At 65.2% G+C, this 54,712-nt stretch carries 57 protein-coding genes (2 of these 57 only partly in view); 22 read left to right on the top strand and 35 right to left on the bottom strand.

The window, feature by feature from the left end; all coding sequences use genetic code 11:
- The 3 genes from aceK to R2N16_RS02710 all read right to left on the bottom strand — a co-directional run.
- Nucleotides 1-1,702, bottom strand: partial view of a bifunctional isocitrate dehydrogenase kinase/phosphatase gene (gene aceK, locus R2N16_RS02720; RefSeq protein ID WP_316664047.1) — the 5' portion only. 140 nt of this gene lie to the left of the window's left edge; only the first 1,702 of its 1,842 coding nucleotides appear in the window; its start codon is at nt 1,700-1,702; its stop codon lies beyond the left edge, outside the window.
- 160 nt (nt 1,703-1,862) lie between these two features.
- A complete protein-coding gene (locus R2N16_RS02715) occupies nt 1,863-3,044 on the bottom strand; it encodes an isovaleryl-CoA dehydrogenase (RefSeq protein WP_004633702.1) in 1,182 nt (393 codons plus the stop codon).
- Between the two features lie 177 nt (nt 3,045-3,221).
- A complete protein-coding gene (locus tag R2N16_RS02710) occupies nt 3,222-3,719 on the bottom strand; it encodes a MerR family transcriptional regulator (RefSeq protein ID WP_316664046.1) in 498 nt (165 codons plus the stop codon).
- Nucleotides 3,720-3,904: 185 nt separating this feature from the next.
- Here R2N16_RS02710 and R2N16_RS02705 point away from each other — a divergent pair, with 185 nt between their 5' ends.
- The gene (locus tag R2N16_RS02705; RefSeq protein WP_316664045.1) at nt 3,905-4,984 is read left to right on the top strand and encodes an MBL fold metallo-hydrolase; all 1,080 of its coding nucleotides are present in this window, start codon (nt 3,905-3,907) and stop codon (nt 4,982-4,984) included.
- A 34-nt stretch (nt 4,985-5,018) separates the two neighbouring features.
- Nucleotides 5,019-5,405, top strand: a complete 387-nt coding sequence (locus tag R2N16_RS02700) for an antibiotic biosynthesis monooxygenase family protein (protein ID WP_316664044.1) — start codon at nt 5,019-5,021, stop codon at nt 5,403-5,405.
- 70 nt (nt 5,406-5,475) lie between these two features.
- On the opposite strand, the gene R2N16_RS02695 is transcribed toward R2N16_RS02700, so the two are convergent.
- From R2N16_RS02695 to argS, 5 genes are all read right to left on the bottom strand, one after another.
- The gene (locus tag R2N16_RS02695) at nt 5,476-6,321 is read right to left on the bottom strand and encodes a helical backbone metal receptor (RefSeq protein WP_316664043.1); all 846 of its coding nucleotides are present in this window, start codon (nt 6,319-6,321) and stop codon (nt 5,476-5,478) included.
- Nucleotides 6,318-7,118, bottom strand: a complete 801-nt coding sequence (locus tag R2N16_RS02690; RefSeq protein ID WP_316664042.1) for an SDR family oxidoreductase — start codon at nt 7,116-7,118, stop codon at nt 6,318-6,320. Before R2N16_RS02690 ends, R2N16_RS02695 begins: the two co-directional genes overlap by 4 nt.
- A gap of 113 nt (nt 7,119-7,231) precedes the next feature.
- Nucleotides 7,232-7,888, bottom strand: a complete 657-nt coding sequence (locus R2N16_RS02685; RefSeq protein ID WP_316664041.1) for a thiol:disulfide interchange protein DsbA/DsbL — start codon at nt 7,886-7,888, stop codon at nt 7,232-7,234.
- A gap of 148 nt (nt 7,889-8,036) precedes the next feature.
- Nucleotides 8,037-8,747, bottom strand: coding sequence for an SPOR domain-containing protein (locus R2N16_RS02680; protein ID WP_316664040.1), 711 nt, complete (start codon nt 8,745-8,747; stop codon nt 8,037-8,039).
- 60 nt (nt 8,748-8,807) lie between these two features.
- The gene (gene argS / locus R2N16_RS02675; RefSeq protein ID WP_316664039.1) at nt 8,808-10,598 is read right to left on the bottom strand and encodes an arginine--tRNA ligase; all 1,791 of its coding nucleotides are present in this window, start codon (nt 10,596-10,598) and stop codon (nt 8,808-8,810) included.
- A 176-nt stretch (nt 10,599-10,774) separates the two neighbouring features.
- On the opposite strand from argS, the gene R2N16_RS02670 reads away from it, so the two are divergent.
- A complete protein-coding gene (locus R2N16_RS02670) occupies nt 10,775-11,098 on the top strand; it encodes a DUF1840 domain-containing protein (protein WP_316664038.1) in 324 nt (107 codons plus the stop codon).
- A 124-nt stretch (nt 11,099-11,222) separates the two neighbouring features.
- Here the strand turns inward: R2N16_RS02670 and R2N16_RS02665 are convergent, their stop codons facing one another.
- The 3 genes from R2N16_RS02665 to R2N16_RS02655 form a co-directional block, all read right to left on the bottom strand.
- Nucleotides 11,223-11,780, bottom strand: a complete 558-nt coding sequence (locus R2N16_RS02665; protein WP_316664037.1) for a ferritin-like domain-containing protein — start codon at nt 11,778-11,780, stop codon at nt 11,223-11,225.
- Between the two features lie 36 nt (nt 11,781-11,816).
- On the bottom strand, nt 11,817-12,245 hold the full coding sequence (locus R2N16_RS02660; RefSeq protein WP_316664036.1) for a hypothetical protein: 429 nt from the start codon (nt 12,243-12,245) through the stop codon (nt 11,817-11,819).
- Between the two features lie 144 nt (nt 12,246-12,389).
- Nucleotides 12,390-12,563: a DUF1328 domain-containing protein gene (locus R2N16_RS02655; protein ID WP_316664035.1), complete on the bottom strand. Its 174-nt coding sequence runs from the start codon at nt 12,561-12,563 to the stop codon at nt 12,390-12,392.
- A gap of 221 nt (nt 12,564-12,784) precedes the next feature.
- Here R2N16_RS02655 and R2N16_RS02650 point away from each other — a divergent pair, with 221 nt between their 5' ends.
- Nucleotides 12,785-14,227, top strand: coding sequence for a CHASE3 domain-containing protein (locus tag R2N16_RS02650; protein WP_316664034.1), 1,443 nt, complete (start codon nt 12,785-12,787; stop codon nt 14,225-14,227).
- A gap of 86 nt (nt 14,228-14,313) precedes the next feature.
- Here R2N16_RS02650 and R2N16_RS02645 read toward each other — a convergent pair whose 3' ends face one another.
- The 6 genes from R2N16_RS02645 to R2N16_RS02620 form a co-directional block, all read right to left on the bottom strand.
- Nucleotides 14,314-14,454 carry an entericidin A/B family lipoprotein gene (locus R2N16_RS02645; RefSeq protein ID WP_316664033.1) on the bottom strand — a complete coding sequence of 47 codons (141 nt, stop codon included), beginning with the start codon at nt 14,452-14,454 and terminating at the stop codon, nt 14,314-14,316.
- A 73-nt stretch (nt 14,455-14,527) separates the two neighbouring features.
- Nucleotides 14,528-14,968, bottom strand: a complete 441-nt coding sequence (locus R2N16_RS02640) for a response regulator (RefSeq protein ID WP_316664032.1) — start codon at nt 14,966-14,968, stop codon at nt 14,528-14,530.
- Between the two features lie 102 nt (nt 14,969-15,070).
- Nucleotides 15,071-15,703 (bottom strand): response regulator, encoded by a 633-nt coding sequence (locus tag R2N16_RS02635; protein ID WP_009277190.1) that lies wholly within the window; start codon nt 15,701-15,703, stop codon nt 15,071-15,073.
- Between the two features lie 300 nt (nt 15,704-16,003).
- The gene (locus tag R2N16_RS02630; RefSeq protein WP_316664031.1) at nt 16,004-16,417 is read right to left on the bottom strand and encodes a hypothetical protein; all 414 of its coding nucleotides are present in this window, start codon (nt 16,415-16,417) and stop codon (nt 16,004-16,006) included.
- Nucleotides 16,418-16,658: 241 nt separating this feature from the next.
- Nucleotides 16,659-19,376: a methionine synthase gene (gene metH, locus R2N16_RS02625; protein WP_316664030.1), complete on the bottom strand. Its 2,718-nt coding sequence runs from the start codon at nt 19,374-19,376 to the stop codon at nt 16,659-16,661.
- Nucleotides 19,377-19,425: 49 nt separating this feature from the next.
- Nucleotides 19,426-20,466 carry a homocysteine S-methyltransferase family protein gene (locus tag R2N16_RS02620; protein WP_316664029.1) on the bottom strand — a complete coding sequence of 347 codons (1,041 nt, stop codon included), beginning with the start codon at nt 20,464-20,466 and terminating at the stop codon, nt 19,426-19,428.
- Between the two features lie 151 nt (nt 20,467-20,617).
- On the opposite strand from R2N16_RS02620, the gene R2N16_RS02615 reads away from it, so the two are divergent.
- Entirely contained in the window at nt 20,618-21,010 is a 393-nt protein-coding gene (locus R2N16_RS02615) for a rhodanese-like domain-containing protein (RefSeq protein WP_316664028.1), read from the top strand.
- Nucleotides 21,011-21,123: 113 nt separating this feature from the next.
- On the opposite strand, the gene R2N16_RS02610 is transcribed toward R2N16_RS02615, so the two are convergent.
- From R2N16_RS02610 to R2N16_RS02595, 4 genes are all read right to left on the bottom strand, one after another.
- Nucleotides 21,124-21,381: a BTH_I0359 family protein gene (locus R2N16_RS02610; protein ID WP_012760982.1), complete on the bottom strand. Its 258-nt coding sequence runs from the start codon at nt 21,379-21,381 to the stop codon at nt 21,124-21,126.
- A 319-nt stretch (nt 21,382-21,700) separates the two neighbouring features.
- Nucleotides 21,701-22,540, bottom strand: a complete 840-nt coding sequence (gene pcaD, locus R2N16_RS02605) for a 3-oxoadipate enol-lactonase (protein ID WP_316664027.1) — start codon at nt 22,538-22,540, stop codon at nt 21,701-21,703.
- 1 nt (nt 22,541) lies between these two features.
- On the bottom strand, nt 22,542-23,681 hold the full coding sequence (locus R2N16_RS02600; protein WP_316664026.1) for a DUF3108 domain-containing protein: 1,140 nt from the start codon (nt 23,679-23,681) through the stop codon (nt 22,542-22,544).
- Entirely contained in the window at nt 23,647-24,519 is an 873-nt protein-coding gene (locus R2N16_RS02595; protein ID WP_316664025.1) for an IclR family transcriptional regulator, read from the bottom strand. The genes R2N16_RS02600 and R2N16_RS02595 overlap by 35 nt, the downstream gene beginning before the upstream one ends.
- Nucleotides 24,520-24,601: 82 nt before the next feature.
- Between R2N16_RS02595 and R2N16_RS02590 the strand changes: the two genes are divergently transcribed.
- A complete protein-coding gene (locus tag R2N16_RS02590) occupies nt 24,602-25,594 on the top strand; it encodes a fumarylacetoacetate hydrolase family protein (RefSeq protein ID WP_316664024.1) in 993 nt (330 codons plus the stop codon).
- Between the two features lie 3 nt (nt 25,595-25,597).
- Here the strand turns inward: R2N16_RS02590 and R2N16_RS02585 are convergent, their stop codons facing one another.
- Nucleotides 25,598-26,506 carry an IclR family transcriptional regulator gene (locus tag R2N16_RS02585; RefSeq protein ID WP_316664023.1) on the bottom strand — a complete coding sequence of 303 codons (909 nt, stop codon included), beginning with the start codon at nt 26,504-26,506 and terminating at the stop codon, nt 25,598-25,600.
- A 105-nt stretch (nt 26,507-26,611) separates the two neighbouring features.
- On the opposite strand from R2N16_RS02585, the gene R2N16_RS02580 reads away from it, so the two are divergent.
- The 5 genes from R2N16_RS02580 to R2N16_RS02560 all read left to right on the top strand — a co-directional run bounded on the left by R2N16_RS02580 (nt 26,612) and on the right by R2N16_RS02560 (nt 31,893).
- Nucleotides 26,612-27,616, top strand: coding sequence for an LLM class flavin-dependent oxidoreductase (locus R2N16_RS02580; RefSeq protein WP_316664022.1), 1,005 nt, complete (start codon nt 26,612-26,614; stop codon nt 27,614-27,616).
- A gap of 84 nt (nt 27,617-27,700) precedes the next feature.
- Nucleotides 27,701-28,876 carry an ABC transporter substrate-binding protein gene (locus R2N16_RS02575; protein ID WP_316664021.1) on the top strand — a complete coding sequence of 392 codons (1,176 nt, stop codon included), beginning with the start codon at nt 27,701-27,703 and terminating at the stop codon, nt 28,874-28,876.
- Between the two features lie 68 nt (nt 28,877-28,944).
- Nucleotides 28,945-29,763 (top strand): enoyl-CoA hydratase/isomerase family protein, encoded by an 819-nt coding sequence (locus R2N16_RS02570; protein WP_316664020.1) that lies wholly within the window; start codon nt 28,945-28,947, stop codon nt 29,761-29,763.
- 51 nt (nt 29,764-29,814) lie between these two features.
- The gene (locus R2N16_RS02565) at nt 29,815-30,705 is read left to right on the top strand and encodes a PhaM family polyhydroxyalkanoate granule multifunctional regulatory protein (RefSeq protein ID WP_316664019.1); all 891 of its coding nucleotides are present in this window, start codon (nt 29,815-29,817) and stop codon (nt 30,703-30,705) included.
- A 3-nt stretch (nt 30,706-30,708) separates the two neighbouring features.
- Complete coding sequence (locus tag R2N16_RS02560) at nt 30,709-31,893, top strand: patatin-like phospholipase family protein (RefSeq protein WP_316664018.1); 1,185 nt, start codon at nt 30,709-30,711, stop codon at nt 31,891-31,893.
- On the opposite strand, the gene R2N16_RS02555 is transcribed toward R2N16_RS02560, so the two are convergent.
- Complete coding sequence (locus R2N16_RS02555) at nt 31,894-32,589, bottom strand: glutathione peroxidase (RefSeq protein WP_316664017.1); 696 nt, start codon at nt 32,587-32,589, stop codon at nt 31,894-31,896. It lies immediately after the preceding gene.
- 412 nt (nt 32,590-33,001) lie between these two features.
- Between R2N16_RS02555 and R2N16_RS02550 the strand changes: the two genes are divergently transcribed.
- Nucleotides 33,002-33,856: a ferritin gene (locus R2N16_RS02550; RefSeq protein WP_009239234.1), complete on the top strand. Its 855-nt coding sequence runs from the start codon at nt 33,002-33,004 to the stop codon at nt 33,854-33,856.
- A gap of 74 nt (nt 33,857-33,930) precedes the next feature.
- Complete coding sequence (rfaE2, locus tag R2N16_RS02545; RefSeq protein WP_316664016.1) at nt 33,931-34,428, top strand: D-glycero-beta-D-manno-heptose 1-phosphate adenylyltransferase; 498 nt, start codon at nt 33,931-33,933, stop codon at nt 34,426-34,428.
- 4 nt (nt 34,429-34,432) lie between these two features.
- Here rfaE2 and R2N16_RS02540 read toward each other — a convergent pair whose 3' ends face one another.
- The 3 genes from R2N16_RS02540 to R2N16_RS02530 form a co-directional block, all read right to left on the bottom strand.
- Nucleotides 34,433-35,218, bottom strand: coding sequence for an SPOR domain-containing protein (locus R2N16_RS02540; protein WP_316664015.1), 786 nt, complete (start codon nt 35,216-35,218; stop codon nt 34,433-34,435).
- 101 nt (nt 35,219-35,319) lie between these two features.
- Nucleotides 35,320-36,201, bottom strand: coding sequence for a type III pantothenate kinase (locus tag R2N16_RS02535; protein WP_316664014.1), 882 nt, complete (start codon nt 36,199-36,201; stop codon nt 35,320-35,322).
- Nucleotides 36,198-37,079: a biotin--[acetyl-CoA-carboxylase] ligase gene (locus tag R2N16_RS02530; protein ID WP_316664013.1), complete on the bottom strand. Its 882-nt coding sequence runs from the start codon at nt 37,077-37,079 to the stop codon at nt 36,198-36,200. Before R2N16_RS02530 ends, R2N16_RS02535 begins: the two co-directional genes overlap by 4 nt.
- 186 nt (nt 37,080-37,265) lie before the next feature.
- On the opposite strand from R2N16_RS02530, the gene R2N16_RS02525 reads away from it, so the two are divergent.
- The 5 genes from R2N16_RS02525 (at nt 37,266) to R2N16_RS02505 (ending at nt 42,215) form a co-directional block, all read left to right on the top strand.
- Entirely contained in the window at nt 37,266-38,390 is a 1,125-nt protein-coding gene (locus tag R2N16_RS02525) for an MlaE family ABC transporter permease (RefSeq protein ID WP_316664012.1), read from the top strand.
- Nucleotides 38,387-39,268, top strand: coding sequence for an ABC transporter ATP-binding protein (locus R2N16_RS02520; RefSeq protein WP_316664011.1), 882 nt, complete (start codon nt 38,387-38,389; stop codon nt 39,266-39,268). Before R2N16_RS02525 ends, R2N16_RS02520 begins: the two co-directional genes overlap by 4 nt.
- Entirely contained in the window at nt 39,268-40,236 is a 969-nt protein-coding gene (locus R2N16_RS02515; protein WP_316664010.1) for an MlaD family protein, read from the top strand. Before R2N16_RS02520 ends, R2N16_RS02515 begins: the two co-directional genes overlap by 1 nt.
- 9 nt (nt 40,237-40,245) lie before the next feature.
- A complete protein-coding gene (locus R2N16_RS02510; protein ID WP_316664009.1) occupies nt 40,246-40,911 on the top strand; it encodes an ABC-type transport auxiliary lipoprotein family protein in 666 nt (221 codons plus the stop codon).
- A 113-nt stretch (nt 40,912-41,024) separates the two neighbouring features.
- Nucleotides 41,025-42,215, top strand: a complete 1,191-nt coding sequence (locus R2N16_RS02505; RefSeq protein ID WP_316664008.1) for a VanZ family protein — start codon at nt 41,025-41,027, stop codon at nt 42,213-42,215.
- On the opposite strand, the gene R2N16_RS02500 is transcribed toward R2N16_RS02505, so the two are convergent.
- Together R2N16_RS02500 and R2N16_RS02495 are read right to left on the bottom strand one after the other, a co-directional pair.
- Nucleotides 42,203-43,447: a rhizoferrin export MFS transporter gene (locus R2N16_RS02500; RefSeq protein ID WP_316664007.1), complete on the bottom strand. Its 1,245-nt coding sequence runs from the start codon at nt 43,445-43,447 to the stop codon at nt 42,203-42,205. The two genes, R2N16_RS02505 and R2N16_RS02500, sit on opposite strands and share 13 nt — an antisense overlap.
- Nucleotides 43,444-45,417: an NRPS-independent rhizoferrin synthetase gene (locus R2N16_RS02495; RefSeq protein WP_316664006.1), complete on the bottom strand. Its 1,974-nt coding sequence runs from the start codon at nt 45,415-45,417 to the stop codon at nt 43,444-43,446. Before R2N16_RS02495 ends, R2N16_RS02500 begins: the two co-directional genes overlap by 4 nt.
- A gap of 383 nt (nt 45,418-45,800) precedes the next feature.
- On the opposite strand from R2N16_RS02495, the gene R2N16_RS02490 reads away from it, so the two are divergent.
- A complete protein-coding gene (locus R2N16_RS02490; protein WP_316664005.1) occupies nt 45,801-46,019 on the top strand; it encodes a hypothetical protein in 219 nt (72 codons plus the stop codon).
- A gap of 86 nt (nt 46,020-46,105) precedes the next feature.
- Nucleotides 46,106-48,208, top strand: coding sequence for a phosphocholine-specific phospholipase C (locus tag R2N16_RS02485; RefSeq protein WP_316664004.1), 2,103 nt, complete (start codon nt 46,106-46,108; stop codon nt 48,206-48,208).
- A gap of 124 nt (nt 48,209-48,332) precedes the next feature.
- On the opposite strand, the gene R2N16_RS02480 is transcribed toward R2N16_RS02485, so the two are convergent.
- Complete coding sequence (locus tag R2N16_RS02480; RefSeq protein ID WP_316664003.1) at nt 48,333-48,467, bottom strand: hypothetical protein; 135 nt, start codon at nt 48,465-48,467, stop codon at nt 48,333-48,335.
- Nucleotides 48,468-48,665: 198 nt separating this feature from the next.
- Between R2N16_RS02480 and R2N16_RS02475 the strand changes: the two genes are divergently transcribed.
- The gene (locus tag R2N16_RS02475) at nt 48,666-49,127 is read left to right on the top strand and encodes a hypothetical protein (RefSeq protein ID WP_316664002.1); all 462 of its coding nucleotides are present in this window, start codon (nt 48,666-48,668) and stop codon (nt 49,125-49,127) included.
- Between the two features lie 82 nt (nt 49,128-49,209).
- Here R2N16_RS02475 and lipA read toward each other — a convergent pair whose 3' ends face one another.
- The 3 genes from lipA to R2N16_RS02460 all read right to left on the bottom strand — a co-directional run bounded on the left by lipA (nt 49,210) and on the right by R2N16_RS02460 (nt 51,477).
- Nucleotides 49,210-50,211 carry a lipoyl synthase gene (lipA, locus tag R2N16_RS02470; protein WP_316664001.1) on the bottom strand — a complete coding sequence of 334 codons (1,002 nt, stop codon included), beginning with the start codon at nt 50,209-50,211 and terminating at the stop codon, nt 49,210-49,212.
- A gap of 42 nt (nt 50,212-50,253) precedes the next feature.
- Nucleotides 50,254-50,955: a lipoyl(octanoyl) transferase LipB gene (gene lipB / locus R2N16_RS02465; RefSeq protein WP_316664000.1), complete on the bottom strand. Its 702-nt coding sequence runs from the start codon at nt 50,953-50,955 to the stop codon at nt 50,254-50,256.
- A gap of 162 nt (nt 50,956-51,117) precedes the next feature.
- On the bottom strand, nt 51,118-51,477 hold the full coding sequence (locus R2N16_RS02460; RefSeq protein ID WP_316663999.1) for a DUF2917 domain-containing protein: 360 nt from the start codon (nt 51,475-51,477) through the stop codon (nt 51,118-51,120).
- Nucleotides 51,478-51,617: 140 nt separating this feature from the next.
- Here R2N16_RS02460 and R2N16_RS02455 point away from each other — a divergent pair, with 140 nt between their 5' ends.
- Nucleotides 51,618-52,580: a transcriptional regulator GcvA gene (locus R2N16_RS02455; protein WP_316663998.1), complete on the top strand. Its 963-nt coding sequence runs from the start codon at nt 51,618-51,620 to the stop codon at nt 52,578-52,580.
- Nucleotides 52,581-52,669: 89 nt separating this feature from the next.
- Here the strand turns inward: R2N16_RS02455 and R2N16_RS02450 are convergent, their stop codons facing one another.
- The 3 genes from R2N16_RS02450 to R2N16_RS02440 all read right to left on the bottom strand — a co-directional run.
- A complete protein-coding gene (locus R2N16_RS02450) occupies nt 52,670-52,969 on the bottom strand; it encodes a YbeD family protein (protein WP_316663997.1) in 300 nt (99 codons plus the stop codon).
- A gap of 20 nt (nt 52,970-52,989) precedes the next feature.
- Nucleotides 52,990-54,192 carry a D-alanyl-D-alanine carboxypeptidase family protein gene (locus R2N16_RS02445; RefSeq protein WP_316663996.1) on the bottom strand — a complete coding sequence of 401 codons (1,203 nt, stop codon included), beginning with the start codon at nt 54,190-54,192 and terminating at the stop codon, nt 52,990-52,992.
- Nucleotides 54,193-54,283: 91 nt separating this feature from the next.
- Nucleotides 54,284-54,712: the 3' portion of an alpha/beta hydrolase gene (locus R2N16_RS02440; RefSeq protein WP_316663995.1), read on the bottom strand. The gene runs 219 nt beyond the window's last position; only the last 429 of its 648 coding nucleotides appear in the window; the start codon falls outside the window, past its right edge — the gene reads right to left on this strand; its stop codon occupies nt 54,284-54,286.

The following is a 54,712-nucleotide window of genomic DNA, read 5'->3' as shown; positions in this document are numbered from 1 at the left end:
CCTTGTAGCCCTGCCACATGGAGGCTTCGAAAAAGTCCGCATGGTGCTTGAGGAAGGCTTCGCGCACGCGCGGGTCACCCAGCAGGAACGTGCGGTACGTCTCCGGAAAGATGTCGTGCGGGCCGACGCTGTACCAGACTTCGCCGGACATTTCCTCTTCTTCCGTGCGCGGTTCGGGCACGGTGCGGATGTTGCAGTCGGTGAGATATTCGATCTCGTCGTAGTCGTAGAACACCACGCGGCCGTGGCGTGTCACGCCAAAGTTCTTGTACAGCATGTCGCCCGGGAAGATGTTCGCGGCGATGAGTTCCTTGATGGCGTTGCCGTATTCGATGATGCCGTGCTCGACCTGCGCATCGGTGCCTTCGTGCAGCCAGATGTTCAGCGGCGTCATGCGGCGCTCGATGTAGACGTGGCGGATGACGATCTCTTCGCCGCCGTCTTCGCTGCGCTGGTATTCGACCATCGAGGGCGCGTGCTTCTCCAGCTCCTTGATGAGGTCGTCGTCAAAGCGCGAAAGGGGGAAGGCCACGTCGGAATACTCCAGCGTATCGGCCATGCGCCCCACGCGATCGTGGCGCTTCACAAGCTGGTACTTGCTCTTGATCAGCTCGCGCGTGGTTTCCTTCGGCGGCGGGAAGTAGTCCTTGATGACCTTGAACACGTACGGGTAGGAGGGCAGCGTGAACACCAGCATCACCAGGCCCTTGATGCCGGGCGCGATGATGAACTTGTCCGACGAGTGCTGCAGGTGATGCAGGAAGTCGCGATAGAAGAGGTTCTTGCCCTGCTTCTGCAGCCCGAGCGAGGTGTAAATCTCGGCGCGCGGCTTGCGCGGCATGAGGTCACGCAGGAAGGTCACGTAGGCAGACGGAATCTCCATGTCCACCATGAAATACGAGTGCGTGAACGAGAACAGGATCAGCAGTTGCTCTTGCCGCAGCAGCACCGTGTCGAGCGAGAGCTGGCCCGCGGCATTGCGCAGGATCGGTACGGCCAGCGGGAACGTCTTGTCGCCGTTGATCACGCGCCCGATGATGTACGCCGCCTTGTTGCGGAAGAACAGCGACGACAGCACGTGGATCTGGAAATTCGGCGCGATGCGGAAATCGCCGAAGTGCTCGCCCACTGCGCGCACGACGTAGCCGATGTCGCGCTCCAGATCTTCAAACGGCGCGTTGATCTGAAAGTTGTGGACGATGCGCTCGAAGCAGGCGCCCAGGCCGTCGCGCGTGCCGGGGTAGTAGGCGCGATACGTGGGCTTGGTGGGTGACTCTTCATTCTCGATGTATTCCGTCGAGATGGCCGGGCGCACGAAGATGAAGTCGTTATTGAAGTACGAACGATGCAGGATGCGCGTGCACACCGAGTTGAAGAAGGTCTCGGCGCACTCGGGCTGGTGATGGTTGGTCAGCAGGCCGATGAAGTGCAGCTTGATCTGGCGCCAGATCTCGTCGTCGATATTCTCGGCGTCGTATTCGTCTTCGAGGATGACCGACGCTTCACGCACGCGCTCGTCGTAGTAGGCGATGCGGTCGCGCTGCAGTTGCTGCAGACCGGCCCAGTCCCCGGTCTCGAACGCGGTCTTGGCCTGTACGCTGACTTCCCGGAACAAGCGGTAGTGCTTGTCGAAGCCGTCGAGCATCGTGCGGGCGACGTCAAAGGCGATCTGCGACGAGAGGAGCTTGGGGAAATGGGACATGGCGTGTGCGCGGGGGAGGGGTAGGGAAGCGGCAAAACCAGCAAACCAGGCAGACCTAGATTGTATGGTCTTCGGTGCGGTGTTCGCGTCCTGAAACCGTTGCGCCTCCTTATCCGTTTGGCTGATGGCCCCGTGCCACCAGCCGGCCTGCTCTCGCGCGTTACATCGTCTCCGCGTACAGCTCCCGACCGATCAGCATGCGGCGGATTTCCGAGGTGCCGGCGCCAATCTCATACAGCTTGGCGTCGCGCCACAGGCGGCCGACCGGGAATTCGTTGATGTAGCCGTTGCCGCCCAGGATCTGGATGGCTTCGCCGGCCATCCAGGTGGCCTTTTCGGCCGTGTAGAGGATGACGCCGGCGCAATCCTTGCGCACCTGGCGCACGTGGTCGCGGCCCAGCGAGTCGAGGTTCTTGCCGACCGTGTACAGGTACGCCCGGCACGCCTGCAGCGTGGTGTACATGTCGGCCATCTTGCCCTGGATGAGCTGGAATTCCCCGATGCTCTGGCCGAACTGCTTGCGGTCGTGGATGTACGGCGTGACCACGTCCATGCAGGCCTGCATGATGCCGATCGGGCCGCCGGAGAGCACCGCGCGCTCGTAATCCAGGCCGCTCATCAGCACCTTCGTGCCGCCGTTTTCCTGGCCGAGGATGTTTTCCACCGGCACTTCCACGTTCTCGAACACCAGCTCGCCCGTGTGCGAGCCGCGCATGCCGAGCTTGTCCAGCTTCTGCGCGACCGAGAAACCCTTCATGCCCTTCTCGACGATGAACGCCGTCATGCCGCGCGCGCCCAGTTCGGGCTCGGTCTTGGCGTAGACGACCAGCACGTCGCAGTCCGGGCCGTTGGTGATCCACATCTTGGTGCCGTTGAGCACGTAGCGGTCGCCTTTGAGTTCCGCGCGCAGCTTCATGCTGACGACGTCGGAGCCGGCATTCGGCTCGCTCATCGCCAGCGCGCCGACCCATTCACCCGAAACCAGCTTGGGCAAGTACTTGGCCTTCTGGGCCGCCGTGCCGTTGCGGTGGATCTGGTTCACGCACAGATTGGAGTGCGCGCCATACGACAGGCCGACCGATGCCGAGGCGCGGCTGATTTCTTCCATGGCGATCATGTGCGCCAGGTAGCCCATGTTGGCGCCGCCGTACTCCTCGGCCACCGTGATGCCGAGCACGCCCAGTTCGCCCATCTTGCGCCACGCGTCCATCGGGAACTGGTCGGTGCGGTCGATCTCGCCGGCACGCGGTGCCAGCTCGCCCTGCGCCCAGTCGCGCACGGCCGATCGCAGCATCTCGATGTCTTCGCCCAAGTCGAATTTCAGGCCGGGCAGATCAATCATGGTGGTCTCCTTGGGCGCGGCTCAAGCCGCTGGTGTCTCTGGTGAGTAGTCTGGCGCCGTGAGGTGCACGCCGCTTGTGGCGGGCGCACCGGTGCCGGGAGGGCGTTGCAAGGTGTTGCGTATTGTATTGACGTTTACGTAAACGTCAATGACCCGTCATTACGTAGATTTGCGGAATCAGGCGGCCTTGCGGCGCTTGGGCGGCTTGCCCGTGCTTGCCTGGGCATCATCGAGCAGGCGGCGGCACTGGCGCTCGTGCTGGTCGATCTCGGCCAGCTGGGCATTCAGGTCTTCCAGTTGCTGCGTGAGCACCGCACGGTGCTGCGCCAGCGACGCCAGGAAGCGCTCCAGTTGCGGCACCGTATCGCGCGGGGATTCATACAGATCCAGGATTTCCTTGATCTCGCCCAGCGACAGCCCGAGCCGCTTGCCGCGCAAGGTCAGCTTCAGGCGCGTGCGCTCGCCGGCCGAATACACCCGGCGACGCCCGCCCGGGCCTTGGCGATCCGGCGCCAGCAGACCCTGGTCTTCGTAGAAGCGGATGGCGCGCGGCGTGATGTCGAACTCGCGGGCAAGATCGGTGATGGTGAAGCTTGCGTCGGCAAGCTCGCCGGCATCGCCCGATTCAAGATCGGCGGCAAGCGCGGCGGCGGCAGACGGAGTGGAGGCAGACATACGGCGGGGAACGGAGTAACGGCAGAGGTGTGATGACACGTGCACGCCGGGCAGCGACATTAAGTTTTCGCTTAAGATGGATGACCGGCGGCGAATTGACGTTTACGTTAGCGTCAATGGCGCCAAACCGCAATCGCAGAGACCGCCTTGAAGCACCGAAAGGCGGCGACCGAGACCACATCCTCATGAACGCGCTCGAACACCAACTCGACTATCCCTTTGGCGACACGCTGCCCGAAGGCGGCACGCGGTTTGAAGTCGCCCCCGGCTTCTACTGGCTGCGCATGCCGCTGCCGTTTGCGCTCGATCACATCAACCTCTGGCTGTTGCGCGATCGGCAGGACGGGCAGGACGGCTGGACGATCATCGATTGCGGCATCAACCACGAAGCGATCCGCGGGTATTGGGAGCGCATCTTCGCGAACCACCTCGACGGCCTGCCGGTGCTGCGCGTGCTGGTCACGCATTGCCATCCGGACCACGTTGGCCTCTCGAACTGGCTGTGCGAAGGCGGCGACGAAAAACGTTGGAACGTGCGCCTGTGGATGAGCCTGGGCGACTACGCCTTCGCGCGCATGCTGGTGGGCGGCACGGGGGCATCGAACGCCGGCGGCGAATTTGCCGCGCGCCATTTCGAGCGCCACGGCTTGACGGACCCAACCTCCATCGAAGGCATCCGTAACCGCAAGGATTACTACAGCACGCTCGTGCCGGGCGTGCCCAGCCAGTACCGCCGCCTGATGGATGGCAACGTCGTCACCATCGGCGAGCACAAATGGCGCGTCATCACCGGCTTCGGTCATGCGCCCGAGCACGTCGCGCTTTACAGTGAGGATGCCAACGTGCTGATTTCCGGCGACATGGTCTTGCCGCGCATTTCCACCAATGTGAGCGTGTTCGATCTGGAGCCCGAAGCGGATTCGCTCACGCTGTATCTGGATTCGCTTGGCAAGTACGAGCCGCTGCCGGCGGATGTGCTGATCCTGCCCTCGCATGGACGGCCGTTCCGCGGGTTGCATACGCGCATCCAGCAGCTGCGCGATCACCATGCGGATCGGCTGGCCGAAACATTGGCTGCGTGCAAGGCCGCACCGCAATCCGCACGCGACATTGTCAACGTCATCTTCAAGCGCCAGTTCGACGTGCACCAGATGACCTTCGCGATGGGCGAGGCGCTCGCCCACTTGCATGCGCTGTGGCATCGCGGCGAGCTGGTGCGCGAAACCGGCGCTGACGGTATCGTCCGATTCCACGTAGCTGCATAAACTGTACAACCCGTGCTTTCCACCGGAGCCGACCATGGCTGACCAGCATGACGTTCTCGACGACAGCGCCGTCGTCCTGCCGTTTCCCGCGCAGACGCCGACTGCGCCGTATTACGCGGTGATCTTCGCCTCCACGCGCACCGACGGCGACAACGGCTATGGCGCCATGGCTGACCGCATGGTTGAGTTGGCGCGCAGCATGCCGGGTTTCCTCGGCATCGAATCCGTACGCGACGAACTGGCCGGCGGGCAGGGGCGCCCGGGCATCACCGTGTCGTACTGGTCGTCGCTGGAGGCCATTCGCGAGTGGAAGAACCAGAGCGACCACCTTGCCGCGCAGAAGCTGGGGCGCGAGCAGTGGTATGCGTCGTACCACCTGCGCATTGCCAAGGTGGAGTACGACTACGGTTTCGAGCGATAGCGCACCGCGCTCCGGCTCAACAAAAAACCCGCCAACCGGTGGGTTCTTTTTTGGGCTGCGGCCTGAAGATCTAGCGCAGCGTCTTTGCAAACTGCCCCAGGTACCGCACGCCCTCGATCGCGCGGCTACCGTACCACGACACCATCTCGCCATCCACCAGATAGACCGGCTTGCCGATCTGCTTTTCCAGCGCGTCGACATGCTCTTCGGTAAAGCTGTAAGGCTCGGTGGAGAGCAGCACGCAGTCGATGTTGCGCACCACGTCATCGCTCCAGCGGAACGTCGGGTACCGCGTGTCGGGTCGGTTGGGGCGGGCGCAATCGCCGCTCTTCTCGGTGCCGCATTGCACGGGCGCCGGATCATCCGGCCACGTATGGCAGTTGACGAGCTTGAGCATGCGCGAGATGTAAGTGTCGCGCGACACCGTCATCCACGGGTCTTGCCAGATGGCGTACAGCACGCGGTGCGGCAGGAAGTGGCGGCCGCGCAGCGCCTCCAGCTCGTGTGTGAGCGCGTCCGACAGCTTCTGGGCCTGCGCCTCGCGGCGGAAGATGCCGCCCAGCAGTTGGTATAGCGTGAGGTTGTCTTCCGGCGAGCAAGGATGCGTGACGATGATGTTCGGGATGAACTCGCGCAGCTTGTCGACGGTGGGGCGCGTGTTCTCGTCAATGTTGACGATGACGTGCGTGGGCGCCAGCTCGCGCAGCTTGTCGACTTTGACGGTCTTGGTGCCGCCCACCTTGGGTACGTTGCGCACCGCTTCGCGCGGGTGGATGCAGAAGCCGGTGCGGGCGACCAGCTGATCGCCGAGGCCCAGCGAGAACAGCAGATCGGTAATCGAAGGCACCAGGCTGGCGATGCGCGGTGTGGTGTCGACGGGGGCGTGCGCGAGGCCAGCCGCATCGGTGTAAGTCATGACGAAATCTCGGGGTTGCGGGGTTTGCGCCCGGCGCGCGCAAACGCAAAGTCATAGAGCCCGCGCGGCAGCACGTGCAGCAGCTTCGCGACGATGCCCATCTGCCATGGCAGCACCGTGAAGCGCGCGCCGCGATGGATCGCATTCACGGCTTTCTGCGCGAAGCGGTCGACCGGCATCAGGAAGGGCATCGGATACGGATTGTGTTCGGTCATCGGCGTGCGGATGTAGCCTGGGGCGATCGTCACCACGCGCAGGCCAAGCGGGCTGAACTCCACGCGCAGGCTCTCCATCAGCTTGATCACCGCCGATTTGGAGGCGCTGTACGCCGCCGCACCCGGCAGCCCGCGCACGCCAGCCACGCTGGCAACGCCGACCAGCGTGCCGCCGGGCCGCCCAGGCTTGGCACGCGCCAGCATCGGCGCGACGAACGGCTGGAACGTGTTGAGCACGCCCATCCAGTTGGTGTCCATCACAGTGGCAAAGGCTTTCAGGTCGCCGGCTTCCCGCAAGTCCGTGCCAACCGAGATGCCGGCGTTGGCGATCACCACATCGGGCAGCCCAGCCGTGGCGATAAACGCGTTGGCCGCGCCGCGCATCGACTCGGCGTTGCGCACGTCGGCGGCGTAGCAATGGCAACGGCTCTGGATACTGGCCGGCAGCGTCTGCACAAACTCATGGAGCACGTCGACACGCCGCGCGACCAGCCCGATCGTGGCGCCCTGCGCTGCGTACTGACGTGCCAATGCCTGGCCGATCCCGCTGGAAGCGCCGGTGATGAAGACGATCTCGCTCATGTCGATGTCCTGTTGGTGTGAAGAAGGCCGACGCACAAAAAACGCCCGCACAGGGGCGGGCGTCGATGGCGGTGTGTCACGCCCGGGCGCATGCCCGGAAACGCGGCAATCCGTCACATCTTGCGGTTGCGTACCTGGTCGACGAGGTAGTCGAGCGTTTGGGCGGCGCCAACGTTGCTGCCGGCATCGGCCGGCGACGTGGTGTACTTACCCTGCACGACCACGGTCGGCACACCCTCGATCTTGTACTGATCGGCCAGTTGCGCGGCGCGTTTGGTATTGGCGTTCACACTGAACGAGTTGTAGGTATCGCGGAACTGCTTTTCGTCGACGCCGTTGGCGGCCATGAACTTGGCAATGTCATCCAGTTCGGACATCGAGCGGTAGTTCTTGTGCAGCTGGTCGAACACGCGGTCATGCAGCGTCTTGCCGCTGGCGTCCTTGGCGTCGAGCTTGCCCAGCGCTTCCAGCGTGTAAAAAATGCGGGTGTGCGGCTCCAGCTTGGCGTTGAAGGCCACCGGCACGCGCTTGATCACCACGTCCTTGCCTTGCTTGGCGACCCACGCCGTCCAGGTGTTTTCAAAGTCGTAGCAGTGCGGGCAGCCGTACCAGAAGAACTCCGTCACTTCGATCTTGCCTGCGGGCACCGGCTGCGGCGTTTGCAGCACTTTGTATTCCTTGCCGGCGGTGGGTGCGGCATTGGCCGGCGCGGTCATCAGGAAGCCGGCGCCGGTAGCGAGGGCGATCAGGAAAGCAGCGAGTTTTTTCATGGTGAATGGACAACGAATTGGACGAAGCAACGGGAAAACCAGCGAAATCGAGTGCCGAACCGCCCGACGCGGGTGTCAGCGTAACTGAATCTCAGGTTTCTGACCGATCACAGCCCGCCGGGTTCAAAGCGGGCCGCATGACTTCACGTTACTGGCGGGCGAAGCGGATGACCGACGATTCCACGCCCGTCGACTGCAGGCGGCTGCGCACGGTGGTCATCTCGTCGAGCGAGTTGAACGGCCCCAGGCGCACGCGGTACATGGTGGTGCCATTGACTTCGCGCTGGGTCACCTTGGCTTCAAAGCCCTGCATGGCCAGATTGCCCTTCTGGCGCTCGGCGTCCTCGGAGGATTTGTAAGCGCCAACTTGCAGGAAATAGCCCGTCTTGGCGGCATCCTGACGGGCGATCTCGGCAATCGGGTCAGTCACCGGCTTCTCGTTGGAGGCCGTGACCGGCGCCTTGGGCGGCTTGGCGCCGGGTGCGCTTGCCACCTGCGGGGCCGAGGCAGGCTGGGCCGGATGGATGGTGATGCCCGGCGGCGGATTGTTCTGCTCGGCGGCCTGATCGACCGGCTTGGCCGGCACGCGGCTCCACAACGGCGCGTTCGGGTCGGCTGCCTGCGGGGCGCTGGCTTGCGGTGCGGGCTGCGCCGGCGTCGGCAGCGTGTTGACCACGTTGCCCGCTTCGCTCGGCTTGGGTTGCGCGCCGCCACGCGACACGAAGGGCACCGGCGCCTTGGTGATGTACACCGCCACCACCACGGCGATCGCCAAACCGACGATCAAGCCCAGCACCAGACCCAGAAACGTGCCGCCCCGTTGCGAGCGGGCACGGGAAGATTGCGTATTGCGTGCCATGTCGATCCTTCTAGAAGCGCCCGATTATAAGAGCGCCGTGTGATGCCAAATCGTGCGCATTTACATCTTTTGCGGCGCGGACACGCCAATCACCGCCAACCCGTTGCGCAGCACCTGGCGCGTGGCGGCCAGGAGCGCCAGACGAGCACGCTTGACGGCCTCGTCGTCGACCAGCACGCGATCGGCGTTGTAGAACGCGTGGAAATCGCCCGCCAGGTCGCGCAGGTAGAAGGCTACGGCGTGCGGGGCGAGTTCGCGTGCGGCGTCGGCCAGCATGTCGGGAAATGCGGCCAGGCGTTGCACCAGCGCCGTCGCCTGCGGGCTGACGTCCGGGCCCGTCACCGCAGCCAGATCGGCGTTCGTGAGCGAGGCGGGGTCAACGCCTGCGCGCTCGAATACCGAGCAGATACGCGCGTGCGCGTACTGCACGTAGTACACCGGGTTCTCGTCGCTCTGCTTCAGTGCCAGATCGACGTCGAAGACGAATTCGGTATCGGCCTTGCGCGACAGCAGGAAGAAGCGCACGGCGTCGCGGCCGCGCGTGAAGCGCGAGGGCCAGTTCGGTTCGCCGGCGTCCACGCAGGCGCGGATGGTGTCGACGCCGGCTTCGCTCTCGGCGTCGCCGTTGGACCATTCGATCAGGTCGCGCACGGTCACGTACGAGCCGGCGCGCTTGGAGATCTTGACCTCGGCGCCGTCCTTCATCACCGTGACCATCTTGTGCAGGACGTAATCCGGATAGCCCTTCGGGATGCCGATGTTCAGGCCCTGCAGGCCGGCGCGCACGCGGGCGATGGTGCCGTGGTGGTCGCTGCCCTGCACGTTGATGACCTGCGTGAAGCCGCGGCCCCACTTGGTCGTGTGGTACGCAACGTCGGGCACGAAGTAGGTGTAGGCGCCGTCGGACTTGCGCATGACGCGGTCCTTGTCGTCGCCGTCGTCGGTGGTGCGCAGCCACAGCGCGCCTTCCTGCTCGTACGTCTTGCCGGCGGCAACCAGCGCGTCCACCGTCTGCTGCACCTTGCCTTCGGTGTAGAGCGACGACTCCAGGTAGTAGCGGTCGAACTTCACGCCGAAGGCTTGCAGGTCGATGTCCTGCTCGTTGCGCAGATACGTGACCGCAAAGCGGCGGATGGCTTCGATGTTCTCGACATCGCGCTCGCCCGTCACGGGCTCGCCATCGGAGGCGCGTACGGTCTTGCCGGCGAGGTAATCGGCGGCGATGTCGGCGATGTAGTCGCCGTTGTAGGCGGCTTCAGGCCAGTTGGCGTCACCCGGCTTGAGGCCGCGCGCGCGGGCCTGCACCGAGACTGCCAGGTTCTGGATCTGCACACCGGCGTCGTTGTAATAGAACTCGCGGTGAACCTTGTGGCCCTGCCAGTCGAGCAGGCTCGCCAGCGCATCGCCCAGTGCGGCCTGGCGGCCGTGGCCGACGTGCAGCGGACCGGTCGGGTTGGCCGAGACGAATTCCACCAGCACCGGCGCGCCGTCATGCGTGTTGGCGGCGCCATAGCGGTCGCCTTCTGCAAACACGGCGGCAATCACGTCGGCACGCGCGGCAGCCGACAGACGCAGGTTGATGAAGCCGGGACCGGCGATTTCCACGGCGCACACCAGGCGCTGGCCGCGGGCGTCGGCACGGATGGCATCGGCGATCTTGCCGGCCAGCTCGCGCGGGTTGGTGCCCAGCGGCTTGGCGAGCTGCAGCGCGACGTTGCAAGCGATGTCGCCGTGCGCGGCCTGCTTGGGGCGCTCCAGGACGATCTCCGGTCGGGCTTGGCCCTCGGGCAGCAGGGAGCCGACGGCGTCGGACAACAATTGGGCGATCGTCTGTTTGTGGGAGGGCAGCATAAAGAAACCATGACGCCGGCAGTGCTGAAATGGATTGAAATCCAGTTCTGGCGCCGCCAGTTGCGTTGTTCGGGGAAAAGTACGAAATTTTATCAGGTGAGCCGCGGTCTCAGCCGTATCCTGCCCCCGCCGTGGCAATCTGCGGCCCCCACCCAACCAAGGGAAACCAAGAAATCATGATCACCTTTACTTCGCACGCTTCGCAAAAGTTCTCCATGCAGAAGGATCTCGCCATGGTGCTGCTGGGCGTGATCGGCAAGACGCTGGGCGAGCGTGGTGTCATCACGCCCGAAGAGATGCCCCACGCCATCGATCGCCTCAAGCGCGCCATCAAGGATGACACGCACCAGGCACATATCCAGGTGGACGAGCTGTCGCCGCCCCAGCTGGACGAAAACGGCGAAGAAGAGCCGCCGCACCTCGGCCAGCGCGCCTATCCGCTGCTGCACATGCTGGAAGAATCGCTGGTTGAGCAATCCAGCGTGCTCTGGGGGGTCTGAGTTCGGGCGCAGGCCAAAAAAATGCCCGGCCGCCAAACGGGGCGGTCCGGGCATCCGGCCACAGGGGCCGGGAGCGGGGGAGGGGCTGGCGTGCCGGGCGGTGTCTTGCCTGGCCGCTGTTGCGTTATTGGTCGTGCAGCATGTCGGACAGCTCGTCCGCGTGCTCTTCCTCCACTGCCAGGATCTCTTCCAGCACGCGACGCGTGGTGGGGTCCCGGTCCCCGATGTACCGGATCATCTCCAGGTAGCTCTCGATCGCAATCCGCTCAGCCACCAGGTTCTCCTTGATCATGTCGACCAGGCCGCGGGCTTCCACGTATTCGGAATGGCTGCGCGCGGACAGGCCCTCGGGGTTGAAGTTGGGCTCGCCGCCCAGTTGCACGATGCGCGTGGCGATGCTGTCGGCGTGCTGCTGCTCTTCGTTGGCGTGCACCAGAAACTCTGCGGCGATCGGCTCGGCGTTGATGCCCTTGGCCATGAAGTGGTGGCGCCAGTAGCGCAGCACGCAAATCAATTCCGTGGCCAGCGCCTCGTTCAGCAGTCGCAGCACAGTCTCTCGGTCGGCTTTGTAGTCTGCGGTCACGGCGCCTTCCTCGATGTGCTTGCGGGCACGTTCGCGCAAGGTCTTGATGTCGGAGAGGAAGCTGCTTTCCAAGGGGGCGGCGACGTTGGTCCGGCTCATGTGAATGCTCCTGCGGGGTGATTGGCGTGGGTGGTTTTATTCGCTGGCGTCGCGCCGGCTGCTGCTGCCGGCCAGCGCCACAACCAGCCCGATCGCCGCGCCAATCGCCACGGCCACACCCACCGACTTGAACGGTGCGCCGGTAATGGTTTCTTCCGTGCGATCGAGCGCCCAGTCCATGCGTTCGCGGGCTTGTTGGGCGCGGTCGTTGGCGGCGCGGCGCAGTTGGTCGGCGCGCGCATGCAGGGTGCGGCTGGCACGGTTGGCTTCGGCGCTGCCTTCGTCGGTCAGGGTATGGATGGCGTTTTCGAGAGAGCGCAGCAAGCTCTGTACGTCTTCCACGGCGGGGCGAGCGGCGTAGCGGGCTTGGTCGACGGCGTCGCTGGCGCTGTCCATGGCGCGGTGCGCGCGATCATTAACGTCATCAATTCGGCTGCGGACGCGTTGGCTGGCAAAGAGTGACATGGTGAAGTTCCTCATCGTGGCGCCGCGGGACGCACGCATCGGCGGCGCGGTGGGTTTGGGTGCGGTTTCGGTTTTGGCGAAAGCGGGCCGCATGTAAAACCATCTAGCAAGACACGGGCCGCGCCCTCGCCCGGGTTGTCTGCGCTAATCGACGGCCTTGAAGACCGTGACGCCCAGCACCAGAAACAGCACGCACAGCACCACGAAAATGAAGAACAGGACCTTGGCGATGCTCGCCGCTCCTGCGGCAACGCCGGTAAAGCCCAAGACGCCCGCCACCAGGGAAATGATGGCGAAGATGAGTGCCCATTTCAGCATGTTGTCGTCTCCAGTTCGGATGGATGGGGTGCAGGGCAGCGGCACATTGCGTGAAGCCGCCACCCTGCGGCGTACTCCCACGCACATCGCGTGCCTGACCGGGGTGTGCCCCAAGTGTCGCCCGGGGCGCCCACGCGGTATCATCCGAATTGCCAAAAAAACACAAACGCAACGCGCGCCGCGTCGGGCGGTTTGACGCGTTTCCTATGGGTCTGCATGCCATGCGGTCATCCTTGCGCTCCACTCTGCTGCTCGCCGGCGGCATTCTGCTGACGCTCGGGGTGCTGATTGCCTCGGAGACAGGCAACATCCGCCTGAGCCAGGGCTATCGGCAGGTGATTCAGTCGCAGCAGGCTGAAACCGCCATCAACGAACTGCTTGCCGAGCTGGTCAACGCCGAGGCCGGCCAGCGCGGTTTCCTGCTCACGGGCAAGGACGAATACCTCGATCCGTACAACAAGGCCATCCCGCACATCCACGCGTTGATGGCAGAAATTCGCGATCACTACGCCAACGATCCGGACGCGCTCAAGCTGTTCTCGGAGACGGCGCTCCAGGTCAGTCGCAAGCTCACCGAGATGGAACTCACGCTCATCTACGGCAAGCGAGACCTGGAAGTAGCGCTCGATCTCGTGCGCACCGATTTCGGCAAAGCATCCATGGAAGCGGTGCGGCAGGGCCTGGACCGCCTGCGTCAGCGCGAGATCGCCACGGTGGCGCGCAGCCTGGAACACGCCGAGCGCGATCTGGCGCTGTCGCGTTACGGCATTGCACTCATCACGGCGGTCAACATCATCCTGCTGGTGGTGCTCGGCATGCAGCACGCCAAGCGCCTTGCCGTGACGGAGCGCGAACGCGACATGGCGGAAGAAGAAAGCCAGAAACTCGACCGCATGGTGCGTGAGCGCACGCGGCAGTTGTCCGACCTGGCCGCCCATTTGCAGCGCGTGACCGAAGACGAGAAGACACGCCTCGCGCGCGAGCTGCACGACGAGTTGGGCGCCATCCTCACCGCCACCAAGATGGACCTGCACTGGCTGCGTTCACGCATTCACGCCAGCGAGCCCGCCGTGAGCGAAAAGATCACGCGCGTGATGGCCCACGTGGATCAGGGCATCCAGATCAAGCGCCGCCTGATCGAAGACCTGCGCCCGACGATTCTGCTCAACCTTGGCTTGGTGGAAGCGCTTTCGCAATTGACGGAGGACGTCGGCACGCGCAACGGCTGGCACACGGAAGTGAGCCTGCCCGACGACATGCCCAAGCTGACCGATGATGCGGCCATCGCGCTGTATCGCATCGTGCAGGAATCGCTGACCAACGCATCGAAATACGCGCATGCGACCACGGTGTCGGTGGCGCTCGATGTGAGTGAGGAGGGCGTGCGCCTGCGCGTGCGCGACAACGGCCGGGGCTTCCCTGCCGACATCGAGCGGCGCCGCATGGTCGGCCATCACGGCCTGCTGGGGATGGAGCAGCGCGCCATTGCGCTGGGCGGCACGCTCGTCATCGACTCAATGCCGGGCGGCGGGGTGACGATCATCGTCGAGCTGCCTCCAAGCGATGCCGTGTTCGATCGGGGTGCCGCCAACGAACCGTCGGGCATGCAGGCGCTGACCGGCGGTATGACGCCCGCGCCGGGCCACGGCGGGGCGACTGTGTAAGCCGCCCAGCGTAATGGCGCCGCCCAAACAAAAAGCCCCATCGCGGGGCTTTTTTGTCTTTGATACCGGTGTAGCTGACGCTGGCGTTACATCTTCTGCTTGACGCTGTCGGCCGAATTCTCCAGTTTCTGACCACCGGTCTGGATGTCCTTGCCGGCGCCGGCCATGGTGTTGCAGCCAGCCAGGAACACACACGTCAGTGCAAGTGCGGCACACAAGGTCTTCATCGAACGCTCCTTGGGGGTGAGAAATGGCGTTGGTCGCGCGGCACGACAGCAGACGCGGCGGGCGCGAAAAATCTCAGGGGTGGAAATGCTGCGCGAGCTGTTGGCGGGGGCGGCCGACGCCGGCGCGCTCTTCGATCACCTCGAACACCTTGTCGAGTTCGAGCGATTTGTCGAAGAAATAATTGGCGCCGGCTTCAAAACAGCGCTGCCGGTAGGTCGGCACTTGCGCGTGGTTGGTGTAGACGATGCGCACGCTGGGCGACGCTTGATCGCGCAACGTTTGAAGGACCTTGAAGCCATTGCCCTGCCGCAATTGCAGGTCGACGATCACGACGTCGTAATGGCCTTGCCCGAGAAGGCCTAGCGCCAAATCTTCGGTGTCTGCCCATTCGACCGTCGCCACGAAGGCGGAAGCCTTGAGGTATTCCAGAACCATGCCGCGAAGCACGGGGGAGTCCTCGATCAGGAGGACACGCAGGCCACGGGTGGAGAGGGTGACGGCTTGATCCAGCATGGGTTGATGTTAGCCAGCGGGTTGCCGAGGTGGTATCAGGCGTTGTCCTACATGCCAGTTGGGTTTGCGGCGCGCCGAGGGGTTTTGGCGCCCCACCGGGCATTACTCAACCAGGCCGTTCTTGATCGCGTAATACGTGAGATCGGCATTGGATTTCATGCCCATCTTTTCCAGAATCCGCGTGCGGTACGTGCTGACTGTCTTGACGCTTAGGAACAGCTCTTCCGCGATGATCGATACCGATTGCCCGCGCGCCAGCTTGCAGAAGATCTGGAATTCGCGCTTGGACAGCGTCTGGTGCAGTGGCTGGTCGGTCGGCTTTTCCAGCCCGCCAATCAGCAGTTCGGCCACGGTCGGGCTGACATAGCGGCGGCCTTGCGACACGGTACGAATGGCCTTCACCAGCTCATCCGGCGCGCTTTCCTTGGTCAGATAGCCCGATGCGCCTGCGCGGATCAGGTTGATGGCGTACTGGTCTTCCGGAAAGGTCGACAGGATCAGCACCGGCAGATCGGGATGGCGCTGGCGAGCCAGCTTGAGGGTGTCGATGCCATTGCGATCGGGCATGGAAATGTCGAGCACCACGACGTCGAAGGCGCCGGTGCGGAGTTGCTCCATCACCTCTTCCCCGCTGGCCGCTTCCCCCGCGACTTCGATGTCCCGCTCTTCGGACAGGAACTGTCGAAGGCCGGCACGGACGATCTCGTGGTCGTCCGCAATCAGGACGCGAATCATGCTGCTCCTTATGAGCGCGCTGGGCGGGCTGTCCGACTCCGCGCGCTGCGCTTGTTGGTTCGATACGACAGCAATTGTATCGGACTGTCGCGCTAAACCGGGGCTCCTCTTGCTGGCGGGTTCAGGCGGGGTTGTCTGCGTTTCCATGAAAGACCTCGGGAATGTGCATGAGTCGCAACATGCTGGTGCCTGCCGACGAGCAATCCGTGTGCCTGTGCGCGTGCTGCCAAAGAAAACGGGGCGGAAGAGTTCCGCCCCGGGATGGCCAGATGCACCGGGCGAGCCCGGCGTCGTGACGCGTTACTTGGTTTGCGTCGTGGCGGCGGCGTTGGCGCCGGCGTCGGCGCTCAGCCCAGAAGTGGTATCAGCCTTGGCAGCCTTGCCCGACTTCTCTGCCGACTTTTCCGTCTTGCTGACCGACTTGCCGACCTTGTCGGCGGTCTTGTCGACGCCGGCTTCCGTCTTGGCCTTGTGTTCGTGTGCGGCCTTGGCGCCGTGCTCGGCCTTCGTGTTCAGTTGGCTCTTGGCGGACTCGGTGTCCAGCTTGGCGCCGGTGTCGGCCTTCAGACCGGTGCCGATGTTGGTCTGGGCCGGTGCGACAGCTGCCGTGCCGTTGGCTTGCACGCCGGCGTTGGCCGACGGGGTTTGCGCGTTGGCGTAAGCCGAAGCAGCAGCGATGGCGATGGCGGACAGGGAGATCAGCAGCTTGTTCATGGAAGAGACTCCTTTCGTTCTGAACGGCCACGCGAGGGATTCGTCGCGGCATCACTCTGTGTGTGTTGAGTGAATGGGTTCAGTCTATGGAGCCCTTCCGGTTACGACTGTTAGGGGGTGTAAGCCTTTGTAATGTAAGGATCGCCCCTCTTGAAACCCCGACAACGCCAATGCCGGTAAGGGTTTGCGGGCGTAAGACATCGTGTGGATCACACTATGTCTTAAACGTCTTGTCACAGAATCAGAGATTCGGCGCGAGGGCGCGTTCCACAAAGGCGCGGTCTTCGCCGCTGCGGGCGATCATGTCGTCCACCTGGTCCTGACCGATCTTGCCCAGCGTGAAGTACGTGCTGTCCGGGTGCGACAGGTAGAAGCCCGATACCGACGCAGCGGGTGTCATCGCCAGCGCTTCGGTCAGGTTCATGCCGATCTCCTGCGCGTCGAGCACGCGGAACATGTCGCGCTTGACGGTGTGCTCGGGGCAGGCCGGGTAGCCGGGTGCGGGGCGGATGCCCTTGTACTCCTCGCGGATGAGCGCGTCGTTGTCGAGCGTCTCTTCGGGTGCATAGCCCCACAGGTCGCGGCGCACGCGGGCGTGCAGGCATTCGGCAAAGGCTTCGGCAAAGCGATCCGCCAGGGCCTTGAGCATGATCGCGCTGTAGTCGTCGTTGTCGGCTTCGAACTGCTTCTCGCGCTTTTCCACCCCGATGCCGCCGGTGACGGCAAACAGGCCGATGTAGTCGGCAATGCCGGTGCTCTTGGGCGCGATGAAATCGGCCAGGCAGCGGTTCGGGCGCATCACGCCGTCGATGATCGGGCGCTCGCTCTGCTGGCGGATGTTGCGCCAGGTGAGGGCGACTTCCGAGCGCGATTCGTCGGTGTAGATCTCGATATCGTCATCGTTGACGGTGTTGGCCGGCAGCAGCGCGATTACGCCGTTGGCCGTGAGCCAGCGTCCGGCGATCAGGCGCGCGAGCATGCTTTTGCCATCGGAGAACACGCGACGGGCTGACTCCCCCACGATCTCGTCGTTGAGGATGTCCGGGAATTTGCCGGCCAGATCCCACGTCTGGAAGAACGGGCCCCAGTCGATGTACTGCGCGAGTTCGTTCAGGTCGTAGTTGCGGAACACGCGGCGGCCGATGAATTTGGGCTTGGGCGGCGTGTAATTGCTCCAGTCGATCTTCGTCTTGTTGGCGCGCGCGGCGGCCAGCGACACCATCGGCGTGGCTTTCTTGTTGGCGTGCTGGGTGCGGATGCGATCGTAGTCGGCGTGCAGTTCTTCGACATAACGCGCGGCGCCTTCGTCGGAGAGCAGGCTCGACGCCACGCTCACTGAGCGCGAGGCGTCCGGCACGTAGACGACCGGTCCTTCGTAATTCGGGGCGATCTTCACGGCGGTGTGCACGCGGCTCGTCGTCGCGCCGCCGATCAGCAGCGGGATCTTCTTCACGCGGAAGTATTCGTCGCGCTGCATTTCCGACGCCACGTAGGCCATCTCTTCGAGCGAAGGCGTAATCAGACCCGACAGGCCGATGATGTCCGCGCCTTCCACCTTGGCCTTCGCCAGGATGTCGTTGCAAGGCACCATCACGCCCATGTTCACGACTTCGAAGTTGTTGCACTGGAGCACGACGGTGACGATGTTCTTGCCGATGTCATGCACGTCGCCCTTGACTGTGGCGATGACGATCTTGCCGCGCGAGCGCACGTCGCCGCCGGCCGCGGCAATCTGACGTTTCTCTTCTTCGATGAACGGAATCAGGTGGGCGACTGCCTGCTTCATCACGCGGGCGGATTTCACCACCTGCGGCAGGAACATCTTGCCGGCGCCAAACAGGTCGCCGACGATGTTCATGCCGTCCATCAGCGGGCCCTCGATCACCTGGATCGGACGGCCGCCGGCGGCAAAGATCTTCTGGCGCACCTCTTCGGTGTCTTCGACCACGTAGTCGTTGATGCCATGCACGAGCGCATGCGCCAGGCGCTTTTCCACCGGCTCCTGGCGCCAGGCGAGGTTCTCCTCGCGCTTGGTGCCGCCCCCCTTGTACCGGTCGGCAATTTCCAGCAGGCGGTCAGTCGCATCCGGGCGGCGGTTCAGCACCACGTCTTCCACGCGATCGCGCAGCTCGGGGTCGAGGTTCTCGTACACGCCCAACTGGCCCGCATTGACGATGCCCATGTCCATGCCCGCCTGAATCGCGTAGTACAGGAACACGGTATGGATCGCCTCGCGCACCACGTCGTTGCCGCGGAATGAGAACGACACGTTCGATACGCCGCCGCTCACCTTGGCATACGGCAGGTTCTGCTTGATCCAGCGCGTGGCTTCGATGAAGTCCACGGCGTAGTTGTTGTGTTCTTCGATCCCGGTGGCCACCGCGAAGATGTTCGGGTCGAAGATGATGTCTTCCGGCGCAAAGCCGACCTGGTTCACCAGGAAGTCGTAGCTGCGCTTGCAGATCTCGGTCTTGCGCGCGTATGTGTCGGCCTGGCCTTGCTCATCGAAGGCCATCACCACGGCGGCTGCGCCGTAGCGCTTGATGAGCTTGGCGTGGTGCGCGAACTGTTCTTCGCCTTCCTTGAGTGAGATCGAGTTGACGATCGCCTTGCCCTGCACGCACTTCAGGCCCGCCTCGATCACCTCCCACTTGGACGAGTCGATCATGATCGGCACACGCGCGATGTCGGGCTCCGAGGCGATCAGATTCAGGAAGCGAACCATCGCCGCCTTGGAATCGAGCATCGCCTCGTCCATGTTGATGTCGATGACCTGCGCGCCGTTTTCAACCTGCTGGCGCGCCACGGCCAGCGCCTCGTCGAACTGGCTGTTCAGGATCATGCGCGCGAACGCCTTGGACCCGGTGACGTTGGTGCGCTCGCCGACGTTGACGAACAGCGTGCTCTCGCCGATGTTGAACGGCTCGAGGCCAGAGAGGCGCATGGGGTGGTCGGTCATGTTCTTAGGATGCAAATGGGGACGGCGGGTGCAGGCGGGGTGCCTGGGCTCAAGCGGCTTCCTTGTACTGGCCGGGCCAGGCGCGCGGCTTGCGATTGGCCACGCGCTCGGCAATCGCCTTGATGTGCTCGGGCGTGGTGCCGCAGCAACCGCCCACCAGGTTCACCAGGCCGGCCGATGCAAACTCGTCGACCAGGCTGGAGGTGACCTCAGGCGTTTCATCGAAGCCCGTGTCGCTCATCGGGTTGGGCAGGCCGGCGTTGGGGTAGCACGAGACGGCCGTGTCGCAGATCTTCGCCAGCTCGGCGATGTACGGACGCATCAGCGCGGCACCCAGCGCGCAGTTCAGGCCGAAGGTGATCGGCTTGGCGTGGCGCAGGCTGTTCCAGAAGGCCTCGACGGTTTGGCCCGAGAGAATGCGGCCCGAGGCATCGGTCACCGTGCCGGAGATCATCACGGGCACGCACTCGCCGGTGTCTTCGAAAAGCTGGTCGATAGCGAACAGCGCCGCCTTGGCGTTGAGCGTGTCGAAAATCGTCTCGACGAGGAACACGTCCGCGCCGCCTTCCAGCAGTGCCTTGCCTTGCTCGTAGTACGCGTCGCGCAGCTGGTCGAAGCTGACGTTGCGGGCGCCCGGGTCGTTCACGTCGGGCGAGATGCTGGCGGTCTTGGGCGTCGGGCCAAAGGCGCCGGCCACGAAGCGCGGCTTTTCGGGCGTGCTGTATTTGTCGCAGGCTTCGCGCGCCAGGCGAGCGGCGACGACGTTCATCTCGTAAGCCAACTCCGCCATCTTGTAGTCTTCCTGCGCGATGGTCGTCGCACCGAAGGTGTTGGTTTCGATCAGGTCCGCGCCGGCGGCTAGGTACTGCTCGTGGATTTCACGGATGACGTCGGGGCGGGTGAGCAGCAGCAGCTCGTTGTTGCCCTTCACATCGATCGGGTGGTCGGCAAAGCGCTCGCCCCGGTATTGCGCCTCGGTCAGCTTGTAGCGCTGGATCATGGTGCCCATCGCGCCGTCCAGGATCAGAATGCGCTCGCGCAGCAGCGCGGGCAGGTTGGCGGCACGGGTGTAGGGCAGGGGCGCGGTCATGGGGAGGGACTCCGGGGTGCAGCGGCCGGTCAATATTCAAAATTTGCGGCCAAAGGAGAATTTTACCAGTCGCATCAATGACTTGCCGCCGTTATGGGCAATTGCACTCCTATAATCGACATCACGCCATTTGCCCGCCCTGACGCCCGCCATGCAATTGCTTGATCCCACAGACGCCCACGCCTTCCTGGAGCGCACGCCCGCCGCGCTTTTTGTCGACTGCCGCAGCGAAATGGAACACCTGTTTGTGGGCCACCCGGCCGGCGCCCACCACGTCTCGTGGAACGACGGCCCGCATTGGGAAGTGAACCCGGAGTTCGTGCCGGCCGTGCGCAAACTGACCGGCCATGGCATCGAGCGCCCGGTCGTACTGATCTGCCGTAGCGGCAATCGCTCGGCGGCGGCGGCGCATGCACTGGAAGAGGCGGGTTTCCGTGATGTCTACGTCGTGCGCCACGGTTTCGAGGGCGACCTGGACGGCACGCGCCATCGCAACACGCTCAATGGCTGGCGTCATGCCGGCCTGCCGTGGGAGCAATGCTAGAGGGAAACGATCGATCCGATAGTCGATCGACACATGAAAAAACGCCCGGCAGCGCCATGCTCCGGGCGTTTTTCGTTGATGCGTCTGGCGGGCGGTTTTGCCCGCGCGGGACTTCAGTGCATCGTGACCGGCTGCGTCATCACCGTGTCGAATTTGCCGAGAAAGTCGTCGACTTCTTCAACGGTGGGTTCGCTCGCGATGAGCTTCTTGACATCCTCGCGGAAATGCTCGGCCAGCTCGCCGCCGAGGAAGATTTCACGTTTGAGGTTTTTGTCCACGATCTCGTAGCCGCCCGCTGCCAGCATGGCGTGTTGGCCGTCTACACCGAACTCAACAACACAGTAGTTGTCGCTGTTGTAGATCATTTGCATGGTGCACCTCCGAGGCGTCAATCGTCTTGCTGTTGTGGGGACTGCTCTACTGCTGCACCGGGTACATGGGGCCCCCCGTCGTGACTTCAAGGGCCGATCAACTCCCGCCTCATGATCGTTCTGCCTCATCTACCCCTTGGGCTTCATGATCGGTCACAAAGTTCGCGAACGCGAGGTGAAATGTGTGACGTGCGTTGTGATCGCGTAACAAGACCTTTCCGCTCCTGCATCGAAAGAAGCAAGCCCCCTTCGGCCATTCGGCGGGTAGACGACGGGCGGTGTGCGGGGCGCTTGCAACTATCGGCAAGGCAGGCAGGCCTCATGGCGTGTCACATTGGCTTCCGCATCCTGCGTGCCCGAGGAACTCATCCAGATCGGCGAGAAAGGCCTCCTCCTGTTCGATGGGGGACAGGTGCGCTGCGTGCGGAATCACTTTCAGGCGTGCGCCCGGAATGTGCGAGGCGATCTCGCGCGCCGCTTCCACTGGCGCACCGGTATCGTGTTCACCTGTCATGACGAGTGCGGGGCAAGCGATGCGTGCCAACGCGCTGCGCGAGTCGAGCGCCTTGATGGCCAGGCACGCACCGACATAGCCGTGGGGTGGCGTGGCGCGCAGCAACGCGCGGATGCGTTCCACAAGGTCAGGATGGGTTTCACGAAACGGCGTGGTCAGCCAGCGCTGTATCGTGGGTTCGACAATGCCGCTCATGCCGTGCGCTTCGACCTGGCCGATGCGTTCGTCCCACATCGGGTGCGCTGATACCGGCGTGTGGCACACGGTGTCGCACAGCGTGAGCGAGAGCAGCCGCTGCGCGTGCCGCACCCCGAGAACCTGTCCGACCATGCCGCCCATCGACAGGCCGACGAAATGCACCTGCCCAATCGACAACGCATCGAGCAGGCCGGCCACATCGTCTGCCATCTGGAACAAGGTGTAAGCGCCGTGCGGGGCGCTGGTCTTGCCGTGGCCGCGTGCATCGTAGCGCAGCACGCGGTAGCGGCTGGCCAGGCGTTGAGCGATGCTGTCCCACAACTGATGGTCCACGCCCAGGGCATGCGCAAGTACGACCCATGGGCCATCTGCGCCCTCGGTGCGGTAGTGGATGTCGATGCCGTTGGCGCGCACCGTGCCCGAACTGGAGAGGGCGTTGGCTTCCATGTCAGCCTCCTTCCTGGGACTGGTAGACCAGATCGAACTGCATGCCGTTGGGTTCGGTCTGGCGCAGGCGTACCGGCAGCCAACCGTGATCGGCGGACAGCCAGATTTCTACACGCCGTTTGTCATCTGCACGGCGCGGCAGCCGTATGAAGTGTTGCGCACGAATCGTGCCGTTCGGGGTGTCGATGGCCTCCTCGCCGACGTGCTGCACGCGGGCAACTTCCACGCTGTCGGTATCGGCGACCGGGAATTCCAGCGTGAGGCCGGGGCTGGCGATGCGCTCGGGGCCGCCACGCGCCAATCCGGTCAATTGCAGGAAGACGCTGAAGCGGTCTTGCGTGCCCTCGGGCAACGGCAGCACGGTGGGCGTGCGGGTGAAAGTGACCGTGGGTGCGCTCTGCGCCCCCGAGGCCGGTGTGGCGTCGGCCGCGTAGTGGAACGTCGTGACGTCGGGCTGTCGGCGCCCGCGCACTTCTTCGTAGCGCCTGGGGGTCAAGCCATACGGGCCGACGGTGCCGGCGCTGCGAAAGGCGAGCGAGCCGAAGAACAGCGGCAACGGAATTTCCACGGCAAGCGTGTAAGTTTTGCCATCGGTGACCCAGCGGATGACGCCGTCTTCGTTGCGCACGCCGTTGACATAGGTGGCATACCGCAGCGTGGCCGAGGGCGGTAGCGAGAAGCCGTCGCCGGACGACGCAGGCGGCCCTCCTGGGCCTTCGCCGCTGAGATCCGCGACCACGCCGGTATTGGCCGAGGCTTGAGCGCCAGCGCTGGTGAACTCGGAAGGGTCCATGCTCGCCAAATCGGGCGCGAGCGGCGTGGGTGTCGGCGCCGGCGTGGGTGCGGCCTGAGGATGCGGATGAGGTGCCGCCGGCCGTGGCTTGGCCGCTGCCGCCGGGGATGGTGGCGGCTGCACCGGCTCGGGATGCAGCAGCAGCGCCGGGATGATCTGCTCCGGCGCCGGCGGCCACGTCACCTGACGGCTGCGCGCGATCCACACGACGGCAATGATGTGCAGTACGAGCACCGCCAACAGCACGAACCCGAACCGGCCAAGCCGATGGAAGCGACGCCTGCGCGGGGGCGCGCGGTCGGCCTCGAGTTCGTCAGGATTGCGGGGCGTTGGGTGCAACGTATCCAAGATCGGCGGAAAGCTGTTGTGCGGCCAGCCGCAAGCGCCGCTCCAGCGGGCTGCTCCAGGTGGTGTCGAACGTGCTTTGTGCGCCCAGTGCGATCAGCACGAGACAGAGTTGGCCGTTGGCGTCGAACACCGGCAGCGACATCGCGTTGATGCCGGGCAGCACGCCGCCATGGATGCGCGAGGCGCCATGCAGGCGCACGTCGGCGCAAACGGCGTCGTAGGCTTCGAGCGTTTGCGGCAGCTCGGGGTTCTCGCCGCTGGGGGGCTCCCCCTTGGCCGCAATGCGGTCGAGTTCGCGCTGGATGAACGGGCGTGTCTGCGCGCGCGGCAAGTAGGCGCCGAATACGCGGCCCGTGGCCGAGTTCAGCATCGGCATCACGTCGCCCAGGCGCAGGCTGACCGTCACGGGATGGCTGGCTTCTTCCCAGTGGACGATGGCCGGGCCCTGGTTGCCCCAGACAGCCAGGCCGATCGTGTGATCGATTTCGTCGCGCAGCGCGGCGGCAGCGGGCCGGGCACGGCGCATCGGGTCCTGCCGGTTCAGGCTCACCAGCCCCATTTCCAGCGCGAAGGGGCCCAGGTCGTAACGGCCTTCGGGCGTTTGCGTGACCAGCCCGAGGCGCGCAAAGCTCACCAGATAACGGTGCGCCTTGGCGGGATTCATGGGCGCGGCACGCGCCAGGTCGCGCAGCATCATCGGGCCATGGGTGTGCGTGAGCACTTCCAGCAGCCGGAAGCCGACTTCGATGGACTGGATGCCCGAACGCGCGGGGGTATCCAACTCGCCATCGGCATCGGACTCCAGGTCGAGATCGGTGTCGGCGGGCAGCGGTGGCATGGTGAGGGGGGATGGATCAGTTCGGGCCAGTTTAGCCGATGCACGGTGTACCATCCGCGCAGCCTTTCTCCACACAACGCACATGAAACTCGCCACCCTCAAGGATGGCTCGCGCGACGGCCAACTGGCCGTGGTCTCGCGCGACCTGAAGACCGCTCACTTCGCCACGCACATCGCCGGCACGCTGCAGCGCGCGCTGGACGACTGGACCTTCCACGCGCCGCAGTTGCAGGATCTGTACGACCAGCTCAACGCGGGCCGCGCCCGCCACCCGTTTGCGTTCGACGCGGGCACCTGCATGGCGCCGCTGCCCCGCGCGTACCAATGGGCCGACGGCTCAGCCTATGTGAACCACGTTGAATTGGTGCGCAAGGCGCGCGGCGCTGAGATGCCCCCCGAGTTCTGGACCGACCCGCTGATGTACCAGGGCGGCTCGGATGACCTGGCCGGCGCGCATGACCCCATCGTCTGCCGCAGCGAAGCGTTCGGCATCGATTTCGAGGCAGAGGTGGCCGTCATCACCGGCGACGTGCCGATGGGCACCGAGCCGGCCGCCGCCGCCGAGGGCATCCGCCTGATCGTGCTGGCCAACGATGTGTCGCTGCGCAACCTGATTCCGGCGGAGTTGGGCAAGGGTTTCGGCTTCTTCCAGAGCAAGCCGGCGACGGCGTTTTCACCCGTGGCCGTCACGCCCGATGAGTTGGGCGAGGCCTGGCGCGACCGCAAGGTGCATCTGCCGATGACCGTGCGCTGGAACAACAAGAAGGTCGGCCAGCCCGAATGCGGCACCGATATGGTGTTCGACTTCGGCCAACTGATCGCGCACATCTGCAAGACACGCAACGTGCGTGCGGGCAGCATCGTCGGCTCGGGCACGATTTCCAACGTGGACCGCAGCAAGGGGTACGCCTGCATCGCCGAGAAACGCATGCTGGAAACCATCGAATCCGGTGCGCCCGTCACCGAATACATGCGCTACGGCGACACCGTGAAGATCGAGATGTTCGACGCCAATGGCGTGTCGATTTTTGGGGCGATCGACCAGGAAGTCGTCGCGCCTGGCACGCAAGCGTAAGACTTACGCGGATTCGGGCGCTGTCTTCGGACGGCGCCCCCGCTTTGGCGCCACGGCACCTGCTGCCAGCGCCTGCCCGTGATACCCCAGGCGCAGCGACAGCGTCCGCCCGGCCTCGCGCAGCAGCCGCGAGGCAGGCCCCTCCAGGCTGGAATCGAAGACGCTGGACAGGCCTAGCGCCGTGATCGCCCCGGCCAGCTTGCCTTGTGAATCGAGCACCGGCACGGCCACCGAATCGATGCCGTGCACCAGCGTCCCGCCGATGCGTGCCACGCCTTCCTGCCGTACCGCCTGCCAGCGCGCGCGGCAGTTCAGCCAGTCGGTCAGACCGGCCGTGCCGGCGCCCGGCCCGCGCAGTTCGCGATCGATGAGCGAGACGATCTGGATTTCGGGCATCCATGCGGCGCACGCCTGGCCCGTTGCCGAGTTCAGCAGCGGCATGACCGAGCCCACCCGCACATTGACCGCCACCGGCCGGCCGCTGTCTTCCCAGCGCACGATGACCGGGCCGCGAGGGGTCCAGATCGACAGAAACACGCTTTCGTTCAGCCGTTCGGCCAGCTTGGGCAGCAGGTTGCTGCCCTCACGCACGAAATCCACGTCGGACAGCGCTGACAGCCCCACCTGCAGCGCCTGCGCACCCAGCCGGTAGCGGGCCGAGGCGGGATCCTGCTCCACAAAACCCATGCGCTCCAGCGACACCAGGTAGCGGTGCACCTTCGCGCGCGGCATGCCGAGCTGCCGACCCAGTTCGGAGACGGCGTGTGCGCCACCGGCATGCGCCATTGCCGAAAGCACGCTCAGCGCGATCTCGGCGGACTGAATGCCGGCGCTGGTACGTTCAGGCGCGGTGTCTTCTGCGGGCAGTTCGTCGGGCGATGTATCCGGCGGCAGGGGAGCGTCGATGGGCATCTTGAAGTCTCGGGTGTCGCTTTATAAGATACGCGTTACGTAAAAAGATACAACCGGCGCGGCGGCCTGCGCGCTGGAAAAGACCTCGAAGACCCGGGAGACGCCATGAAGCTGTCGATCTTTTCCGTGCAGGATCACTACCCCGACCGGCCCCGCAGTCTGCCGCAACTCTACGCAGACGTCATCGCCCAGGCGCGCCACGCCGAAGCGCTCGGCTACGACACCTTCTGGGTGGCCGAACATCACTTCCACGAGTACGGCGCCGTACCCAACCCTGCGGTCTTTCTGTCGCATCTGGCCGCGCAGACGCAGCGGCTGCGGCTGGGCACGGCCATCTCGATCCTCACCTTCCATCATCCGGCCACCGTGGCGGAGAACTACGCGATGGTCGACGCGCTCTCGGGCGGGCGGTTGTCGCTGGGCGTGGGCTCCGGCTACCTCAAGCACGAGTTCGAGGGCTACGACGTTGACCCCACCCTCAAGCGCGAACGCTTTGACGAGGCGCTGATGCTCGTCGAGCGCTTGCTCGCCGGCGAACGTGTGCACCACGCGGGCCGGTTCCACACGCTTCGCGACGTGCGCCTGAACGTCCTGCCGGTGCAGGTCCGCGTGCCGATCCACGTGGCGATCCTGCGGCGCGAGGCGGCGTATCACATTGGCCGGCAGGGGCGGCGCATGTTGTTCGTGCCGTATGCCTCGGTCGAGCGCTTCGACGACATCCGCACGTTGATGGACGACTACCGGCACGGCCTGGCCGAAGCGGGCATTGCCGACACGCGCGGCATGGCGGCCGTCGCTCTGCACACGCACGTGGGCCCGACCGACGCTGCCGTGCGCGCAACTGCCGCCGACGCGTTCGACCTGTACGTCGCCACGCGGCTCTATGCGCGCCGCCAGACGTACGACGATGTGCTGGCCAGCGGCCTGTCGTTGTTCGGCACGCCCGACGCGGTTGCCGAGAAGCTCGCGCGGCTGTCCGAGATGGGGGTTGATCACGTGATGGCGCTGCACAACTTCGGGCTGATGCCGCAATCGGCCGTGCTGGAATCGATGCGCGGGTTGGTGGAGGATGCGTTGCCGCGTGCCGGCATCACTGCGCTCGCTGCCTGAACCTGTCTAGCCTGGGCGACTCCGCATCGCCAAACCGCCGCAAAACCGCTACGCTCTTTGCCAAACCACGGGAGGAGACCCCCAATGCAGCGACCGAATTGGCGACATGCGGGCGTACTGGCTGGTTTGGCTTTGCTGTCTTCCGCCGCGCTGGCGGACATCCGTATCGGGGTCACGGTATCGGCCACCGGGCCGCAGGCCTCGCTGGGGCAGCCCGAGAAGAACGCCACCACGCTGTGGCCGCGCGAGATCGGCGGTGCGATTGGTGGTGAGCGGGTCGACGTGATCGTCCTTGACGATGCGTCCGACACCACGCGCGCTGTCACCAACACGCGCAAGCTGATGAGCGAGTCCAACGTCGACGTGATCGTCGGCTCCTCCACTACGCCGAATACGCTGGCGATGATCGACGCGGCGGCCGAGGGCAAGACGCCGGTGATCTCGCTGGCCTCATCCGCCCGGTTGATCGAGCCGATGGATGCGCGGCAGCGCTGGATCTTCAAGACGCCGCATTCGGATTCGCACATGGCGTCGCTCATTGCCGAGCACGCTGCCGCCCACGGTGTGAAGACCATTGCCTACATCGGTTTTGCGAACGCGCTGGGCGAGGCTTTCCTGGCGGAGGTGCAGCGCTTTGCCGATCTCAAGCACATCCGCATCACCGATACCGAGCGTTTTTCGCCCACCGACAACAGCGTGACCGCGCAGGTGCTGCATCTGCTGGCCAACAAGCCCGACGCGGTGGTGATCGGCGGCTCCGGAACGCCCGCCGCACTGCCGGCCCGCGCGCTCGCCGAGCGCGGCTACATGGGCAAGATCTACTTCAACCACGGCGTGTCCAACAACGATTTCGTCAGGCTGTGCGGCAAGGATTGTGAAGGCGCCTACGTGCCGACCGGCCCCGTGATGGTTGCCGCCGAATTGCCCGACACCAATCCGGCCAAGCAGCAGGCGCTGGATTTCGCGCGCCGCTACGAGGCCGCCTTCGGCAAGGGCAGCGTGTCGATCTTCGCCGCCTACACGGGCGACATCGGCGTGCTGTTGCAGCGGGCGGTGCCGGTGGCGCTCAAGCGCGCCAAGCCGGGCACGCCGGCCTTTCGCGAGGCGCTGCGCGACGCGCTGGAGCAAGTGCGCGACCTGCCCACCAGCACCGGGGTGGTCAACATGAGCCCGCAAGACCACGTGGGCCTGGACCAGCGTGCCCGCGTGATGGCGCAGATCCGCCGCGGCCAATGGCACTTGGCCGATACCGCGAAGTGACGATGGCGCACATCCCGCGTTGCGCGCGCGATCTCATCCGCTATGCTTGATCCATTAACTCAGACGCCATGACCTCGCTCGCACCCCGCTTCGCCCGCTACCAGGCGCTGACGCTCGTCCAGCACGGCCCCATCCTCGAAATCGTGATGGGCGCGGCGCAGTCGGCCAACCGCAAGCTGTCCACTGCCGATGCCGGCCTGCACCGCGAACTGGCGGAGATCTGGCGCGATGTGTCCGCCGAGCCCTCGGTGCGCGTCGCGCTCATCCGTGGAGAGGGCAAGGGCTTCTCGGCCGGCGGCGATCTGCACCTCGTCGAGCAGATGGCCGATGACTTCGATGTGCGCACCCGCGTCTGGCACGAGGCGCGCGATCTCGTCTACAACGTCATCAACTGCGACAAGCCCATTGTCAGCGCCATGCACGGCCCCGCTGTGGGGGCAGGGCTGGTTGCCGGATTGCTGGCCGATATTTCGATCGCCGCCAAGGACGCACGCATCGTCGATGGCCACACGCGCCTGGGCGTGGCAGCGGGCGACCATGCGGCCATTGTCTGGCCGTTGTTGTGCGGCATGGCCAAGGCCAAGTACTACCTGCTGCTGTGCGAGTCCATGACGGGCGATGAGGCTGAGCGCATCGGGCTGGTTTCGCTGGCCGTGCCAGAGTCGGAACTCGTCAACCGCGCGTTCGAAATCGCCGAGCGTCTGGCTGCGGGTTCGCAGACGGCCATCCGCTGGACCAAGTACGCGCTGAACAACTGGTTGCGCCTGGCCGGCCCAAGTTTTGATACTTCGTTGGCGCTTGAATTCATGGGGTTTGCGGGCCCCGACGTGCGCGAGGGCATTGCGAGCTTGCGCCAGAAGCGTCCGCCCACCTTTGATGGCGCCTGATTGAAGCCACGCAAGCGCGCCCGACCCCAGACCGATTTGTAGGAGACCACCATGTTCACCCAGATGCCCAATTTTGCCGAAGGCGGTTTCGATTTTCTGCGCAAGCTGTGGGGCGGCGGCTTTGCCGGGATGGCGGGTGGCGGCATGCCCAACATGGCCAGCTTTGCCGCACCGCCGATGGACCTCGAGGAAATCGACAAGCGCATCCACGACCTGCGCGCCGTGGAGAGCTGGCTGCAACTGAACGCCAGCCTGCTGCGCACGGCCATCCAGGGCCTGGAGGTGCAGCGCGCTACGCTGGTGGCCTTGCAGACCTTCGGCTCTGCGCTGTCGCCCGATGCCATGAAGTCCGCATTCGATGGCCTGACGCCGAGCGCGTCCTCGTCAGCGTCTTCGTCCTCTTCCGACGAGCCATCCAGGCGCGCCTGGCCGCACACTGCCGCCACGGCCAAGCCAGCTGAAGATGAACCGCCGCCCGAAGACGAGGCCGATGCGGAAGAAGACACTGACGACGACCAAGCCGAGGCTCGTGCCGAGAATGCCCAGGCCCAGGCCGCTGCCCAGGCACAGGCTGCTGCACGCGCCGCCGCGGCCGCGCTGGACCCCTCGCCGTGGTGGAACATGCTGCAGCAGCAGTTTAGTCAGATCGCCAGCTCCGCTGCCGCCGCCATGCCGATGCCACAGAACCTGATGCCGGGCTTCCCGGACGGTTTCCCCGGGTTTGCAGGCGCTCCGGGCGCGGAGGGGCTGGATGCAGCGCCGGAAGACATCGAAGAAAAGACCGCGCCGGCCAAGCCGAAGCGCGCTGCTGCCAAGCCGGTAACGAAGCCGGCCGACAAGGCGCATGCAGGCAACACCACCAAGCCGGCCACCAAGAAGGCGGCTGCCAAGAAAGCGCCGGCGAAAGCTGCGCCACGCAAGCCCACCAACCACACGCCCTGATCGATGTCGACAGACTGCACTGCACTCTTGATGATGGGCGGTGGCGCGCGTGCCGCCTATCAGGTCGGTGTGCTGCGGGGTATCGCGGGGTTGGCGCGCGAGTATGCGCCGGGTGTGACGCGTACGCCGTTCGACGTCATTTGCGGCACGTCGGCGGGGGCGATCAACAGCTTGGGCCTCGCACGCGGCGCACAGGATTTCACGCTCGCCACGGAGGCGCTCTCCCAGCTCTGGGGCAACCTGCATGCCGATCGTGTCTATCGCACGGACGTCGGCCGCGTGGGTTCCAGCGGCGCGCGCTGGCTGACCGCGCTGGCGTTCGGCTGGATGACAGGCCACACGCCGCGCGCGCTGTTCGACAACACGCCGCTGCGCGAGCTGCTTGAATCGCAACACGACGGTCAACAGGTGCAGGCCGCGTTCGACGCCGGTGCGCTGCGCGCGCTGGCCATTACCGCGCTGTCGTACACCACCGGGCGCCACGTCACGTTCTATCAATCGCCGCACGTGGTGCTGCCGTGGCGGCGGTCGCAGCGGATAGCGGTGTCAGACCAGATCGGCGTGTCGCACATGCTCGCGTCGTCGAGCATCCCGTTCGTCTTTCCGGCCGAGCCTGTGCCGCTCGAAGGCAACGACGAATGGTTCGGCGACGGTACGATGCGCCAGATGTCGCCGTTGAGCCCAGCCATTCATCTGGGCGCGAATCGCATTCTGGTAGTGGGCGCCGCGTCGCGCTCGCAGCCGGGCTGGTACGACACGGTACCGGCGTCCGGCTATCCGTCGCTTGCGCAGATTGCGGGGCAGGCGCTGGCGAGCATCTTTCTCGACGGGCTCTCCGCCGATATCGAGCGGGTGCAGCACGTTAACGGCATGGTGGCTCGCAACCCCGAGATTGCTGACGCCCGCGACGGCTGGCGGAAGATCGAAGTGCTGGTGATGGCGCCTTCCGAGCGCATCGAACTCATTGCCTCGCGCCACGTACAGCGCCTGCCGGGCACGGTGCGTGCACTGCTCAAGCCGCTGGGCGGCACCGAAGCGCGCGGCGCGGCGTTCGCGAGCTATCTGCTCTTCGAACCGGAGTTCACGCAGGAACTGATCGACCTGGGCGAGCGCGATGTGCAGGCCCGCCGCGACGAGCTGGCCGCATTCCTGTACGGCGCGATTCCGGACACGATGCGCGCAGCCTGATCAGCGCGACGAGTGTGTCGATGGTTCAGCCAGCAGCGCATCGATGCGCTTGATGAGCGCCGGGTCGCTCGGCTCGACGCTGCTCGGGAACACTGCTGCCACGCGGCCGGTGCGGTCCAGCAGGTATTTGTGGAAGTTCCACTTGGGCGGCTGCCCCGTTTGCGTCGCCAGCCACGAATACAGCGGCGATGCACCCCCGCCAACCACTGCCGTCTTCGAGAACATCGGGAATTTCACGCCGTACGTGTTAAAGCAGAAATCGGCGATCTGCTTGCTGTTGCCGGGCTCCTGCTGAAAGTCGTTGGACGGAAAGCCGAGCACCGTCAGGCCTTTGTCGCGGTACTTCGCGTACAGCGCTTCGAGTCCTTCATATTGATGCGTGTAGCCGCAATAGCTGGCGGTGTTGACGACCAGCACGACGCGGCCGGCGTACTGGCACAGGTCTTGCGGCGCATCATCCTGCAGGCGCTTAACACGAAAGTTCAGGCTGGCGGGGCAGGCGCCTGCGGCAGCAGGGGCTTGTGCGGCAGGCGCGACGCCAGCCGTAGCAGCATGCCCCGTGCGCGGCAGCAGCAGCGCGATGATGGCAATGGCAATCGCTATGGCGATCATCAGCAGATGGTGCCCACGCAGCACACCCGACGCGTGCACTTGCAGACGCGACCGACGCGCGGAATCGGTGGCAGAAAACAACATGGCGAATCTCCAAAAGCGGGCACTCAGGCGACGAGCCGGAGTTTGTCTTCAGTCTAGGGTATAACGCCCCGAGGACGCACCATTGCAGAATGTGCGGTATGCGTGGCGCGCGATTCGCCGCACGGATTGCAGCGCTTCCTATACTGAACGGAAGACCTCGCCGGGCGGTGGGCCCGGTCCGACACAAAAGACGACGGCCGGCGTGCTGCCGATCACATCGCGGCGAACCGCGAGACAACGCGCAACCGCATCGCGCACCAGGGGGTCGCCAAGCCACGTTGCAGCTGTGGCACCGGCAGGCCTGTTGTCACGAGGAAACGGGCAGACACGGAACTTTGCTCCGGCAACCACGAAAAACAGGGGCCGGTCAAGCATGTCTGCTAGAATCCGCCTGCAAATTCAAAGGCTTACCATGCTCTATCCCGAATTGTTCAAGTCGTTGGAAGCGGTCCGCTGGAATATGGAAAAGGATATTCCGTGGGATACGTTCGATGCGTCGCTGCTGACCGACGCGCAAGCGCAGACCATCAAGATGAATGCCATCACCGAGTGGTCAGCCCTGCCGGCCACCGAGATGTTCCTGCGTGACAATCGCCATGACTCCGATTTTTCAGCGTTCATGAGCGTGTGGTTCTTTGAAGAGCAGAAGCACTCGCTGGTGCTGATGGAATATCTGCGCCGCTTCCGCCCGGAGCTCGTGCCGACTGAAGAAGAGCTGCACAACGTGCGCTTCGAATTCGATCCGGCTCCGCCGCTGGAAACGTTGATGCTGCACTTCTGCGGCGAAATCCGCCTGAACCACTGGTACCGCCGTGCCTCCGAATGGCACACCGAGCCGGTCATCAAGGCAATCTACAAGCATCTGTCGCAGGACGAAGCCCGCCACGGCGGCGCCTACCTGCGCTACATGAAGAAATACCTCGGCCAGTTCGGCGACAGCGCGCGCAGCGCATTCGCCAAGATCGGCGTGCTGATGGCCTCGGCCCGCCGCACCGAAAAGCCGCTCCACCCGACCAACCTGCACGTGAACAAGGCGCTGTTCCCGCAAGACACGGTGCAGTCGCGCCTGCCGAACCCGGATTGGCTGGAGCACTGGCTGGACGAGCAAATCAAGTTCGACGCCGGCTGGGAAAAGAAGGTCATTGAACGCATCCTGCACAACATGGGTCTGCTGTTCGAGCGCACCTTCGAAACCGTGCAGGACCTGAACCGCTACCGCAAGGAACTGAACGCACGTCTGCTCGGCTCGGCCGAACAAGCTGCCTGATCCTTGCCACTGGCAGTAAGCGGCCCATCGATTCGATGGGCCGTTTTGTTTTCCACTCCGATTCCGCTTTTGCCATGACCGCTCGCCAGCCCGCACCCGCCTTCGAACAGAAGATCTGCGACTTCGCCGACGTGGAAGCCCGCGTGCGCGCCTTGCCGCGCCCACTGGTCTTCACCAACGGCGTGTTCGACATCCTGCATCGCGGTCACGCCACGTATCTGGCGCAGGCCCGTGCGCTGGGCGCTTCGCTGGTGGTGGGTGTGAACACCGATGCGTCGGTGCGCATGCTGGGCAAGGGCGATGACCGCCCGCTCAACACGCAGGAAGATCGCCTGGCCGTGCTGGCTGCGCTGGAAGCGGTGAGTCTGGTGGTGTTGTTTGCCGAGCGCACCCCGGTTGAACTCATCCGGCGCGTGCGTCCTGACATCTACGTCAAGGGCGGCGACTATGACATCGATGCACTTGAAGAAACGCGTGTCGTGCGTAGCTGGGGCGGCACGGCGCTGGCGATTCCGTTTGAGCACGACCGCTCGACGACGGCCCTGATCAAGCGCGTGCGCGCGACGTCCTGAGCGCCTAGCGCGATGCCGTGACCGCCGCGCAAGCGTGCAGGTCCTCGGCGTTCAGCGTCTTCTTGAGGGCGGCCAGTTGGGCTGCGACGCCCGAAGCCGCATCGGCGGTGGCGGTGACCCGCAGCGACGTCTGCGAGCCGAGGCGGCGGGTTTGCGTGACCACGGCGGTGCGCACGTCCTTGGCGCGCAGTTCGTCCATAAGCTGCTGCGCGCGCTCCTTGTCACGGAACAGACCCAGCGACACCACAAACGTATTGCCTTCCTGCACGATGGCTGAATCCGCCACGTTGCGACGCTTGAGTTCGGCCACCTTGCGCTCGGCGTCGTCGCGCGTGTCGCGGGCCGGCATGTGGACCCACCAGCGGTTGTCTTCCTGGCGCGTGATGCGCTCAACTTGCACGCCGGCCAGTTGCTTGAGCTGGTCGAGGCCGCGCGTGGCCTGTGCTTCGGTCAGGCCGCCGAGTTCGGTGCAACTGCCACCGCTGTCGGCGGTGGTGGCGGCGGTCAGAGCCGTTTGCTCGATGTGGGCTCCTGGGCCCGACGCGGCAGGCGATGAAGCCGCCGGCGTCGAGCCTGGCGCCGATTTGGGTACGGCGGTGGCCGGTGCAGAAGAGGGTGCCGGTTCGAGAATGCGGATCGCTTCGACGCGGATCTGGCGGCGCATGCGATCGGGCTCGCGCTCGCTCTCGAACCACGCCTTGGATACTTCTGGCCCGAACACGCCGGTATTGGCCGCGAGCAGAACGCCGTTGACGAGCAGCAGGAGCAACAGGGCGAGGCGAAGCGTCATGGTGCGAACGGACGTGGATTCGGACGGTGGCTCGGAATGCAGGAACACGGCAGCAACAACGGTAAGACGTCAGACGAAAACTGCAGCCCGGTCGACTGCGACTAGGCCAGCGTCGCGGCGCCTTCCCGGCGCGCGCGCGCCAGCACCTGCAGGCCGAGCAGCACGAGATTATCGTGCATCTGGAACGGCATGCGCAGATGCGGCCCCAGCGCGGCGCGTGCTCCGCCGCTCAGCACGCAGCGTGCCGGGCCGGGGTATTGCTTCTGCAGTGCCATCCACGTCTGCGCAATCGCGCCCGCCTGGGCGATGACGCAGCCCAGCGCGATGGCGTCCTGCGTGTTGTCGGCCCAGGGCGGCGCAACGACGTCGCCCGCGCTCAGGTAGCTGACATCCACTTCGGGCAACTGCGCCGTGTTGCGTGACAGCGCGCGCATCATCAACGTGAGGCCGGGCAGGATCAAGCCGCCGGCAAACAGGCCATCGGGCGAGACGATGTCGAGGGTGGTGGCGGTGCCTGCCGTCACCAGCAGCAGGGCGGTGTCGGGCCACAAATGGCGTGCGCCGACCGCGCCGACCCACCGGTCAGTGCCAAGCTGTGTCGGGTCGCGATACCCATTGCGCAGGCCGGCAGTGGCCTCTTCCGATGCAGCAATGCGTACGCGTGCCCCGTCGAACACGCGGGCGATGCGCGCGGTGAGCGCATCGCGCAGCGCCGGGCCGGCCACGGCGCTGATCCAGACCTCGGGCGGGGCAACGCCGGAGGCGTGGCAATCGCGCCAGTCTTCCACCAGTTCAGCCAATCGATCATGCGCGCGGGCGCCGGCATGCTGCCAGGGCGTGCCGCCGGGTTCTTCGGGCAGCGCGAGTTCGGCATCGGCACCCCCCGCGATCCACGCCCATTTGATGCGCGTATTGCCCGCGTCGATCAGCAACAGCGGGCGGGCGGGGGCGGCGTGTGCAGCGGAGACCTTCAAGCGCGTCATGGCTGCTCCGCGTCTGCGCCGCGCAAGGACAGCTCGCCGCTGTGAATCCACTGCACACGTCCGCCCGATTCAATCGCCAGGCGGCCTTGTGCGTCGATGCCATGTGCCACGCCTTCGAGCACCACGGTGCCGTCCTGCCACAGGCGCACGCGCTCGCCGGCAAAGGCATCGCGAGCGGCAAACGGCCCAACGAACGGCACCAGGCCCTCTGCACCGAAGCGCTGCAGGTGTTCACCCAGCGACGTGAGCAGCGCCGAGAACACGGCGTTCGGTTCCGGCGCATCCACCAGTTCTTCCACGCCCGACAGGCTGCGGCCGAGCGTGGCCTCCAGTACGCGCGGTCGTTCCAGGTTCAGGCCGATGCCGATGACGGCCCACGTCTGGCCCGGCTCCTTCCGCACGGTTTCGACCAGGATGCCGGCCAGCTTGCGCCCGGCGATTTGCACATCGTTGGGCCATTTGAGGCCGAGGGCCTGCGCGCTGCCGCCCCGGGCTTCCGCGTACCCGGCCACGGCGTCGGCCACGGCCACACCCACGGCCAGGCTCAGGCCGCCAAGCTGCGCGGGCTCTCCCGCAAAGGCGCAGGCGATGGAGAAGGTCAAGCCGTGGTCGCCACCCCATGGGCGGCCCTGTCGGCCGCGTCCGGCGGTCTGGCGCTGGGCGGCCAGCACGCGGGCGCCCAGCAGCGGCGCGGCGCCCGCGTGGGCCGGAATCGCCGTGTTGGCAGGCCAGGCGGCATCACGCACAGCGGCCATCAGATCGGCGCTGGTGGAGCCGGTGGCCTCGACCACATCGACGGGCCAGCTTGCAGCCGGGCCGCTGGGCTGGATACGCTCGCGCGCAAGGCGCCACCGCGCAGAGGGTTCGGCAAGAGACATAAAAGACGGGCGATCAAGTTCGCGCTAAGAATGCGCGCATTGTACGAGCGAGGCTGCAAACACGGGCCTGGCGCTTGCTTCAAGCGACGTGAAGGCCTCACAGTGTGGGAGCCAGTGTGACAGCGTTTGGCGGCGCGTTGGCTACAATTCGACCGATGTCGGGCATCACCGCTTACGGAGAACCGTTTGATCACCTGCCGTACACCGCAGCTTGAAGTACGCGTTGTCGATGGACGCTCCGTCGCCTTTCTCTCTGGCGACTGGACCACGCTTGCCCTGGCCGAGCGCGCCGGCGTGCGCGGCGCGCGCCAGCAGATCCGCGCCGGTCTGGACAACGCCAACGCATGGTGTCTGACCGAAGTTGGCCGTATCGACCACTTTGGCGCGCAACTGCTCTGGCGCGCCTGGGGCAACCAGTGGCCCGAACACCTGGATGCCCGGCCGGACCAGCGCCGCATGCTCGATCGCGTTGCCAAGCTCGATCCCGGCGGCTGGAAACAGCGCCTCGCGCCGCGCATGAACCCGGTGGTGATCCTCGGCGAGGGCATGCTCGATTTTTTCGATCACGCCCGTGACGGCATCGCCATGGTCGGTCAGTTGGTGTTCGACTTCGGCAGGTTCATGCGTGCGCCGCATCGCGGGCCGTGGCGCGAGATCTCCGCCAACATCTACAGCACGGGCTACAAGGCGCTGGGCATCACGGCGCTGGTGGGCTTCCTGATCGGCATCGTGCTGAGCTATCTGTCGGCCAACCAGTTGCGCGTGTTTGGGGCCAGCATCTTCATCGTCAACATTTTGGGGATGGCCATCATCCGCGAGCTGGGGCCGGTGCTGGCGGCGATTCTGGTGGCCGGGCGTTCGGGGTCGGCCATCACTGCGCAGATCGGGGTGATGCGGGTGACCGAAGAGCTGGACGCGATGCGCGTGATGGGCATCTCCCACGGTTTCCGGTTGATCCTGCCCAAGGTGATCGCGCTGGCGATCGCCATGCCGCTGCTGGTGGCGTGGACGGATCTGCTCGCGCTGGCGGGCGGCATTCTGGCGGCCAAGTTCCAGCTCGATATCAGTCCGACGTATTTCATCACGTCGTTGCCCGATGCGGTGCCGGTGGCCAACCTGTGGCTGGGCATCGGCAAGGGCGTGGTGTTCGGCATGCTGATCGGGCTGGTCGCCTGCCACTTCGGCCTGCGCATCCAGCCCAACACCCAGAGCCTGGGCGAAGGCACGACGACCTCGGTGGTGGTTTCGATCACCATCGTCATCCTTGCGGATGCGGTGTTCGCCATCCTCTTCAAGGACGTCGGGATATGACGCGGCCCCGCCATCCCCATATCGAGCACGCCGCGGTGCCGCCGGAGGCTCTCACGCCCGCGCGCGAACGCGTGATCGAGGTGCGCAACGTCACCAAGCGGTACGGCAAGGTGACCGTGCTGGAGAGCATCGATCTGGACGTGTTTCGCGGCGAGGTGCTTTCCATCGTCGGCGGTTCGGGCAGCGGCAAGACGACGCTGCTGCGCCAGGTGGTGGGGCTGGAGAAACCCACCTCGGGCACGATCCACATCTTTGGCGAAGAGCTGACTTGCCAGGTGGGCAACGATCTGCAGTCGATGCGCAACCGCTGGGGCATGCAATTCCAGCACGGCGCGCTGTTCTCGGCGCTGTCCGTGATCGACAACGTGGCGTTGCCGATGCGCGAATTGCGCACCCTGCCCGACGCATTCATCCAACGCGTGGCAATGCTCAAGCTGCAGATGGTGGGGCTCAAATCCACCGATGCCGACAAGATGCCGTCGGACCTGTCGGGCGGCATGATCAAGCGCGTGGCGCTGGCACGGGCGTTGTCGCTGGAGCCGGAGTTGGTGTTTCTTGATGAGCCGACCGCCGGGCTGGACCCGCGCGCGTCCGACGATTACGTCGCACTCATCCGCGAGTTGCGTCAGGAACTGGGCCTGACCGTGGTGATGGTGACGCACGATCTCGACACCCTGGTGGCGCTGTCCGACCGCATTGCCGTGCTGGCGGACCGCAAGGTGCTGGCCGCCAAGCCGGTGGAGCAGATCATCCAGATCGACCATCCGTTCATCAAGGAATACTTCCTGGGTGAACGGGGCAAACGGGCCCTGATGGCGCTGGGCCCGCAGATGACGGAGGCGGTGGCCGCGGCCTCGCTTTCGATGCAGGAGGATTGATGGAAAACAAAGCCCACGCATTCCTGGCCGGGCTGTTTACGATCGGGCTGGCCATCTTCATCGGGCTGGCCGTCATGTGGTTCAACCGCGACCAGACCGTGCGCGTGCCCTACGAAGTGGTCACGCGTTCGACCGTCAACGGGCTGAACCCACAGGCTTCCGTGAAATACCGCGGCCTGGACGTCGGCAAGGTCGACAGCATCCGCTTTGACGACAAGGTGCCGGGGCAGATCGTGGTGCGCGTGCTGGTCGACAAGGATGCGCCCATCACCACCACCACGTATGGGCGCTTGGCGTACCAGGGCGTGACGGGTCTCGCCTATGTGCAACTCGACGACCGCGGTTTCGACAACAGCAAGCGTGTGCCCAGCCCGATGCGCCTGGCCACGTCGGACAAGGATCCCGCGCGCATCCGCATGGAAGCGGGCTTCCTGGATGAGCTGGATAAACGCGGCGACCAGATGCTCTCCAAGCTCGATCAGACCCTGAACTCGCTGTCGATCATGTTTGACGACGAGCACCGCCAGCAGATCACGACATCGCTGCAATCGTTCCAGAAGACGATGGATGCCTACAGCGCGCTCGCGCAGCAGGCTGAGCCCACAATGCGCCGCCTGCCGCAGATTGCCGACAACCTCGATTCCACGCTGGTGGCCACGCGCAAGCTCACGCAGTCGTTGGCTGACCCGCAGGGGCCGTTGATGACGACGCTTTCCGGCGCTGGGACCGATCTGACGGCGGCTACGCAGTCGATGCAATCCGCCGCCAATGTGCTGACCTACGAAACGCTGCCGCAGCTCAATGGCTTTGCACGTGAGGCGCGCCAGGCCGTGCGCGGCTTCGACCATGCCGTGACCGACTTCAACGCCCGGCCGCAGAGTGTGCTGTTTGGCCCAGCGCCCGGCGTCCCCGGCCCTGGTGAGACTGGCTTTGCCGCGCCGGCCGCCCGCGCTTCGGCCCAGCCCTGAGGAGATTCCATGTCGATGTTGTCTGCTGTGTTCCGCCGCACGCACGCGCTGTCCGGTCTGATGGTGCTGTCGCTCCTGGCCGCATGCTCCAGCGCGCCCGTGGCGCCCGCCGCCCAGTATGACTTTGGGCTCGCGCCGGCCGCCAGCGCTGGCGCGCGCCTGCCCACCGCCTTGCGCGTGGCTGATGTGGCCGGCCCCGGGTGGATGGACGGCAACGCCATCTACTACCGCCTCGCCTATGCGCAAAGCCAGCGCACCGACGCCTACGCCAACAGCCGCTGGGTGGAATCGCCCGTGAGCCTGTTCGACGCGCGTTTGCGCAACGCGGCGGCCGCGCGCGGCCATGTGATCGGCTATCCCACGCCCGATGTGCCGAGCCTGCGTGTCGAGCTGGTCGACTTCTCGCAGGTGTTCGACAGGCCCGAAGCCAGCCGGGGCGTGGTGCGCTTGCGGGCAACGGTATCCCGGGCGCGCGACGTGATCGACCAGCGCGTGGTGCAGGCCGACGTGCCCGCGCCCAGCCCCGACGCAGCGGGTGGGGTGACGGCGCTCACGCAGGCGTCCGACAAGGCCATCGGCGAGGTGCTCGACTGGGTGGCGGGCTTGCCGCTGGCGACGTCAACCCCGACCGTGCCCGCAACGTCCGGCGCTGGATTTAGTACGCGCCGGCGCTGATATCCCAACCTCTCAACCGGATGGAGGAACCATCCGTGATGAGCGGCATCGGACGCTATCATGGTCGGTTTCTTCCGGGCACGTCCGCTCCTCCTTCTAGATAGCTCCCTCCGGTGACGGACTTCCACTCGCAACCCGCTGCACCCACCCCGCATCGCCACTCGCCGCTTGCACGCGCCGGGCTGGGATGGTTCGTGCTGCTGGTCGTCTACGCAAGCCTGTATCCGTTTGCCGGCTGGACGGATACCGGCGTGTCGCCGTTTGCCTTCCTGAGCGCACCGCTGCCGCGCTACAACACCGGCTTCGACATGGTCACCAACGTGTGGGGCTACATGCCGCTTGGCATGCTGACGGTGCTGTCGCTGCATCCGCGCATCACCGGCTGGCGCGCGGTGTTGCTGTCGCTGCTGGCCGGGCTGCTGCTCTCGGGCGCCATGGAGGCGATCCAGACCTATCTGCCCACGCGCGTGTCCTCCAACGTCGATCTTGCGACGAATACGCTGGGCGCCCTGCTGGGCGGCATTGTCATGTTGCCGTTTGCAGCGCGGCTGATCGACCGGGGCGGGCTGCGCCGCCTGCGCCGCCGCTGGTTCGAGCCGCATGCGACCTTTGCGATCCTGCTGATGCTGGTGTGGCCGTTCGCACAGATTTTTCCGCAGGAATTCCTCTTCAGCATGGGCGGAGTGATCCGCAGCATCCTGCTCGATCCATCGCCGGATGCGTTTGTGGTCAACCTTCTCAACGGCTGGTTTCCGGAGCTGTTCGACTGGCAGGACAAACTGACGGCGCACCCGGAAGCGCTGCAGCGCCAGGAACTGCTGGAAGCGCTCATCACCGCTTGCAGCTGGATCGGCACGGGGCTGCTGGCCAGCGTGGCTATGCGCCGTGGTGCGCCCATGCTGCGCCTGCTGGCTGCGCTGCTGGCCGGTGCGCTCGTGGTGAAGGCGGGGGCGACGGAGCTGCAGTTTCCGCTGGGCGGCGCATGGGATTGGCTTTCATCCGGCGCGCGTTTCGGGCTGGTCGTCGGCTCGCTGATGCTGGTGCTGCTGGTGCGCCTGCCGCGCTGGCTGCGCGGTGCGCTTGCCATGACCCTGCTGGTCGCGCTGATCATCCTGTCCAACGTGCTGCCGCCGAGCCCGTATTCATGGGTATCGGCGCAGAGCTGGCGGCTGGGGCGCTTCGTCCATTTCAACAGCCTGTCGCAATGGATCGGCTGGTTGTGGCCGTTTCTCGGTCTCGGCTACCTCGCCTGGCGCGCCGAGCAGACCCAACTGCAGCGGCGCGCCGGACGTCAGGCGCGTTGAGCGCGCGCCGTGGCGGATGCGGTGGGTGGTGCCGCCACCCGGCGTACCGCAAGCAGTGCCGCCAGTGCCGCCAGGTACATCGCGGCCATGGCGACAAAACCTGCGCGCCACCCGAACAGGCCCGTCGACAACGCGGCCACGCCCAGGCCGATGAGCGCGCCGCCCTTGGCTGCGCTGCTGCACAACCCCAAGGCAAAACCTTGGCGATCTTCCGGGCTGGTTTCCGCCACGAGGCTGTTGAGCACCGGCAGGAGGCCGCCCAGGCACGCGCCCCAGGCCAGTCGCGCAGCGATGAATGCGACCTCCCCTTGTGCAACGCCTTGCCAGAGTGCAGTGAAGCCGCAGACGGCGGTCAACGCGCAGACGCGCCCCAGCGTGACGTGCACGGGCAGGCCCGCAAAACGCTTTGCCCACCAGCGCGCAGACAGCGCCAGTGTCGCGGCCGTGGCGCTGTAGGCCAGGCCTGCCAGCATCACCGATCCATGCAGCGTCTCGGTGATATACGGCGCGAGAAAGCCCTGCGGCATGATGCGCGCCGCCTGCACCGCCACCATGCCGAACAGCAAGCCGATCACCAGGCCACCCAACGGGGCATGCCGCGCGTGCAGCGTATCGGCAGTCCGCTTCGATGTGCTGCGCGGGGCCGGGTCGATGCGCGGCAAGCAGAACATCGCCAGCGGAAGGCACGCCAGGATCACCACCGCGCCCGCCGTGTTGGCCATCCGGAAGCCCATCCACGCGACAAGCCACGCGCCGACCGGTGGCGCCATGAAGCTGCCGCATGCCGTGACGGTTTGTAGATCGGCGAAGACGCGTCGGCGCATGTCGGGCGGCGCCACGCGCATGGCGTAGATCTGTGCGGCCGCCAGGAAGCCTGCCAGGCCCCCTTGCACCGTGCGCGCCAGCAGCACGCTGGCCGCCGAGTCTGCATAGACCGACCACAGCTGTGACGCCGCCAGCGCGACCAGCGCCCGCAGGATCATCGGCTTGGGCCCGACGCGGTCGGCCAGGCGGCCCCACCAGGGCGCGGTGACCAGCGTGGCGGCCATCGGCGCAAAGTACGCCGCGCTGGCCACCCACGCGAACGGCACACCGGGCAACGGCGTCAGTTCACGCAGAAACAACGGCCAGAACGGGCCTGTCATTTCCATCGCCCCCATCGAAAGGGCCTGGATGACGAGGAGCCAGCGGATGGCGCCACGCCAAGCGTCCACGGGCGCTCCCGGGCTCATGCTCGAGCCGCTGCGGCCAGCGGGTTGGACAGCGCGGCGTGCATGTCGTCAGACTGATCGCGCAGACGCATGCGGACAAAGGTCTTGAACGTCCATGGCGCTTCGAGCAGCGCGTGACGCTCGTGTGCCCACGTGTCGGCATCCATGACGGTGCGGCTCGCCTCGAACGCGGCCTGCATGGCGTCATGCCATTGGCGCAGTCCGTCCGTGCTGCCGTGGTCCGGAAACAGTGCCAGCGCCAGTTCACCGATATGACATAGCAGGAAGGCGTGGATCAGCTTCTTGCGCGGGACGTCCCGATCCGGATACGTGGTGTGGCCGGCTCGGAACGGCTCGATCGAGAAGCCCTGTGCCTGCAGCGTCGGCATCGCGATCTTCACGTCGCCAAAGTCACGCACCACCAGCCGCACTGGCATGCCGGCCTCGTTGATGACGACGAAGGTGTTCTGCTGATGAGCCTCCAGCGCAATGCCGTAGCGCAGATAGAGGCCGACGATGGCCGGCATCGCCACGCGAAGGTACGCCTCGAAAAAGCGCGTGGCCCGCTCCGCGCGTGTGCCATCGGCCTGGCGCGCCAGCACGGTGTCGAGCAGCATGGGCGCCGATGGGTGCGTCATGTCGGCGGTGAAGTCCGGCGTGAAGAGGGCGCCCACCGGCAGCAGCCGCTCGTTGCCGGCAATGCGCGTGGTGGGGTTGTCGCGCACGATCATCGACAGATGCCGGGCGCGGTCATCGTCGGTGCCGGCCACGTGGATGCCGTGGCGTTCCGGCACGATCGACAGGACGTTCGCCAATCCTGCGTCGTTCGCGAGGATGCGTTCCAGCAGGGCGCTCACGCGCGGCCCCATGACTGCCGATTTGGGCGACACGGTGCGTTCGACGCTGGTCAGCCGCATGCTGACCGGCAGCTTGAGCATCGGGCCGCCCGGCGCGTCGGTCGCGGCCACGGTGCGGAATGACATCGTTGGCCGGGCGGCAATGCTGATGTCCGGCAGGTGGATCAGTTCGCCTGCGGCAAATTCAGCGGCGAAGTTCTCGCCGAGTGTCGTGTCGCGCTGCCACGGGTGAACGGGCAGCGGCAGCCACGCTTCGGGCGCGAGCTGGCGTGCCAGCAAGGCTTTACGAAACGCCGCCATGGCGTGGGGAAAGGTCGCCGCGAACCAGCTGCCGTAAGGCGGCACGCCTTCCATCGTGGTGACCTGCAGGCGATGCGCCGCGACGGCCACCACGCCGATGGGCACCTGCGCCTCGAACTCCGGCGATAGCGCGATCACCTGCTCGGGCGCGAGTCCCAGCCGTGTCTTGTAGGCCGGATGCCACGGATGGCCGCCGGTGCCCCACTGCTCGGTACGGGCGAGCGCGTGCGCAGTGCCCTCGCCGCAGAGCAGCGCGAGCGCGTCTTGCGACGCCGCGGTGCGGTGCTCGGCGGCCAAACGCTCGCCCCAGGCGAGCCGATAGGCTTGGCACAGCGTGTCGTTGTCCTGGCTGTTGTCCAGTTCTGTCGCGAGCCGTGCAATGGCGGCCAGGCGAGGAGCTTCGGCGGCATCGCCAATATCCAGCATGAGCGTGAGCCAGTGGAGCAGGGCGGATGGGCGCTCAATGGGCGTTGGCGGGCGATCGTGTGCAAGGACGGCGACGTCGCCCGTCAATGTCCAGCTACCGAGTGCGCCCGGTCGTAAACCGGTGAAGCGCAGCAGCACGCGCTGCTGCCAGATCGGCAGCAACGTCACATCGGCGCGTGTATCGGCGATCAGTTGGTCTGCGTTGAGCAGCGCTTCACGAAACAGTGCCTGCAGCAGGCGCGACAACACCCGCCGTCGCGCCAGTTGCTGTGCCGCCGACCAATGCTCAGCCTGCACGCCGGCTTCGAGCAGCGCGGGAATGGATTCAAGGCGGAGGTTGCCGGCGGTTGCGATTGCGGCAGCGGATGCCGTTTGGGTTTGGGCGGCGGTATCAGATCGACGTTGCACGAGGGCTCCTACGGGACATGAGCGTGAGCAGGCGAGCGGGGGCTCGGCCCTGCAGCACAGGGGGTCCAGATGTAGGGGCCGCTTCAGAGGCAGGCGGGCATGCAGCGTTCCCGAGTGGAAGCTGCAAGAGAGGCTCGTTCTTCTAGGTATGCGCGCAGTGACCAGCCTGGTCCGCTGCGCCAAGGCGCCATTTGGTGCGCTGCAGTGTAGGTGAGAATCATTCGCACTTGCAACACTATTCCATCAATCTAGGCAGGTCGGGTGACGGAGCCGGCGCGTGCCGTCTTCACGTAACCGACATGAATCCTTTCTACCTTAGCGCGTGGTGAGTTGACGGCGCGCGCTGCACAGTCCGGCTCGCTGATGTCATCAGGAGGTCATCTGTGTCTGCCAACCCAAAGGCCAGCGCTATCCGTCGAGTGTCCACGGCTTCTGCGTGCGTCGCTGCGCTGTCTGCGCTCGTGCTGAGCGGTTGCGATGCCGCTGATCCGCATGTGCCGGCCGTGGTGCGCGCGCCGGCTTTTGCTCCGCCTGCGTCGCCGCCCCAGGCCGTTGCCTCGCACGACGGATTGGCGCCCCCTGTGATCCATACCGTCGACTGACTTCGTTGCTCGCGTTCAGTCGGGCACTGACCCGTGTTGTCCCCAACCCCCCCCCACCCCCAATAGACAGACATCAGGACGAGAACATGACCTCCAACAGTCGCCGTGGTTTTCTCCGTTCCGCCGCCCAGCTGGCTGCTGCATCCGCAGCCATGGGCGCGGTGCCCGAAGGCATTCGCCGGGCGCTGGCGATTCCCGCCCATAACGCGCACCGCAATATCGAGGACGTGCAGCACATCGTGATCCTCATGCAGGAGAACCGCTCGTTCGACCATTACTTCGGCACGCTCAAGGGCGTGCGCGGCTATGGCGATACGCGCACTGTCACGCTGCCGACCGGCAAGAGCGTGTGGCATCAGCCGATGGCCGGTGGCGTGGGCGAAGTCCTGCCGTTCCGCCCGAGCGCGCCGGATCTGGGCCTGCAGTTCCTGCAGGACTTGCCGCACGGCTGGAACGACACACACGCCGCCGTCAACGGTGGCCGCTATGACGGCTGGGTCCCGCACAAGGGCACCACGACGATGGCGTACCTCACGCGCCAGGACATTCCGTTCCACTACGCGTTGGCAGACGCCTTCACCATCTGCGACGCCTACCACTGCTCCACGCCCACGTCGACCGACCCGAACCGCTACTACATGTGGACGGGCTATGTCGGCAACGACAACGTCGGCGGCGGCCCTGTGATCGACAACGCAGAAGCCGGCTACGGCTGGTCGACCTATCCGGAAGTGCTCGAAGCCGCCGGCATTTCGTGGAAGATCTACCAGGACATCGGCACGGGCCTCGATGCGGCCGGCTCCTGGGGGTGGACGAGCGACGCCTACATCGGCAACTACGGCGACAACTCGCTGCTCTACTTCAAGCAATACCAGAATGCACAGCCCGGCAGCCCGCTATACGACAAGGCACGCACCGGCACCAACGCCTCGGCCGGCGACGGCTACTTCGACATCCTCAAGCGCGACGTGCAGAACGGCACGCTTGCGCAGGTGTCGTGGATTGCCGCGCCGGAAGCCTTTTCCGAGCACCCGAACTGGCCGGCCAACTACGGCGCCTGGTATATCGACCAGGTTTTGCAGATCCTGACCTCCAACCCCGAGGTGTGGAGCAAGACGGCGCTGTTCATCACCTACGACGAGAACGACGGCTTCTTCGACCACCTCGTGCCGCCGTTTGCATCGTCGGGCAGCAATGGGCTATCGACGGTCGACACCACGGGCGAGTACTTTCCGGGCAACAGCACGTACGGCGCCGGCAGTTATGGCTTGGGCCAGCGCGTGCCGATGCTGGTGGTATCGCCGTGGTCCAAGGGCGGCTTCGTGTGCTCGGAAACGTTCGACCACACGTCGATCATCCGTTTCATCGAGCAGCGCTTCAAGCGCACGCACAACGTGCGCTCGCCGAACATCTCGAAGTGGCGCCGCGCAGTGTGCGGTGATCTGACGTCCGCGTTCAACTTTGCTACGCCCAACGAGGTGGTGCCTGCATTGCCGAGCACCGCCGCCTACGTGCCGAAGGACAAGCTGCGCCACGCCAGCTACGTGCCGCTGCCGCCGCTGGTGCAGGCCGTGCCGAAGCAGGAAGCCGGTGTGCGCCCGTCGCGCGCCCTGCCGTACGAACTGTTCGTGCGCGGCCGCCAGGATGAATCGGCCGGCAAGTTCCAGCTGGAATTCGTGAACACCGGGGACGTGGGTGCCGCCTTCCTCGTCTACACCACCGGCAGCACGGACGCACCGCGCACCTACACGGTGGAGGCGGGCAAGCGCCTGTCGGACAAGCTGGCGGTGAACGCCGGCGGCGCGTACGACTTCACGGTGCACGGCCCGAACGGCTTCCTGCGCCGCTTTGTCGGCAAGCTCACGCTGACGGGCCTGCTGCGTCCGCATGGCCATGCGTTGGAAGTGAAGGAAGGCTACGACGTGGCCAACGGCAACCTGCAACTGCGCCTCATGAACCACGGCCGCGCCTCCACTGTCTTCACGATCAAGAGCGCCTATACGGGCGAAAGCGTGCAGCGCGAAGTGCGCGGCGGTGACGATGCGTCGGTGTACCTGGACCTGCGCAGCCAGCATGCCTGGTACGACCTGACCGTCACGGCTAGCACCGACGCCGGCTTCGAGCGTCGCCTGGCCGGCCACGTTGAGACCGGCCGCGCCAGTGCGTCTGATCCAGCGCTGAGCGCATAAGCGGTACCCAAGGAAAGACGGCCCGCCGGCGTGGTCTGCCGGCGGGCCGTTTTTTTTTCGACGCTCAGCCCGACGATCATCACGATCGCCAGCACGTCGGCAAATGGATAGCCCCAATGCTGCGTCATTGCGTGGTCTCCTTCGGTTCGATGTCGAGCAGGCCGGTGTCGGCCATACGCTGACGGCCAAACGCGGTGATGGCGTAGCGCAAGTGCACCTTGCTGGTGGCTTCGTCCAGTGTGTCTTCGGGCGTTCGCACCCGACCGCCGGCTTCCCGTCGTGACGATGTGATCCAGGGGCCGCAGCACCAATGTCGTTGCATCGACCAATTGTTGAGATTAAAAGAACAGTCTTTTCTTTTATGTGTCATTTATCTATCAGAGGCAACGATCTATTCTGATCTCAAGCGCAACGAACTGAGCGCAACCGAATATCCAGACACATCAGGAGCCCCATCATGAACACCCGTCTCGCAACCGCTTTCTCCCGTAACGCCCTGCTGGCCCTGGTGGCCACGGTTTCCGCTTCCGCCGCTCTGCTGGCCGCCCAGCCGGCCGCCGCTGCCGTGCAAGGCGGCGCCGATCCGTACACGCAAGGCGCTGTCGCCAAGGCTGACCCGTACACCCAGGGGGCTGCCGCCAAGTACGACGTCTATACCCAGGGCGCGGATCGCCAAGCCGATACCTACGGCTATCTGTCGTGGAAGAACGACCGCTTCGACCCGTACACCCAAGGTGCCGTCGGCAAGGCTGACCCATACACGGACGGGGCAATCGCCAAGGCCGATCCGTACACCGACGGCGCTACCGCCAAGTACGACGTCTACACGCAGGGTGCCGATCGCCAAGCCGACACCTACGGTTATCTGTCGTGGAACGGCGATGTCTCGTATCCGAAGGACGCCGCTTCGAACGCCTGATCGTTCGAGCCGTACCAAAGCAAAAGGGCCTTGGGTTCAACCCCAAGGCCCTTTTTGTTTGTGCAGTGTTTCTGCTTTGTGATCAGACCACGCCGGCTTCGTGCGCCTGCTGATCGGCGTGGTACGAGCTGCGCACCATGGCGCCCACGGCCGCGTGCGTGAAGCCCATCTCGTACGCCTTCTCTTCGAACATCTTGAAGGTGTCCGGGTGCACGTAGCGCAGCACCGGCAGATGGTGGCCCGACGGCGCCAGATACTGGCCGATGGTCAACATGTCGATATCGTGCTCGCGCATGTCGCGCATGACTTCCAGGATTTCCTCATCCGTCTCACCCAGGCCGACCATCAGGCCGGACTTGGTCGGCACGTTCGGGTTGCGGGCCTTGAAGTCCTTCAGCAGCTTGAGCGAGTGCGCGTAGTCCGCACCCGGGCGGGCCTGCTTATACAGGCGCGGCACCGTTTCGAGGTTGTGGTTCATCACGTCCGGCGGGCATTCCTGCAGGATGTCCAGCGCCTTCTCCAGGCGGCCACGGAAGTCCGGCACCAGCACTTCGATGCGTGTGGCCGGTGACAGGGCGCGCGTGCGCGAGATGCAATCGACGTAATGCTGGGCGCCGCCGTCACGCAGGTCGTCGCGGTCGACGCTGGTGATGACGACATAGTTGAGCTTGAGTTCGGCGATGGTCTTGGCCAGATTTTCCGGCTCGTTGACGTCGAGCGGGTCCGGGCGGCCATGCCCGACGTCGCAGAACGGGCAGCGGCGCGTGCACTTGTCGCCCATGATCATGAACGTGGCCGTGCCCTTGCCGAAGCACTCGCCGATGTTCGGGCAGCTCGCCTCTTCGCACACCGTCACGAGGTTGTTGGCGCGCAGGATGTCCTTGATCTCGTAGAAGCGCGAGTTGCCGGTGGCGGCACGTACGCGAATCCAATCCGGCTTCTTGAGCTTCTCGGCCGGCACGATCTTGATGGGGATGCGTGCGGTCTTGTCGAGCGACTTCTGCTTGGCCGTGGCGTCGTACGGTTTGTTCGACGGGGTGGCAGGGGTGGCGACATCGGTGGCGCCGGCGGCGGAATCGGTCATCGTGTTCTCCGCACGGGCTTGTGCCTCGTGCATTTCCGGGTGCTATGCAGTAGCAGCCTCGGCGGGGTGCGCTTGCGCGCGTTGCTGCAATTGGGCGACCAGCGCATCGGCCAGGTCGCGGGAAACGGGTCGCCAGTCGTTTGCATCGACTGCGCGTCCGGACGCATCACGGGCGCCGGCGGTCACCATATCAACGGTTTCCAGGCCGGCATAGCCACACGGGTTGATCTGCGTGAAAGGCGACAGGTCCATCGCCAGGTTCAGGCTCACGCCGTGGTAGCTGCAGCCGTTGCGGATCTTCAGCCCCAGCGCGGCGATCTTGGCGCCCGCATGTGGCCCGCTCGACAGGTAGATGCCGGGGGCGCCAGCCTTGCGTTCGGAGGCGACATTATACGTGGCGAGCGTCTCGATGACGGCTGCCTCGATGGCGTCGACCAGCGCCTTCACGAACAGCCCGCGGCGGCGCAAATCCAGCAAAAGGTAAGCGACGACTTGGCCGGGGCCGTGGTAAGTGATCTGCCCGCCACGGTCGACCTTCACCAAGGGGATGTTGCCGGGAGCCAACAGATGCGCCGGATCGCCCGCCAGGCCGAGCGTGAACACCGGCGGGTGTTCGACCAGCCAGATCGTGTCGGGGGTATCGGGGCCGCCGGGTTTGTTGCGGTTGGCGGTGAATGTCTGCATTTCGTCGAAGCAGGCGGCGTAGTCCTGCAGGCCGCGTTCGACGATGTCAATCGGAATCATGCTCGCGAGTGTAGCGCAGGGCTGTCGATGGCGCCCTGCGGCTTTGCCCGCTTCGCTTGCAGGGTCGGGCCAAAAAAGATGCCGGCGCGATGGGAGGCATCGGCGCCGGCATCGGCTTTTGCGGCCGATGCCGCAAAAGGAGGCTTGAAACAGGTTGCGGGCTCAGGCGGCCACGACGGGCGTATCGGCGTGCTCGTTCCAGCCCAGCGCCGCGAGCGTATGGCGCCAGCCGTTCGTGACGTGCCACGGCTGGCGCGGCATATGGCCGTCGGTGGCTTCCACGGCCAATGCGACCGGGCCAAGGGCTTTCGGGTCCACCGAGACGACGATTTCTTCGCCGCGCTTCACGGCAACGCTGCCGCCCGCGTGCAGCCATTCGTCGCCGGCTTTGTTCTCGTGCGTGATCCACACGTCGCGCCCGTAGGCTTCTTCGACGCGCAGATTCTGGTTGGCCGGCATGCGCAATGCCACCACTTCGCCGGGCTGCAGAGTGAATACAATTTTTGTTAGTACAGCTTTCATGATCGGCTCCTTCACGGCAGTGGGATGGGCCTCGCCGTTGAAGGAAGTCTAGGCGCTTGGTTGCCTTGTACCAAACGATATATATTGGTGTTCTTGATAGTGCTGCTCACATAAGGCGCTACGAAAATCCGGAGGGAACAATGACGGAAATCCGCGAACCGATGCGTTTGCCTTCACTTGGCGCGCTGCGGGTATTCGAGGCGGCAGCCCGCTATGAGAGTTTTTCGCGTGCGGCAACGGAGTTGTTTGTGACGCACGGCGCGGTCAGCCATCAGATGCGCACACTGGAAGAGGAACTGGGCGTGCCGCTGTTCGAGCGGCGCGGCAAGCGGGTTGTACTCACGCATGCGGGCCGCACCTATGCCGACCGGGTGCGCGAGGCGCTCGACCAGATCGCCCAGGCCACGCACCAACTGCGCGCCGGCAATCGCGACAACCGCCTGGCCATCAGCACGATGCCGTCGTTTGCGGCACGCTGGCTGACGCCGCATATCGGCACCTTCATCGAGCGCCATCCCGAGTTGGAGGTGGAGCTGTTCTCCAGCCCCGCGCTGGTCGACTTCGCGCGTGAAGAGATGGACGTGGCGCTGCGCATGGGATCGGGCAACTATCCGGGTCTGTACGTGGAAAAGCTGCTCGACGACGTGTTCTTCCCGATCTGCAGTCCGTCGTTCAATGGCGGGCGCCTGCCGCGCACGGTGGCCGAGATGGCCACCATGACCCTGCTGCGCAGCGAGGGCGAGGACTGGGCGCCGTGGTTTGAGGCGGCGGGCATGCCGGGGTTTGTGGAGCCGCGCGGCGGGTTGATGTTCCAGGATTCGTCACTGCTGTTGCAGGCGGCGGCAGCGGGGCAGGGTATTGCGCTGATCCGCCCGACGCTGGCCTTCAACGACCTCCTGACAGGTCGCGTGGTGCGCCTGTTCGAGACGACGATCCCGTGCCCGTGGAACTACTACTTCGTGTGCCCGCATAGCGCGCTGCAAACGCCGAAGATGCAGGCGTTCCGCACCTGGCTGCTGCCGGAGATAGCTGCGTTCAAGCTCAAGCTGGCAGGGCTGATGAACGACAACGCGGTCTGCCTGGGGCACGTGTCCAAGGGCTGAGTCCCGGACATCGACAGAACTTGCCCACACAGCAAAATGCCCCGGCATGACCGGGGCATTGGCGTTCTGCTTGCAGGCGCAGAGGTGCGTTACAGCACGATTTTCACCATCGGATGGTTTGTCAGCGCCTGGTAAAGCGCGTCGAGCTGTTCGCGGCTTGTCGCACGCACGATCACCGTCAGGCCCAGGTAGTTGCCGCCGGAAGAGGGGCGTTTTTCCAGGCGCCCTTCGTGGAACTCCGGATCGTGCAGGCGGACCACCTCGACAATGGTCGCGGCAAAATCGTCATGCATCGGCCCCATCACCTTGATGGGGAAATCGCTCGGGTACTCAATGAGCGACTGTTCGGGCGGAATGTGGCCCGGCGGGGGAGTGTGAGAGGAGGTCATGTCGAAGCAAATGGGGGCGATTACTTCTTTTTAAACCACAGCTTGACCGCGTCGATCGTGCGGCCGACGAAGCCGGCTTCCGGCACCGCTTCGAGCGCCACCACCGGGAACTCCGACACCACGGTCGAACCGTCCATCACCTTGACCGTACCCAGTTGCTGGCCTTGCGCGATCGGGGCGATCAGCGGGTCCTTGCGTTCAAGCACAGGCTTCAGGCGCGCGCCTGCGCCCTTGGGCACGGTGATCCACTTGTCTTCCTGCACGCCCAGCTTCACGCTCTTGGCCTGGCCCTTGTACACGTCAGGCGTCTGCAGCGCTTCCTTGGCCTGGTACAGGCGCACCGTATCGAAGAACTGATAGCCGTAGTTCAGGACTTTCAGGCTTTCTTGCGTGCGGATAGCGTCGCTCTTTGTGCCGATGATGACCGACAGCAGGCGACGGTTCGCGCCCGGCACATCCGGCAGCGGACGGTTGGCCGATGTGACGAGGCAGTAGCCGGCCGACTTGGTGTGGCCCGTCTTGCCGCCGTCGACGGTCGGGTCAAGCCACAGCAGGCGGTTGCGGTTGGGCTGCTTGATGTTGTTATAGGTGAAATCCTTCTGCGAGTAGAACTTGTAGTCCTGCGGGAAATCCTTGATGAGCGCCGAAGTCAGGATCGAAAGATCGCGTGCGGTCGAGTAGTGATTCGGATCTGGCAGCCCCGCGGCATTCGCGAAATGCGTGTTCTTCATGCCCAGGCGTTCGGCTTCGCGGTTCATCAGCATCACGAAGTTCGTCTCCGTGCCGGCCACGGCTTCGGCCAGCACCAGGGCTGCATCGTTGCCCGACTGGATGATCAGGCCTTGCGTCATCTCGCGCACCGAGGCGGGCTTGCCGGCTTGCAGGAACATGCGCGATTCGTCGGTCTTGACGGAGCGCACGGTCTCGGAGGGCGTGATCATCTGGTCGTACTTGAGCTTGCCGTCGCGTACGGCCTCGAAGACCAGGTAGGCCGTCATCAGCTTGGTGAGCGAGGCGGGCTCGATGCGTTCGTCCATGTTTGCGCCGCCAAGCACCTGGCCGCTCGTCACGTCGGTCAGCATCCAGGAGCGGGCCGCGACTTGCGGGGCGGGCACCGGCTGCGCCATGGCGGGCAGCGCAGTGACCAGCACGGCGGCCGTCACAGCGGTTGCAGCGGCGGAATGGAAGGTGATGGGCGTGAAATGGGCGAAGCGGGTCTGCATGTCGGGTCCTGCGGTCTGCTTGGAGTTCAATGACGCCGCCTGCCAGAAAAAAGGGGGGAGGCGCGGCGTCCGGAAAATCAACGGGTGAGTGTTACGGCTGTGGCGCCCAGGCGCCGGTAATGAGCTGCCTGATCAGGTGCAGCTTCCGGTGGAAGAAATGATCGGCGCCCGGGATGACGATCACGGGCAGCTCCTGCGGCCGTGCCCAGTTGAGCACGTCGATGAGCGGCACGGTGTCATCCTGTTCGCCGTGGATGATGATGGTGTCGGCCGGTACCGGCGCGACATCCCAGCGCGAGGTGGCGGTGCCGACCAGCGCCAGGCGCTCGGCGGGCGTGCCGGCTTCGGTCAGGCGGCGCGCCACCTGCGACACGACAAAGCTGCCGAACGAGAACCCGCCCAGCGCCAGCGGCAGCGTGGCCACGTCGGCGGACCATTCGACCTGCGTACGCATCCAGTCGAGCACGGCCAGCATGTCGTCCTGCTCGCCGATGCCGTTGTCGTGCGTGCCTTCGGTCTT

The organism is Ralstonia psammae, from assembly GCF_958405935.1.
Taxonomy (GTDB): Bacteria; Pseudomonadota; Gammaproteobacteria; order Burkholderiales; family Burkholderiaceae; genus Ralstonia; species Ralstonia psammae.
The sequence above is the reverse complement of the archived record's forward strand: the minus strand, read 5'-3'. Positions and strand labels throughout refer to the sequence as shown.

Bases quoted from the DNA above. Each gene is read 5' to 3' on its own strand.
- R2N16_RS02715 (WP_004633702.1), bottom strand. From the start codon at position 3,044: ATGATTGATCTGCCCGGCCTGAAATTCGACTTGGGCGAAGACATCGAG.
- R2N16_RS02710 (WP_316664046.1), bottom strand. From the start codon at position 3,719: ATGTCTGCCTCCACTCCGTCTGCCGCCGCCGCGCTTGCCGCCGATCTT.
- R2N16_RS02705 (WP_316664045.1), top strand. From the start codon at position 3,905: ATGAACGCGCTCGAACACCAACTCGACTATCCCTTTGGCGACACGCTG.
- R2N16_RS02700 (WP_316664044.1), top strand. From the start codon at position 5,019: ATGGCTGACCAGCATGACGTTCTCGACGACAGCGCCGTCGTCCTGCCG.
- R2N16_RS02695 (WP_316664043.1), bottom strand. From the start codon at position 6,321: ATGACTTACACCGATGCGGCTGGCCTCGCGCACGCCCCCGTCGACACC.
- R2N16_RS02690 (WP_316664042.1), bottom strand. From the start codon at position 7,118: ATGAGCGAGATCGTCTTCATCACCGGCGCTTCCAGCGGGATCGGCCAG.
- R2N16_RS02685 (WP_316664041.1), bottom strand. From the start codon at position 7,888: ATGAAAAAACTCGCTGCTTTCCTGATCGCCCTCGCTACCGGCGCCGGC.
- R2N16_RS02680 (WP_316664040.1), bottom strand. From the start codon at position 8,747: ATGGCACGCAATACGCAATCTTCCCGTGCCCGCTCGCAACGGGGCGGC.
- argS (WP_316664039.1), bottom strand. From the start codon at position 10,598: ATGCTGCCCTCCCACAAACAGACGATCGCCCAATTGTTGTCCGACGCC.
- R2N16_RS02670 (WP_316664038.1), top strand. From the start codon at position 10,775: ATGATCACCTTTACTTCGCACGCTTCGCAAAAGTTCTCCATGCAGAAG.
- R2N16_RS02665 (WP_316664037.1), bottom strand. From the start codon at position 11,780: ATGAGCCGGACCAACGTCGCCGCCCCCTTGGAAAGCAGCTTCCTCTCC.
- R2N16_RS02660 (WP_316664036.1), bottom strand. From the start codon at position 12,245: ATGTCACTCTTTGCCAGCCAACGCGTCCGCAGCCGAATTGATGACGTT.
- R2N16_RS02655 (WP_316664035.1), bottom strand. From the start codon at position 12,563: ATGCTGAAATGGGCACTCATCTTCGCCATCATTTCCCTGGTGGCGGGC.
- R2N16_RS02650 (WP_316664034.1), top strand. From the start codon at position 12,785: ATGCGGTCATCCTTGCGCTCCACTCTGCTGCTCGCCGGCGGCATTCTG.
- R2N16_RS02645 (WP_316664033.1), bottom strand. From the start codon at position 14,454: ATGAAGACCTTGTGTGCCGCACTTGCACTGACGTGTGTGTTCCTGGCT.
- R2N16_RS02640 (WP_316664032.1), bottom strand. From the start codon at position 14,968: ATGCTGGATCAAGCCGTCACCCTCTCCACCCGTGGCCTGCGTGTCCTC.
- R2N16_RS02635 (WP_009277190.1), bottom strand. From the start codon at position 15,703: ATGATTCGCGTCCTGATTGCGGACGACCACGAGATCGTCCGTGCCGGC.
- R2N16_RS02630 (WP_316664031.1), bottom strand. From the start codon at position 16,417: ATGAACAAGCTGCTGATCTCCCTGTCCGCCATCGCCATCGCTGCTGCT.
- metH (WP_316664030.1), bottom strand. From the start codon at position 19,376: ATGACCGACCACCCCATGCGCCTCTCTGGCCTCGAGCCGTTCAACATC.
- R2N16_RS02620 (WP_316664029.1), bottom strand. From the start codon at position 20,466: ATGACCGCGCCCCTGCCCTACACCCGTGCCGCCAACCTGCCCGCGCTG.
- R2N16_RS02615 (WP_316664028.1), top strand. From the start codon at position 20,618: ATGCAATTGCTTGATCCCACAGACGCCCACGCCTTCCTGGAGCGCACG.
- R2N16_RS02610 (WP_012760982.1), bottom strand. From the start codon at position 21,381: ATGCAAATGATCTACAACAGCGACAACTACTGTGTTGTTGAGTTCGGT.
- pcaD (WP_316664027.1), bottom strand. From the start codon at position 22,540: ATGGAAGCCAACGCCCTCTCCAGTTCGGGCACGGTGCGCGCCAACGGC.
- R2N16_RS02595 (WP_316664025.1), bottom strand. From the start codon at position 24,519: ATGCCACCGCTGCCCGCCGACACCGATCTCGACCTGGAGTCCGATGCC.
- R2N16_RS02590 (WP_316664024.1), top strand. From the start codon at position 24,602: ATGAAACTCGCCACCCTCAAGGATGGCTCGCGCGACGGCCAACTGGCC.
- R2N16_RS02585 (WP_316664023.1), bottom strand. From the start codon at position 26,506: ATGCCCATCGACGCTCCCCTGCCGCCGGATACATCGCCCGACGAACTG.
- R2N16_RS02580 (WP_316664022.1), top strand. From the start codon at position 26,612: ATGAAGCTGTCGATCTTTTCCGTGCAGGATCACTACCCCGACCGGCCC.
- R2N16_RS02575 (WP_316664021.1), top strand. From the start codon at position 27,701: ATGCAGCGACCGAATTGGCGACATGCGGGCGTACTGGCTGGTTTGGCT.
- R2N16_RS02570 (WP_316664020.1), top strand. From the start codon at position 28,945: ATGACCTCGCTCGCACCCCGCTTCGCCCGCTACCAGGCGCTGACGCTC.
- R2N16_RS02565 (WP_316664019.1), top strand. From the start codon at position 29,815: ATGTTCACCCAGATGCCCAATTTTGCCGAAGGCGGTTTCGATTTTCTG.
- R2N16_RS02560 (WP_316664018.1), top strand. From the start codon at position 30,709: ATGTCGACAGACTGCACTGCACTCTTGATGATGGGCGGTGGCGCGCGT.
- R2N16_RS02555 (WP_316664017.1), bottom strand. From the start codon at position 32,589: ATGTTGTTTTCTGCCACCGATTCCGCGCGTCGGTCGCGTCTGCAAGTG.
- R2N16_RS02550 (WP_009239234.1), top strand. From the start codon at position 33,002: ATGCTCTATCCCGAATTGTTCAAGTCGTTGGAAGCGGTCCGCTGGAAT.
- rfaE2 (WP_316664016.1), top strand. From the start codon at position 33,931: ATGACCGCTCGCCAGCCCGCACCCGCCTTCGAACAGAAGATCTGCGAC.
- R2N16_RS02540 (WP_316664015.1), bottom strand. From the start codon at position 35,218: ATGACGCTTCGCCTCGCCCTGTTGCTCCTGCTGCTCGTCAACGGCGTT.
- R2N16_RS02535 (WP_316664014.1), bottom strand. From the start codon at position 36,201: ATGACGCGCTTGAAGGTCTCCGCTGCACACGCCGCCCCCGCCCGCCCG.
- R2N16_RS02530 (WP_316664013.1), bottom strand. From the start codon at position 37,079: ATGTCTCTTGCCGAACCCTCTGCGCGGTGGCGCCTTGCGCGCGAGCGT.
- R2N16_RS02520 (WP_316664011.1), top strand. From the start codon at position 38,387: ATGACGCGGCCCCGCCATCCCCATATCGAGCACGCCGCGGTGCCGCCG.
- R2N16_RS02515 (WP_316664010.1), top strand. From the start codon at position 39,268: ATGGAAAACAAAGCCCACGCATTCCTGGCCGGGCTGTTTACGATCGGG.
- R2N16_RS02510 (WP_316664009.1), top strand. From the start codon at position 40,246: ATGTCGATGTTGTCTGCTGTGTTCCGCCGCACGCACGCGCTGTCCGGT.
- R2N16_RS02500 (WP_316664007.1), bottom strand. From the start codon at position 43,447: ATGAGCCCGGGAGCGCCCGTGGACGCTTGGCGTGGCGCCATCCGCTGG.
- R2N16_RS02485 (WP_316664004.1), top strand. From the start codon at position 46,106: ATGACCTCCAACAGTCGCCGTGGTTTTCTCCGTTCCGCCGCCCAGCTG.
- R2N16_RS02475 (WP_316664002.1), top strand. From the start codon at position 48,666: ATGAACACCCGTCTCGCAACCGCTTTCTCCCGTAACGCCCTGCTGGCC.
- lipA (WP_316664001.1), bottom strand. From the start codon at position 50,211: ATGACCGATTCCGCCGCCGGCGCCACCGATGTCGCCACCCCTGCCACC.
- lipB (WP_316664000.1), bottom strand. From the start codon at position 50,955: ATGATTCCGATTGACATCGTCGAACGCGGCCTGCAGGACTACGCCGCC.
- R2N16_RS02460 (WP_316663999.1), bottom strand. From the start codon at position 51,477: ATGAAAGCTGTACTAACAAAAATTGTATTCACTCTGCAGCCCGGCGAA.
- R2N16_RS02455 (WP_316663998.1), top strand. From the start codon at position 51,618: ATGACGGAAATCCGCGAACCGATGCGTTTGCCTTCACTTGGCGCGCTG.
- R2N16_RS02450 (WP_316663997.1), bottom strand. From the start codon at position 52,969: ATGACCTCCTCTCACACTCCCCCGCCGGGCCACATTCCGCCCGAACAG.
- R2N16_RS02445 (WP_316663996.1), bottom strand. From the start codon at position 54,192: ATGCAGACCCGCTTCGCCCATTTCACGCCCATCACCTTCCATTCCGCC.